Source organism: Dokdonella immobilis, from assembly GCF_900115085.1.
Taxonomy (GTDB): Bacteria; Pseudomonadota; Gammaproteobacteria; order Xanthomonadales; family Rhodanobacteraceae; genus Dokdonella; species Dokdonella immobilis.
Window position 1 is genome coordinate 1 of record NZ_FOVF01000035.1, and the last position, 50600, is coordinate 50600.

Annotated in this window: 25 protein-coding genes and 1 rRNA gene; 6 read left to right on the plus strand and 20 right to left on the minus strand. The window is 64.8% G+C overall.

Annotation, left to right across the window (positions count from 1 at the left end; genetic code table 11):
• The 3 genes from BM125_RS17220 to BM125_RS17230 all read right to left on the minus strand — a co-directional run.
• The coding region (locus tag BM125_RS17220) for a transglutaminase domain-containing protein (protein WP_092410283.1) at window positions 1-5163 on the minus strand (5163 nt) is incomplete at its 3' end.
• Window positions 5164-5167: 4 nt separating this feature from the next.
• Window positions 5168-12763 carry a carboxypeptidase regulatory-like domain-containing protein gene (locus BM125_RS17225; protein ID WP_092410285.1) on the minus strand — a complete coding sequence of 2532 codons (7596 nt, stop codon included), beginning with the start codon at window positions 12761-12763 and terminating at the stop codon, window positions 5168-5170.
• Window positions 12760-19251 carry an Ig-like domain-containing protein gene (locus BM125_RS17230; RefSeq protein ID WP_175498163.1) on the minus strand — a complete coding sequence of 2164 codons (6492 nt, stop codon included), beginning with the start codon at window positions 19249-19251 and terminating at the stop codon, window positions 12760-12762. Before BM125_RS17230 ends, BM125_RS17225 begins: the two co-directional genes overlap by 4 nt.
• Before the next feature lie 126 nt (window positions 19252-19377).
• On the opposite strand from BM125_RS17230, the gene BM125_RS20340 reads away from it, so the two are divergent.
• Complete coding sequence (locus BM125_RS20340; protein WP_175498164.1) at window positions 19378-20385, plus strand: hypothetical protein; 1008 nt, start codon at window positions 19378-19380, stop codon at window positions 20383-20385.
• Between the two features lie 341 nt (window positions 20386-20726).
• Here the strand turns inward: BM125_RS20340 and BM125_RS19985 are convergent, their stop codons facing one another.
• The 14 genes from BM125_RS19985 to def form a co-directional block, all read right to left on the minus strand.
• Complete coding sequence (locus BM125_RS19985; protein ID WP_139225092.1) at window positions 20727-22127, minus strand: hypothetical protein; 1401 nt, start codon at window positions 22125-22127, stop codon at window positions 20727-20729.
• 466 nt (window positions 22128-22593) lie between these two features.
• Window positions 22594-23193: a hypothetical protein gene (locus tag BM125_RS17245; RefSeq protein ID WP_092410293.1), complete on the minus strand. Its 600-nt coding sequence runs from the start codon at window positions 23191-23193 to the stop codon at window positions 22594-22596.
• Window positions 23190-23519 (minus strand): tetratricopeptide repeat protein, encoded by a 330-nt coding sequence (locus tag BM125_RS17250; RefSeq protein WP_092410295.1) that lies wholly within the window; start codon window positions 23517-23519, stop codon window positions 23190-23192. Before BM125_RS17250 ends, BM125_RS17245 begins: the two co-directional genes overlap by 4 nt.
• Before the next feature lie 490 nt (window positions 23520-24009).
• The gene (locus BM125_RS17255; protein ID WP_217647907.1) at window positions 24010-25242 is read right to left on the minus strand and encodes a patatin-like phospholipase family protein; all 1233 of its coding nucleotides are present in this window, start codon (window positions 25240-25242) and stop codon (window positions 24010-24012) included.
• On the minus strand, window positions 25239-26021 hold the full coding sequence (locus BM125_RS17260) for a 3-hydroxybutyrate dehydrogenase (RefSeq protein WP_092410322.1): 783 nt from the start codon (window positions 26019-26021) through the stop codon (window positions 25239-25241). Before BM125_RS17260 ends, BM125_RS17255 begins: the two co-directional genes overlap by 4 nt.
• 226 nt (window positions 26022-26247) lie before the next feature.
• Window positions 26248-27630, minus strand: a complete 1383-nt coding sequence (locus BM125_RS17265; RefSeq protein ID WP_092410297.1) for a sigma-54-dependent transcriptional regulator — start codon at window positions 27628-27630, stop codon at window positions 26248-26250.
• A 162-nt stretch (window positions 27631-27792) separates the two neighbouring features.
• Complete coding sequence (locus BM125_RS17270) at window positions 27793-29571, minus strand: ArnT family glycosyltransferase (RefSeq protein ID WP_175498165.1); 1779 nt, start codon at window positions 29569-29571, stop codon at window positions 27793-27795.
• Window positions 29568-30626 carry a CDP-glycerol glycerophosphotransferase family protein gene (locus tag BM125_RS17275; RefSeq protein ID WP_092410299.1) on the minus strand — a complete coding sequence of 353 codons (1059 nt, stop codon included), beginning with the start codon at window positions 30624-30626 and terminating at the stop codon, window positions 29568-29570. The genes BM125_RS17270 and BM125_RS17275 overlap by 4 nt, the downstream gene beginning before the upstream one ends.
• A gap of 116 nt (window positions 30627-30742) precedes the next feature.
• Window positions 30743-32488, minus strand: a complete 1746-nt coding sequence (locus BM125_RS17280; RefSeq protein WP_092410301.1) for an ArnT family glycosyltransferase — start codon at window positions 32486-32488, stop codon at window positions 30743-30745.
• Between the two features lie 124 nt (window positions 32489-32612).
• Window positions 32613-34772: a sensor histidine kinase gene (locus BM125_RS17285; RefSeq protein ID WP_092410303.1), complete on the minus strand. Its 2160-nt coding sequence runs from the start codon at window positions 34770-34772 to the stop codon at window positions 32613-32615.
• Window positions 34751-35302 (minus strand): DUF4390 domain-containing protein, encoded by a 552-nt coding sequence (locus tag BM125_RS17290; RefSeq protein ID WP_092410305.1) that lies wholly within the window; start codon window positions 35300-35302, stop codon window positions 34751-34753. Before BM125_RS17290 ends, BM125_RS17285 begins: the two co-directional genes overlap by 22 nt.
• Window positions 35277-36599 (minus strand): 16S rRNA (cytosine(967)-C(5))-methyltransferase RsmB, encoded by a 1323-nt coding sequence (gene rsmB / locus BM125_RS17295; RefSeq protein WP_175498166.1) that lies wholly within the window; start codon window positions 36597-36599, stop codon window positions 35277-35279. The genes BM125_RS17290 and rsmB overlap by 26 nt, the downstream gene beginning before the upstream one ends.
• On the minus strand, window positions 36596-37549 hold the full coding sequence (gene fmt / locus BM125_RS17300; RefSeq protein WP_175498167.1) for a methionyl-tRNA formyltransferase: 954 nt from the start codon (window positions 37547-37549) through the stop codon (window positions 36596-36598). Before fmt ends, rsmB begins: the two co-directional genes overlap by 4 nt.
• A gap of 131 nt (window positions 37550-37680) precedes the next feature.
• Entirely contained in the window at window positions 37681-38196 is a 516-nt protein-coding gene (gene def / locus BM125_RS17305; RefSeq protein ID WP_092410307.1) for a peptide deformylase, read from the minus strand.
• A 327-nt stretch (window positions 38197-38523) separates the two neighbouring features.
• Between def and BM125_RS17310 the strand changes: the two genes are divergently transcribed.
• The 4 genes from BM125_RS17310 (at window position 38524) to BM125_RS17325 (ending at window position 45244) form a co-directional block, all read left to right on the plus strand.
• Window positions 38524-39684, plus strand: a complete 1161-nt coding sequence (locus BM125_RS17310; protein ID WP_092410309.1) for a LysM peptidoglycan-binding domain-containing protein — start codon at window positions 38524-38526, stop codon at window positions 39682-39684.
• 110 nt (window positions 39685-39794) lie between these two features.
• Window positions 39795-40934, plus strand: coding sequence for a DNA-processing protein DprA (dprA, locus tag BM125_RS17315; RefSeq protein WP_092410311.1), 1140 nt, complete (start codon window positions 39795-39797; stop codon window positions 40932-40934).
• Window positions 40935-41146: 212 nt separating this feature from the next.
• Entirely contained in the window at window positions 41147-43690 is a 2544-nt protein-coding gene (locus tag BM125_RS17320; RefSeq protein ID WP_092410313.1) for a DNA topoisomerase I, read from the plus strand.
• 174 nt (window positions 43691-43864) lie between these two features.
• Window positions 43865-45244, plus strand: a complete 1380-nt coding sequence (locus BM125_RS17325; protein ID WP_092410314.1) for an AMP-binding protein — start codon at window positions 43865-43867, stop codon at window positions 45242-45244.
• Window positions 45245-45541: 297 nt separating this feature from the next.
• On the opposite strand, the gene polA is transcribed toward BM125_RS17325, so the two are convergent.
• On the minus strand, window positions 45542-48307 hold the full coding sequence (polA, locus tag BM125_RS17330) for a DNA polymerase I (protein WP_092410316.1): 2766 nt from the start codon (window positions 48305-48307) through the stop codon (window positions 45542-45544).
• A gap of 265 nt (window positions 48308-48572) precedes the next feature.
• On the opposite strand from polA, the gene BM125_RS20345 reads away from it, so the two are divergent.
• Window positions 48573-49043, plus strand: coding sequence for a DUF2782 domain-containing protein (locus BM125_RS20345; protein WP_175498168.1), 471 nt, complete (start codon window positions 48573-48575; stop codon window positions 49041-49043).
• A gap of 17 nt (window positions 49044-49060) precedes the next feature.
• Here the strand turns inward: BM125_RS20345 and hemF are convergent, their stop codons facing one another.
• Both hemF and rrf read right to left on the minus strand, forming a co-directional pair.
• On the minus strand, window positions 49061-49969 hold the full coding sequence (gene hemF / locus BM125_RS17340) for an oxygen-dependent coproporphyrinogen oxidase (RefSeq protein ID WP_092410320.1): 909 nt from the start codon (window positions 49967-49969) through the stop codon (window positions 49061-49063).
• 389 nt (window positions 49970-50358) lie between these two features.
• Window positions 50359-50473 (minus strand): 5S ribosomal RNA (gene rrf / locus BM125_RS17345).
• Window positions 50474-50600: the final 127 nt, after the last annotated feature.

Here is a 50600-nt window from a genome sequence, read left to right on the forward strand (position 1 = left end):
GGTCGGTGAGGCCGGGCCATACTGGATCTGGGCGATGCGATCGAGGGCATCGTAGGCGTAGAGGCCGCGCTGATTACGCGCATCGGTGCGCACGGCGAGGTTGCCGGCCGGGTCGTAGCGATGACTGCTCAGGCCGGTATCCGGGCTGGTCAGGGTCTCGAGCTCGTCAAAGCCGGTGTAGAGGTAGCGGGTAACGAGGTTGCGCGGGTCGGTGACCCGGCTCAGGTTGTCCTGGACGTCGTAGCCGTAGTCGATCTGCGCATGGTCGGGATCGGTCTCGGCCAGCACATCGGTATGTCGCAGGCGATCGAGTTCATCGTAGTGCTGCGTGGCGACATGACCGAGCGCATCGGTGATGGTCTTCTCGTTGCCGGTGCCGTCGTAGGTGTAATGGGCCGATTCGTCCGGGTCGGTGCCGAATTCGGCTTCGACCCGCCCGAGCGCGTCGATGTGCCGGTTGACCACCTGGACGAGTTGATCGTCGGCATCGAAGGTTTCTTCCTTGACACGATTTCCCAGGGGGTCCAGCGTGTAGTGCACGTGCCGGCCGCGGCTGTCGGTGACGTCGGTCAGGCGATCGGCGATGTCATAGTCATAGTCGAGATAGCTGTCGTCAGCCAGGGTCAGGCGATCGACATTTCCGCTCGGGGTATAGTCGAAGCGGGTTGTCTCACCGGGATCATTCGCATCGACCTTGTTGATTACATGAGTCAGGCGCCCACGCAGGTCATAGCGATATTCGGTGATCTGGCCGTTGGCGTCGATGCGCTTGAGCAGACGCGCATCGTCGTCGTACTCGATGTATTGCGAGGCATTGCCCTCGGCATCGGTCATCAGGCTCAAGTTGCCCGTTGCCGGATCGTAGTCCCAGCTACTGGCGTCGTTCACGTCGGTTCGTGGACCATCGAAGCCCGTCAGCTGGCCATTGCCGTCGAAGGCGGTGGTCCAGATGCGTGTTTCGGTGCGCGCGGTCACCGTACGCGATTGCAGGTTGCCTTCGTCGTCGTAGACAAACACGGAATGGCGCGTGCCGCCTTCAATCGGCTCGAAGGTTTCCAGCGGCAGGAACCAGAATGGGTGCCAGATGGTTGTCGTGACGCGCTGCAGGGGCGTGCCTGCGGCCTCGGTGAGGGTTTCGATCAGTCCGCGACTGTTGCGCCCGTAGCGCGTGATGCGACCTTCGAAGTCCTTGCGGCTGGCGATCAGGCCACGCGGATCATAGGTCGTCTCGGCGGCCATGCCACCGCCGCAACTGCCGCATGGCTCCGTGACCTTGTGCAGATACTTGCGCTTGTTGTCCGTCACGAATTCGTAGACACGCTCGGTGCCTAGCGGATCCGTTTCGGTGGTGCGGTCTTCTTCGTAGCGGAACCTGTAGAGCTCGATTCCGCCGGGCTTTCCGCTCGACAGCACGCGGCCCCGGTGATCATAGGTCCAGGTCACATAGCGCTCGCCGCGCTCATCGGTGATGCCGGTCAACGCATAGCGCTGGGTAACGTCCTCGTAGTGGTACTGACGAGTCGTGGTATCGGGATACGTCACCTTGCTCAGGTTGCCGAAGCCATCGTGCTCGAACGAAATCTGCCGGTGCGCCGGATCCTTGACTCCGGATAGATAACCCGTGGTCGGATCATAGGAAAATTCCAGGGCACGCCCGAAGGTATGAGTCACGCTGGCCGGACGGCCGCGGCCATCGTAGGCCAGCGTGTGGGCCAGACCGGCGCGGTTGGTGATCGACAGCAGGCGACCGTCGGCGCTGTAGTGCTCGGTCGTATCCTGCGGGGTGTAGTGCAGCCAGCCGGTAGTGGTTCCGCCGCTGACCAGACGCTCGATGCGACCCGGCACATTGCCGTCTGTTATGTACGCTGTATTGCGCCAGTTGAACTGGGTCCAGCCGCCGTCCTCGCGCATGATGAGGACGGAGTCCGGGCGTTGATCGACCGGAAACGGACTGCCGTCGACCGACTGCGGCAGGCGCAGATTCTGGAAATAGCTCGCGGACCATTTGGCCCCGACGTAGCCGCTGAGATTCGGCACGGCCGACGTGTAGGTTCGTTCGAAGTGCAGGGGAAAGGCGCCATCGCCCTGGTAGTCGTGCTCAGTCTGCCACTTCACTCCGCTGCCGATCGCTACAGGGTTGCCGCGCGGCGTATCGCTACCGCGATCGTCGTCTCGGCTGCCGTCACCGCCGTCGAAGCCAATCGCCGACGCAATGCCTCCAGCACTGAGATCGACCCCGAGCCAGGAAGCGATCTTGCGCAGGCAGGGCGGCACGTAGGAACACGCAATATTGTTGATCGTATCGATGCCGAGTTGCGCCTTCTCCTCCGGCGTTAGCGCGCCCCATTCATCGATGATCGAGCTCAGCCACATCGACACCTCGTAGATGGCATAGGCGATGCCGATTGCGATCAGTGCGGCATCGATGACGGCCAGCACGGGAATGATCGGCGCAAAGATCGCGCCCAGTGCGGCGGCTACCGTCTGGAATGCCGCGAGCCTGGTGATATAGCGGAGCAGGAATTTCTCGATTGACTCGATGATTCGCGTGTTGCAAAGAATATAGAGCGCGACGGCGACCACGATGCAGCCGACATTGATTCCGCCAGACAGTCCACCCTCGATTCGCTGCAGGGAGTTTCCTGTTTGCGGGTCATAGATGACATAGCCCGCTCCGCGCCAGCGGCCATAACTGACTTCGCGCTCATGAGCGACGACAATCAGGCCGGCAGTGACGCTTTGCCGAATCTCCTCCTCGGCATAGGTGGACAGGTGCAACTCGGCGAGAGCGACATTCAAGTTTGCACCGCTGATCTGGAAGATGCGCTGGCCGTTGTCGATCGCAAGCTTGAGGATCGTCGAGGCCGATATGCCGAGGCCCTGGCGATAGGTGCCGGTCAGCAACGGCCATACCGCACTTTCCGCGGTCGAACCGGTCGAGCCGATGTGCAGGGACATGCGCGTGCGATCCTCGGCATTGCGAAGGGTCAGGCCCACGCGCGCCGCCTTGACGTCGGTCACCTGGCCAGCAATGAACCCCGAGCGTGGGATGCCAAAGAAATAGGAGACTTCATAGCTTTGGGCGAACGCCCCGATCGAAGGCAGGCGCAAGGCCACGGCGTCGGCCGAGCGCGCAGCCTGCTCTTCGAGATGATCGGAGATTGCCCAATACAGCAAGCCCCCGTAGTAGAGCGCATCCCGGGTCGCCAGACTGGCCATATCGGGGAGGCCTGCACCTTCACGCTCGACGCGATCCGGGCGCATGCCGGCCAGGTCCGGGACCAGCGCAATGGTGCTGCCTGCGGCAAAGCGGTAGGCCTCGGTGGTCGTCCGCCTGCCGCTGGCGTCGCGCACATCGACATGCCAGAACTGCATCGTGCCCATTCGAGTGGCGCCCGATTGCCAGAGCACTTCGCCATCGAGCATCAGTCGCGGGACCACGTTGATCTGTCCGAGCGGAAGCGTTTCGGCATGGCTGGTCGCATAGGTCACGATCGCCTGCGCGTCCGCATCGGTGGCCGGGGCGTAGTCCACCCCGAAATGATGCGCGCCAAGGCGGACCATCGGTACGCTGACCTGCGCGCTTGGTGAGCCGAAGTTGAGCGCGGATTCGTCTGCGTAGAATCGGATCTCGATCGTCTGTCTGAGCGTTGCCGGGAGTTCGGCATAGCGGGCGACCGTGGACGAGCGCAGTGGGTAGGGAAGTGCGCCTGCCAGGATCAGGCTGTTGATCGGGCGGATCGTGCGCCGATCATAGAAGCTTTCGCCGGAGATATCCGGAATGGCCGCATTCATCTCGTCGGCGAGCTGTTGGGCGGTGGCACCCATGGCCCGGTTCATTTCATCGAAATCAAAGCCGGTGATACCCCCGCTTGCATCGATCTGGATGGAGTCGGCGAAGTTCTGTGCGATCTGCCGCCGTGGCTCGCGCGTGTGTTCGCGCCAGGGATAGGCTGCGACATAGTCGAACTGCTTGTAGGCAACCTCGAATGGCACCCACTGGTCGGGGACGCGATTGATCGCTCCGCGCGAGGGGATGAAGTCAACCCAGGCTTCGACCCAGACGTGCTCGAAACGAACGGCGACGATGCGGCCACCGGAGATGACACTGGCCGCGGGGATGCCGCCCTTCTGCATGATTTCGACGGCCATCTGCGGCGTTGCGACGTTGCCGAGCCAGTTCTGGACCTTGTCGATCGGCAGTTCGATAACACTCCTGGCGTAACGCGCAGGCACGCCCGATGTGCGCAGCAGCGCCAGGGTAAGACTGGCGATGTCGAACGCATTGCCGCGACGGCTCAGCAAGGTCTGATCGGCGCCTTGCACCGAACCAAACGTGGGATGGAATTCAACGTTGTCGTAGACCCAGTTGCGGATGGCCACCGGGTTACCATCAAGGGACTGGGCGAGTGCCTGAATGGCGGGTGTGAACGATGCATCGAGGGTTTCGGCGAGTTCGCCCGGCCCCGGTGGATCAGTGATGGCGGCGGGCGGCAGGGCACCCTCGGCGGTCGGTTCCTGCGGAATGGCCACGTCGTCGAGCGTGGCAAATGAAGTTGGCAACGCCGCCTTGTCGATGGCACGCCAGGCGCGGGCCCGGGTTTGTCCGGCAAACCAGTCGGCAAGATTGACCAGTGCCCCGCTGATCTCGGAGACGTTGGCGCGGGTATCGCGCAGCGGTTCGATCAGGCTGCGGAAGATCGCTGCACGCGAGAGCACTTCAGAAAGAAGTGCCTCGTGTCGTGCGACGATGGATCCGTCGACACCTTGTTCGGCCATCTGCGCAGCCTCGGCGCGCCAGTCGCTCTCGATCTCGGATTCGAAATCGCCCAGTTCGTCGACATCGGCCAGAATACGTAGCGTCATCGCATTCGGTTCGCTTTCGCCGGTGCCAGCCTGGACGCTGGCGACCGTAGGTTTCGGAGACCCGACCGGTTGCAGCCGAGCGAGCTCGGCCGCAACCGACTCCAGCCTATTGGCCAGGCTGCGGACACGCGCATCGCGATCGCGCGCATCCTGCGCTGCCGCAATGGCCGCGGCGTAATCGGAGTGCTCGGCGGCCACCGCGCGCGCCATATCGAGGTGCGAAAACCACATGATCGAGGCGATGCCCAGTGCCAGCGAAAGGCGACGGACGAGATTCGGTAAGCAGATTGCAGGCATGTCCTCACGCCCTCCTTGTCTGGCGTGACCGGAAAGCTGCCGAACCGAGCAGCAGCAGGAAGATCGAGAGCAGGACCAGGGCGACGCGGCCGGCACCGGGCACCGGTATCGGTGTCACCAGCAGGTCCTCGGCATCCTCGAGATCAACGAAGACCGGATCCGATCCGAGTGCGGCATAAACCGGATCGGCCGACTCCACGGCGGCGACCCGGATGCCGATGATCCGCATTCCGTCGACCGTTCCATTGTTGAAGGTCCGCAGGATCGCGGTGCCGGGACTGCTCCATTGGGGCGGCTCGATGGTCAACGCCAGGGGTTCGAGTTCGACCAGCGCGGAGTTCGGATCCGCCGGTGGCTCGACGGCCGCCGCCAACATCAGTGTCACCGGCGCGACCGGTCGGGAACCAAGGCTCAGCTGAAGCCCGGTGGAGTCGCCTTCGATCAGGTTCTGCGGGCCGGAAAGGGATAGGCGGATCGCTGGGACGTCGTCATCCAAATTGTGCGCGGTGACGACTTGCGCAGGCAGCGCGGCGAACTGGATGTCGTCCGATGCGCTCACCCTGAGGGTCAGCGCAACATCGCGCGTGCCATCAGCGACATCGTCGTCGAGGCCGCGCAGGACAATGGCTTGGGCCGTCGTCGCATTGGTGGGGGTGAAAATGAGCTCAACCGGGTCCGCGACCACTTCACCGGGGTCGGCCGATGTGATTTCGACGTGCACATCGGCACTCGGCAGGCGATCAAAGGCTATCTGCAACAGGCCGGTGTCTCCATCCTCGGAAACATCGAGATCGGTTGCCACGATTTGCCAGGCCGGTGCAATGACAACATCGTCGTCGCGATTGACCGCGTTGAGGTCGGGCGGATCGATGCCCTGATAGCGCGGATCGTCGCTGACCACGGGCCGCAAGCCGATCACACCGATGATGTCGCCGTCCACTTCGGTGTCATCGACACCGGTCACCGAGAAGCTCAGGACGGAGGCGCCCGAGCCGGCCGGAAACACCAGTGAGTCGGTATCCAGGGACCACTCGCTGCTGTCGGGGTTGACCAGATCGATCCTGACCGGATCCATAGGAGGCACGCTCAGATGCACGCTGACCGTTGCCTGGGTTCCCGTTTCGCTGGTCTCGATGCGGGTCTCGGGGTCCACGACAACCTGTACCGTTTCGTTGTCGAGGTTGGTCACGCTGACATCGGGCGGGTTGATGCCGGCGTAGTGGGCGTCGTCGCTCAGTGCAGCCGCGATGACGATGGCGCCGACGATGTTGCCATCGGCTTCCGCGTCATCGACGCCGGTCGCGACCACGGTCCTCGCACTCCAGTCCTGCGGCGTGAATACCAGTTCCGACTCCGCAATCGCGAATTCGCCAGGGTCTCCGCTGGCCAGCGGCACGTGGACCTCATCCGTCGGCGCAGTCGTGAGCGCCACGAGGAAGCTCGCGGTGGCACCGTTCTCGTCGACGATCAGTCCGGTGGTGGGTGCAACAACGATGCGGGCACTGTCGTTGTCGAGGTTGAGCAGGGCCACATCCGGCGGATCGATGCCGGCAAACGCAGTATCCGCGCTCTGCACGGGACCGAGGGAAAGCAGCGCAGACTGGTCGCCATCGACGAGATCATCGTCAACGGGATTCACGGCGACGCTGTAGCCGGATTGCCAGTTGACTGCGTCTAGCCGGATCTCGGTGTCCAGCACCTGCCATTCGCCGGCGTCGACCGGTCCGATCGGCACCACCACCTCGGCGCTCGGCATGCGGTTCAGACGAACCACGAAGCTGCCTGCCGTGCCCGATTCGGAGGTCGTGACCTGCTGAGGCTCGACGATGATGCCGGCCTGCTCATCATCGGTATTGGAAAGTTCAACGTCGGCCGGATCGAGTCCATTGAAGACCGGGTCCTGGCTCACGACCGGCCACAGCTCCAGCACACCGGCCTGGGTGCCGTCGAAATCGGTGTCATCGACACCCGTCACCTGCACAGACACGCCCGCCTGCCAATTGCCGGCGTCAAGCGTCAATGTCGTGGATGGCAGGGCCCACTCGCCCGGATCCGGGTTGACCAGATCGATCTGCACGCCGGAGGCCGGTTCGGCGTTCAAACGGACCACGAAACTCGCGCTTGTTCCGGCTTCGGAGGTGGTTATCGACGTAGGCGACACGAGGACTTCAGCGCTGTCGTCGTCCAGATTGACGATCGTGACATCACTGGCGTCGAGACCTGCATAGGCGCCATCGGCGGACTGCGCCGGCAACAGGCGAATGATGCCGGCCTGGTCACCATCCACCAGGGCATCATCCACGCCGTCGACGACGATCGCGCGAGGAACGTCCCAGGTGGCCGGGGTGAACACGATTTCTCCGGTCGGCAGACTCCACTCCGCGGCGTCGCTCGCCACGATCGGAATGCGCACCTCGGCGCTCGGCTGGCTGGCAAGGGAGACGTTGAACGTGGCGCTCTGCCCGGCCTCCGAGGTCACGAGGCCGGAAACCGGCTCGACCAGGATTGCCGCTGCGGCGGGAGCCACCAGCGTGAAGGATTCGGAATCGAGGATGCGCCAATCGCCGTTATCTCGGTCCATCTCGACCAAGCAGGCGTGCACGCCGGCCGAGAGCCCGGTCGTCGGCAGCAGTTCACTGGCCACGTAATCGGTCCCGGGAACGAGGTCGACCGTGACTTGCTGCTCGAATTCGACCGTGCCGTCATCGAGGGCGACCATGCGCTTGCGCAGATGGGCATCGGGCTGCGCTGCGGCGCCGCGGTTGCGCACCGTGAACAGGCAGGTCTGCGGTTCACCGACCAGCAACGACGGCCTGGCAATGCTGACGAAGCCCTCGATCGCGGCACTAGCGTCGGGCAGGCGCTGGAACGTGATCGTGTCTGTAGCGTATTCGTAGCCGGTCAATCGGGAGCGCAGGCGTGCCACGGCGGTGTACTCGCCGGCGGCTGCGGCGCCGTCGACACCCATCTCGCCAGCGATCGAGGCATTGGCGAAAAGGTCATCGAGCATGATGCTGCGGACCTGACTGAATCCTGCAGGCCCGGAGATCGTTATCGTGACTTCGGGCAAGCGGATCACTTCTGAAGGAGAAAGATTGCCGGCCACGTAGTCGATCCGGATGGCCTCTCCGGTGGCGTATTCCGAGCGCGGCGTGCTCAGGCTGACGGTTCCGGCCGGTCCGGTGACGTCACCGCTGATCGCAAACGATGCGGTGGCCGTATCGGCGATCGCTCCCTGCGAATCATGCAGTCGGCCTTCGAGCACGTAGTTGCCGGCCAACACGCCCTGGGTCGACCATTCCAGACTACGTGACGCGGTTCCACCTGCAGGAATTTCCGTGATGATCTGGTCGTCGAGCGAGGCAGTCACCACCCCCTGCGAATTACGGATGAGCCATTCAACCGAATAACCCGCGGCGACCACGCCGAGGTTCGAAACCGTCGCTGTCAGCGTGGCGATCGCGCCCGGCTCGTAGGCCAGGCTATCGGTGGCCAGTTGCAGGTCACCGCGTCCGTTGGTTGCCAGGAACGGAACACTGCGCTGGTTGTTGCCCTCGCGGCATTCACGGGCGCGATTTCGCTGGTCGACCACGGCATACAGATCGCCGCTGCCGGCGACGCTGATCTCGCCGAGATTGGCGATCTGGAACCGTGCTGGCCGCAAGGTGTCGAGGCGCCGTTCAGTCAACAAGGTGCCACCGGCAGCCGGATCGCCGCGATAGATGCTGATGTAGGGGGGCTCGTGCGCATCGACCGGGCCGGCGTTGCCGACACGCACCTGGACGGCCGGGTTGTGGCCCGTGCCCTGGTCGATCAGGCGCAGGTCGCCGACCGTGAAGTCGGGCATGCCGAGCGGATCGGGCAGCGGACTCTTCTGGACACGATAGGTATTGTGGGTCAGCCAGGAAGGCGTCTCGATCAGCGGCAGCGTCGAGTCCTCGTTGATCTCGTTGACATGGAAGGCTGCCGAGTTCCACGCCGATCCGGCGTCCGCCCAAGCGCCATTCCTAGCCTTGAACACGCGGATACCCGGAGTGGCCAGGGCCAGATCCTTGTCGAAACCGGTGACAATGATCTCCGCCTGCTTGTCCCCATCAAGGTCGGCCACCACCGGAACTTCATAGACCGTCAACGAGGAGTTGGCGGTGATGAAGCGCTGGACCAGGGTGCGCGCATCGAGAATGCGCAGATTGTGTTCGTCCGTATGCACCACCTCGAGCAGTCCGTCGTTCTCGAAGTCGAAGACTGTCGCGCTGGTCACGCCCGATGGATCGTCGATGTCGAAGGTGCGTTTGACCGTGCCGTCGGACTCGAACACGGTCAGCTTGTGCAGGCTCGAGATGATGATTTCAGGCAGTCCGTCGTCGTCGATGTCGGCTACCGTGGGCGCGCCCATGGCCGTCGAATCGGGTGCATGGACCGGACCCCAGATCGTCTCGCCGGTGTGTTCGAGCAGCCAGAGCTCGTCGTTGATCGAGAGGACGATTTCGGCGAAGTCGTCGGAGTCGAAATTGCCGATCGCCACGTAACCCGAGTAATTCATCGGAACGTCGTTGCCGTCCGCAATCGGGATCGGCTTGATGTCTTCACGATGCCACAACGTGCGCCCTTCGAAGTCGTATGCCGTACGCCCGGCGATGACTTCGACACGTCCATCGAGATCGATATCGGCGGCCACCGAAGCCACGGCCCCGGCCACGCGCAGGGGCGAACCGATTGGCTTGCCGCCCGTGCCACCGGCGTCGAATTCGCCTTCCCAGAGCTGCTCGCCGGTCAAGCCGCGGAACGCGGCCCTACCCAGGACCACTTCGGCTTCGTTGTCGCCTTCGAGATTGACGATGATCGGCTGGTCGAAGACGAAGGGTGCCGGCGGAAATATCGGCGCCGGTTCGCGCGGACCATTCATGGCCGTACGCCACTTCAGGGTGCCGTCGTTCTCGAACGCGATGAGCTCCTGCCGATATCCGCGCACGACGATGATCTCGGCAACGCCGTCGTTGTCGATGTCACCGGTCGCCGGTGAGGCGAATTGGGAAAGCCGGAAACCGGTTCGCGACCAGAGTTCCGCCCCGGTGCGGCCGTCGAGCGCGACGAGGGCGGTCTGGCTCGGCGCAATGCTGTTGCGCAGGCCGGCCACGAAGACGAGGTCGGGTGTGTCGTACTCATTGATGGCGCCGTCGCCATTGTCGTCGGTCAGCTGGACGACGGAGGGCGTGGCGTTGAGCGAGTTGATCTGCGGATTGGAAGCGAGTCCGTCCCAGCGCCAGGACTCCTCGACCGTGTCGTTGCCGACAAAGGAAGGCGTAACCCGGCAACCGAGAAGGCTGGTGCCGACATTGTTGTCTTCGTCCTGTTCGGGGATCTCGTTGTCCGCGTCTATCCAGAACGCCACCGGCGCGTCGCGGAAGGTCAGTTGCGCGGCCACGGCAATATCGACCTCGACGCTACCGCCGACGGGCAGGTCCTGATCAACCCGGGTCCGGCCGATTTCCGGCTCGAGTCCGGAATCGAAGCTGCCATTGCCGTTCGCATCGACGAAGGCGATGACATAGAAATCCTGGGTTGTCGAGGACGTGCCGCGATTGGCGATCGAAAGGGTGAACGCCCGATCAAGATCAAAATGATCCGGATCGGTTTCCGACAGGGTGCTCTCGACCAGCACGAGGTCGGGGAAGTAGAAGGCCAGCGCTGTGGGTTTCAGCCCGATCTCGCCGAGGTCGCGCACTTCCAGCGGCTGCAGTGGCACGGCCAGGGTTGCCGGGTCGAAGGCGTCGGCGCTGATGGCCAGCCGGGCCACCGGTCCGCTGACCCCGCTCAGCGAGAACGCGCCGGCTGAATCGGTGCGGGCAACATGCTGACCGCCCGGATCGCTGGCGACGATCAGGGCATTTTTGATCGGCTGGCGATTGGCCTGATTGACGATAGTGCCGAAGACCCGTGCCTGGTTTGCGCCCTCCGGAGTTTGCCCTTCGGGATACATGCGCGGCGAGAACACCAGCACTTCATTGTTGCCCAATGGGGCCGAGACACTGACCGGATCGTAACCCGACAGGCTGGCAACCAGGGTCACAAGCGGGCTGGCTTCGGAGAGAAGACCGTAGCTACCCGATGCGTCCGTGGTCGTCGCAACCGGAAGCGCGCCCTCCACGATGGCCACGCTCACGCCAGCCAGTGCATCGCCGGTGACGCCATCGACGATGGTTCCTCGAACGGTGGCTCCGGTCGCGTTTGCATCGGCCTGCAGCGCAACCGAGAATTCGATCACCGCCGACGGGCCGATATCGACCTCTGCGAATCGGCTCGAGTAGCCGGCCGCCGAAACGATGATGCGAACGTGCCCGGCCGGAACCTGCAGGATCTGATAGCTGCCATCCCCGCCACTGCTCACCTGGATAGGCGGCTGCTCGATGAGAATGCTGGCACCTGGAATCGGTGCGCCATCCGCAGCCCGGGTGATGCGTCCACGGACGATGGCCAGGTTGGCGCCCGCATCACCCTGGTACATGCGCAAGTCACCGAGGTCGAGGATGCGGCCATCGGCCAGGCTGAGCTCGAATTCGATCGAATGCATGCCTGGATAGCTCAGCGTCGCCAGATAGCTGCCGGCCAGCAGCGAGGTCGACTGAAGCTGACCCGAGTCATTGCTGGTCAGGGTCGCGACGGCCGTGCCGCTCAAGGCCAGGGTCGCGCCGCTGATCGGCAAGCCCGTATCGGCCGAAAGGACCCGACCCGTCAATCCGGCTTGCATCGGCTCGACGACAGGCTGCTCGAACAACCAGAGTGCACGAAGCGCCAGCGCAGTGACGTAGGCGTCGCCTTCGAAACTCCCGTCGGTCGACTGCGCCATCGAAAGAGTGGTTGCGATCGGGGCCAGCGTTGCGCGATCGACGCCGAGGTCGACAAGGGCCTCGAGCACGACCGCAGTTTGGAAGGCTTCGCCAAATGTATTGTCGGGCTGTCGCGCCGACTGCAGGAATGCGAGGGAGCGTGCGATCGGCTGGGTCAATGCAAAGCGATTTCGAAATGCATAGAGCACCTGCGCTGCACGCGCCGTCGGAATGACATGGCTGGTGTTGGCAGGTGCGGCGAGCCAGCCTCCATCCGTCTGTTGACTGGCAATCAGGTAGCCGAGGGCGCGCGCCGCCTCGGTCTGCCCACCGCGGCCGGCACGGTCCAACGCCAGCAACACCCACGCCGTCGTCAGCGGCTCGCTTTGCAAGCCCGGCAAGGCTGGAAAGCCGCCGTCTTCACCTTGCTCGGCTAGCAGCACATCGAACTGATCCGCGGCCGACTGGCCCAGATCGATCCGGTTATGGGCCAGTCTCGCCAGCGACAACAACGTTTCATCGCGCTGCTCCCGGGCAAGGCCAACGGTTGCGGGAAAATCGGCGGAACGCGAGAGTCTGACGATGGTCGTGTACGCCTCCGCATTGGTGTCCGCGGCGCCGGCCAGATCTTCGATGCGATGGACTCCCGCTGGCGATTCCCTGCCGCGCAACCACTCCATCCCGCTCGTGACATCGGCATGGGCGAAGAGTGCCGGCGCGAGGCCGACCAGGAGCAGGCAGACACGCCCCATCCAATGGCTACGGTGCTTCATTGGGATTCGAATCCATTCTTGAACAGGGTGTCGACAACCGGAGCACCGACGAAATCGAGCTCAACCTCGGCTTCGTCGGAGAGATTTCCCGGATCGGCGATGCGGTAGCGGAAGCTGTCCTGCAGCGGTCGAGTCGTCGTCAAGGTGTAGACGAACGAACCGTCCAGGCCGAGGTTGAGCTGTCCGTGTTCGGGCGCGCGCACGAGGCTGGGAACAAGGGTTTCACCGTCCGGCTCGATATCGTTGGCGAGCAGGCCGCTGCCTGCCTCCACCACAAGCTCGGTTGCAGATTCCGGAACCTCGTAGTAATCGGCGAGTGCTTGCGGCGGATCGTCGACCGGTAGCAGGGTGATACGTACTTCGACCGGTAGGGATTCTAGCTCGCCGTCGCTTGCTGCATAGGGAATGCTGATGTCGCCGACCGCGTTGCGCTCGGGCACGAAGCGGATATGGCCTTCGGGCAGGACATCGAGCACGCCGGTCTGCGGCGACTGCAGCACGACCAGTGAAAGCGGCTGTCCTTCCGGATCAACATCGTTGGCCAGCAGGCTCTCGAGCTGGCGCGTATCCAGCACACTGTCTTCGGCGATGGCATAGGCTTCGCCGACGGCAACAGGTCGCTGGTTGCCGGACGAAGCGACATCGATGATGGCTCGACCGAGCGCGGATTCTTCCCCGTCGCTGACCCGATAGGCGAACTCGTCCCGACCGATGAATCCGGCATCGGGCACGTAGTCAAACGATCCGTCCGCGTGCAAGTCGAGCATGCCATGGCTGGAACCGGCTTCGAGTTCGACCGACATTGACTGCCCTTCGACATCACTGTCGTTGGCCAGCACGCCCTCTGCCGCGACGACCTGGAGCGTACCGTTTACCTCGACAAGATAGCGGTCGGTCTGGGCGACCGGTGGATCGTTCACCGCTTGCACATCGATCGAAGCGGACACAGGTTCGCTGTTCAGATCACCATCGCTGACGGCGTAGGCGAAGGTATCCGGACCAAAGAAATCCGGATCGGGGCGATAGCTGAAGTGGGTGGCCTCGAGTTCCAGGGTTCCGTGCGACGGCGCCTCGTGAAGCACGACAAACAATGCGTCGCCATCCGGATCCGTGTCATTGTCGGTAAGCCCGGCCACGTTGTCGCTGTCGAGGATTCCATTCTCCTCGATCGAATAGGATTCGCCGGTCGCGACAGGGGGATGGTTTTCCCCGTTGCCAACCGTCAGTGTTACCTGCGCCACGTCGCGAGCCACGCCATCGGTCGCGGCATAACGAAAACGGTCCTCGCCCGTGAACGCGGGTGCTGGCTGATAGGAAAATCCGCCATCGACGGATGCCTGGACCTGGCCATGTGCGGGGGTATCGACGAGCTCGACGCCGAGCGCGTCTCCATCGACATCGGTGTCGTTGGCGAGCAGCCCGCTCGGGGCATCGATCACGAGCGCCTGGTCGCGGACCGCGTGGTAGAGATCCGGTGAAGCCCGAGGCGGGTCGTTCTGAGCAAAGACATCGATGCTTGCCGTGGCGCTCTCGGACAGCCGTTCACCATCGCTTACGCGATACAGGATGCGGTCGCTGCCATTGAAGTTTTCCGCCGGAAGATAGGTGAAGTGCCCGTCCGGCTGCCAGCTGAACGCCCCGTGTTCTGGCGCGGAATCGAGAACCATGCTCAATGGCGCGCCTTCGAAATCATGATCGTTGGCAAGTAGGCTGCCGGAGGAATGGGAATCGAGCACGTTGTCCTCAAGCACGGCGAATTGCTCGCCAACGGCCACAGGCGGAACGTTTGACGTCGATCGAACGTCGAGGGTGACACGACCCAGCTCACTGACAGTTCCCGCAGATGCCGCGTAGGTGAATCCCGTAACGCCGGCAAAGCCCTCGGGCGCCACGTAGTGGAAGGCGCCGCTGGAATCCAGGGTGACCGTCCCCGTATCCGGCGGCACAACCAATGTGGCCGAGAGCGATGCGGCTCCGCTGACATGGTCGTTGCTGAGCACGCCGGGGGGGGCGACCGTCATGGACGGACCCTCGAATGCGTAGAAATCATCCTCGACCGTGACCACGACGGCGGGCGCAACTGGCCGGACGACGACAGTCACCGTGGCCGCGGAAATCGCACCCAGCCCATCGTCGACCTGGTACTGGAATGGGTCGACTCCAGCGAAGATGCCATCGGGGATGTAGACAAAGGCGCCATCGGATTGCAGATCGACCTGTCCGTGCTGCGGCGGGCCGATCAATGCGACTGTGAGAGCGGGACCATCGACATCGCTATCATTCGACAGAACGCCCGAGCCGGCATCGACGCTCAGCGTCTGGTCCTGTGCGATTTCGTATTCGTCTGCATTTGCCAGCGGCGGATCATTGACCGGCGTCACGAGGATTTCGACGGTGTCCTCGGAGGACAGCTGACTCTCATCGAAGACGCGATATCTGAACTGATCGCGTCCGTTGGCATCAGGTTCCGGTGTGTAGGTAAAGCTGCCATCAGGCATGAGCAGCGCTTGTCCGCGCAGCGGCGGCTCTATCAATTCGGCGTCGATCAAGAGCTCGCCGTCCACTTCCCGGTCGTTGCGCAGTACTCCCTGCGGCTCGGGTGCCACAAGCACTTCATCTTCGCGCGTACGGTAGGTGTCCGGCTCCGTGTAGGGCGCATCGTTGACCGGAAGTACTGTAATCCCGACATGTCCGGTGGCATTGCCGGCGACGCCATCCCGGACGGTGTAGAAGAACTCGTCCTGGCCGAAGAAATTCGCATTCGGTGTGTAGCGGAATCCGCCATCCCTGCGCAGCTCGACCCGGCCGTTGCAGGGCGCGCACCCGTTGCTCGCGAAATAGGCCTGGAGCGAATCCCCGTCGATGTCGGCGTCGTTGGCAAGAACGCCCTCGGCAGCCGAAACCACAAGCACGTTGTCTTCGTTCACGACGTAGTTGTCCGCACTCGCTACAGGTGGCGTATTGACCCGGATCTGTACGGTGGCGGGCTCGCTCTGGCGACCCGTCGCATCGATGGCCCGATAAGTGAAGCTGTCCGCGCCCGAATAGTCCGTTGCGGGCGTGTAGTTGAATGTGCCAACCGGGCTGAAGACGACCGTGCCGTGTACGGGCGGGTCGGCAAGCTGTGCGGAAATCGGCAAAAGATCCATGCCACTGGCGGCGGCCCATGGCGCGGCGTTCGGATGCGGGCGTGTGTCCGGATCAAAATCGTTGTACAACACCGACTGGGCACTCGTCGTCACGAACAGCGTGGCGTTCCTCGGCGTGATGTAGTTGTCGTTGGCCGCAATCGGCGCATCGGGTACCGGCAACACGGTGAAAGTCACATAGCCGTTCGAGTGTTGCGTGCCATCGTCAACGATGTAGCGCAGCGTCGCGGCTCCATAGAAATGCAATCGAGTCGTGACCGTCGTCGCAAGCGGAGCTCCCAGGTCATCGACCTGTAGCGTGACGTAGTGCCCAGGCGTGCTGTCGAAGCTGTCGCGCAGGTAATGGATCGGATCGCCATCGGGATCGAAATCGTTGGTCAGCGGGTCGGGGGATATCTCTTCCACGCTGTCCTCGGTCACCGTATACGCATCGGGATTGGTCACCGGCGGCGCGTTGGTACGCAGGGTCACCGTCGCGATGTCGCCGATTCCAGTACTGACCTGGTAGATGCGGTAGGTGAAGGAGTCGAGGCCCGAGAAATCCTGGAACGGCGTATAGCGCAGCCTTCCGGTCTGGGAATTCAGATCGGCTGAGCCGTGTTGGGGAAGCGATATGATTTCGAAATTGACCGGGTAGTCGCTGTCATAGTGGTCATTGAAGGAAACCGGCTTCGAGCCCGAATCGAAGACCGTGTTGCGCAGAACCCCGTAGACATCATCCACCGCCTCGACGCCGTCATTCACGGGCACGACCGAGATACTGACCACGGCCGCGTTGCTGACGCTGGTGCCGTCATAGACCTGGTAGATGAAGAACGTATCGCCGTAGAAGTTCGCTTTTGGCCTGGCCGTAAAGGAGCCATCAGGCGCCAATGCCACGCTTAGATTGTGATCATCGAAATCGACCAGGAAGGCCTGCAGCGACTCGAGCGGAGTGTCGGCATCCGTGTCGTTGGCCAATACCCCCGACTCCGCAGGGACGACAAGCGTCTCGTCCTCCTCCACGGAATACGAATCCGCGTTCGCCCGAGGCAGGCTCGTGATGCCCACGGCGAGGGTGACATTGCCAAAGTTGGAAGCGGAGTAACCGTCGGTCACCTGGTAGGTGAAGGTATCGATCCCCATGTAGCCGGGATCGGGGTCGTAGCGGAACGTGCCGTCGGAATTGAGCACCAGGACGCCGTGCTCCGGAGTCGTACCTGGCAGGACGCTCAGCTCATCGTGCTCCGGCGCATCATGGTCGTTGGCCAGGAGGCCTAGCGCTGGATCGAGGACTTCGATGGGCGTGTCGACATCGCCGAGGTAAACATCGTTCGTGGCCGTTGGAGGCTGGGTCACATCGATCTGAACGGCTGCCTGGCTTGCCTCACCCACCGCGTCGACCGCTTCGTAGGTAAATGCATCGACGCCCCGATAATTGACGTCGGGCACGTAGGACAGTGAGCCGTCGGCGCGCAACAAAACTTCGCCGTGCTCGGGGCTGGTCTGCAGACGCGCGACGAGCGCCTCGCTGTCGATGTCGGAATCGTTGACGAGAACGCCTGGCGCCGGGATATCGAGTGGAACATTTTCGTCGGTGAGGTAGGCGTCGCCGTTTGCGATCGGCGGATCGTTCACGGCCCGGATCGCGAGTGTTACGTCGACCGGGTAGGAATTCGTGCTCGAGTCTTCGAGGCGGTAGGAGAAGGAATCCGACCCGAAATAATCGGGCGACGAAGGCCGATAGACGAAGCTGCCGTCGTTCGCCATCTGCACCGAGCCATGGGCAGGCTGCGCGGTGACGGCAGTTCGCAGCACGCCGACGGGGATGGCACTGTCGTTGCCCAGCACCCCGGGCGCGTCGATGACCAGGATGTCACCCTCATCGAGCATGTAGGCGTCGGGCAAGGGCGCCAGATGGTCATTGACGTGCACGGTGACCGTCGCTTGACTGCCAAGGCCATGCGAATCGACGGCTTCATAGGCAAAGCTGTCGGTTCCGACGAAGGCAGGAAGCGGCGAGTAACGGAAGCTGCCGTTGGCATTCAGAGTCAGGGCGCCCCTCTGCGGATCGCTGACGACCCGGGCGATCACCGGATCCCCGTCGGGATCCGAATCGTTGCCCAGGACACCTGGCTGCGACACAACGAGATCATGCCCAGTGTCCACGACGTACTGGTCCGGCTGGGCAGCCGGAGGCTCGTTGACGTCATTGACTGAAATCGTGACCTGCGCGGGTAGGGACCGGATCCCGCCGCTGTTCAGTCGATAGCGAAAACGATCCACACCGCCGTGGCCGCCAGGCACATATTGAAAGCCACCGTCGCTTTCGAGGACGAGTGTGCCAAGGCTGGGGCTCGAGTCCAGCTCGACTTCGACGGCCTGGCCCGAGTCGATCAGGTCGTTCGCGAGCAGGCCCGATGAGGCCGAAACCACCAGTTCCTGGTTGTCGTTGACGGAGTAGGTGTCATCGACCGCGTGATTCCTCTCCTCGACATGGATCGTAACGCTGGTCGCCGCGCCGACCATCGTTGCCGCACCTGCCGAATAGTCGAAGCGGTCCGCGCCGACGAAGTCCTGTTCTGGCGTATAGACAAAGCCGCCATCCGCCGAGAGCGCGATCGTGCCGTGGGCGGGCAAAGCCCGGAGCACCGCGAACAGGGCGCCACCCTCGGGATCATGGTCGTTGGCCAGTACGCCATTGGCTGCGTCGACGGCAAGCGAACCATTGGCGGTCGCCGTGTAGAGGTCCGGCTCTGCAACAGGGCCGGAAGCCACGTTGTCCGCGATCTCGATCAACGCCGCCGATTCGGGAGCGAACGGGATCCGCGCTTCCTGTTCTGCCAGCAAGAGGCGCCGCGATCCGGTCGGCGCATCTACGGCTACGTCGGCCTCGAATTCAATCGACGATCCATCGGCGGCGTGCATGATGTCGCGCACTGTCACCCCATCAGGCGGCAGGATCGAGATCGCGCTGGCGAGTTCGAGTCCGGTGCCAGCAATGGTGACGTGGATGGAGGTTCCGCGTGAAAAAAGAACCGGCGAGACCCCGTGGGCAAAGGGTCCGCGAACGACACCGAGGGTCGGCGCGCCCAGCAATACATCCGTTTGTGCGGATTCGGGCCCAGGCCTAAGGACACCCACCACTGGCGCGACAAATGGCGTCAGCACGGCGCTTCGATCGGCGATGAGCAGTGTATTGGACGGTGCGAGACTATCGCCGGTGTTGCCGGCCGGACTCTCCAGCCTGACCAGACGGGGTCCAAGGGCCGCGCCGAAGGTAGATCGCAGTGTAAGCCGCGCGAGTCCGTCGCTGATGATCTGCAAGTCCTCTATGACCAGGTCCGAGGCGGGAATCACCCCCGCTTGTGTGACTTGGCTGAAGTGCGCTCCCTGCAACTCGATGGTCTGGGATGTTCCGTCGCGCAACAGATAGTTCGGCGTCAAAGCATCGAGCTGCGGCGGTGCATCCCGAATCACTAGCAGTTGCGGCGCATCGATTCGACCGGTCGGGCCCACGGCAGACACTCGACGCGGCAGAAGCTCGACATCGCTGGCGATATGGATGTCGATGGAGACTTCCCCGACGCCAACCTCGATGCTCGAAGCTTCGACGTCTATACCTTGATTCGGACTGAGGATGACCTGCGTCGTTCCTGCGAGCCCGGCACCGGTCAAGCGGAGCCGCGCCGTCTCCCCGGGCGAAACGGTATCGGGAGAAATCTCGACAATCGCGGGACCTCGGGTGACCCCCAGTACGGCGGAAGTCATGAAGGGTTGCGATGCGGCCTGGGGAACGAAGCGGTCGACGCCCAGTGGCACGGAAACGAACGGACCGCGTTCGAGCAGGGCACCGGCCGCAACATGCAGCTGGTTGGCCGGAGTTGGCAGATCGCTGGATATGCCGCTCTCGCTAATGACCTGGACCAGTCGATCGACAAGCGAGGCATCCGCGCCGACGGCAATGGACACCAGGACGAGCGTTCCTTCGTCGTTCGAGACTGGCGTGCTGCTCAGCTCGATGCCCTCCGCGGGGGTCAGGCGTACCTGCGGTTGCTCGGAGAAACCGTGGACGCCGGCTGGCGGCAAGCCGCGCAGGTTGGAGCCTCGTATCTCGAGCAGATAGCCGTGGCCCCTTGCAAGAAGGTTGGGCGTCACGCTGTCGATCTGGGGCACAGGCGCCGTCAGGAGGATCTGGGTAGAGTCCGCGCGATCATCCGGCAGCGCGTTTCCGCCCTGATCGAGAATGCGGAGTCGACGCAAACCGGGTCGGGCCGAAGTAGCTACGTCGAGAACCGCATCGATACGTTCACCCGTGGGGTCAACCTGAAATTCCACGACAGTGGTGTCGTCCGCCGGATCGAGCACGAGCTGCTGCACAGCCCCAAGTCCACGACCATGGATCACGAGGCCCTGGCCACCCTGGCCAATGGACAGGCGATCTGGCTCGAGCCCAAAGACCACCTCCCCCCTGGTCACGCCCAACAGGCTTGATGCGAAGAAGTTCACGCCGTCTGGCGGCATGATGGATCCACGCTGCACACCGAGCTGGGGCGAAATCAGCAGGTGATTTCCAGGATTCGGGGTAGGCATCCTTGCGACGCCCAATGCGGCGTTGGCCAGTACGTCGCCTGGGCGTAGCAGAAGCTGTGGCGATTCAAGGGAACTTGCGTGCGGCTTGTGGCGCCTGATCTCGTTGTCAGCGGCATTTGCCGTGCACACGAGACCGCCCACCATGAGCAACAGCAGGCAACGGCCGACATACTGCCGAAATCCGCAACGACCCGTGCTGGGTACGCGCCTGCGCACCGTGTTTCCCAACGGACCAGGCGCGCCTAGAGGATCACCCTTCTGCCACTGGCCGTGACTAGCGTTGTGGTGGCGTTGCCACCAATACTGGCAGCGAGCTCCACCGAGATGACCTTCTCGCCACCAGTGAAGCGAGATAGTGCCTGTTGCTGGGCACCTGCGACCGAGTAGCTCAGTGTTGCCAGCAAGACACTGGGACCGTCCGGAAGCGACACATTGGCTGTAGCGGTGGCGGCGTCAATGGTTCCCTGCAGGGCACTCGAGACACTCATGGTCGGCGCGCCGTGAGGCGGCGTGAGCACCACCGAGATCGTCGTTCCGAGCGGTACGCCGGTCGTCGCCAGATCGACGGCAACCGGATTCGGCGCATTGGCCGGCAGGATGATGTCCGAATGGCCGGTAGGCTCTGCAGGTGCTGGCTGACCTGCTACAGCTGAAATACGAATCGTTGGCAGACCGTCGACAAAAAGACTGCCAGGCAGTCCCTGGGTATAGGGCGGGTTGGTACTTGCCGTGCGCTGAAACGTCTCTGCCTCGAAGCGAATTCGCCCTGCTCCTCCGTCCGTAGTATTCGTATAGCTTGAAAACGTTCCGCCAATGCCTCCCACTGCGTTGACGGTGCCGTTGCCGGTGAGCGTCGTAGCGACAAGTCGGATGGCGCCACCGCTACCTCCACCACCGGTTGTGCCACCTGCGTTGACGGCGTTGCCGACGTCCCCGCCATTCCCGCCGTTGGCCAAAATACTGCCGGTTAACTGCAACGTTCCGCTGACGGCGATGAGAAGTGCTCCGCCACCGCCGCCGCCTCCACTTCCGCCCAGGCTAAGAAATCCTGTTCCGCCGGCGCCACCGGATCCGCCCACCATGGGCAAGAGATCCGGGTTGGCATAGCTGTCGGATTGCGTTCCACCGCAACCGGCTGCTTCACCTCGTGTGCCAAACGAACCACCGCCACCAAAACAATTGTAGGCAGTGCCTGGCGCCGGGCGTCCGCCGCCCGGGCCGATTCCCGCCTGTCCATTGCGCGCATTGGCCGGTATCGAATCAATGGTTCCACCGAGTCCACCGGCATAACCGCCTGGTCCGCCTTCGCCAGGCAAGCCATCATCGGCGACATTGCCATTGCCAGCGCCATTCGCATCCGGCGCGGCCTGCCCGCTGACATTGATGCTGCCAGCAATCGTCGCATCGCCCGCCACGAGCAATGTAACCGGCGTATTGAGCGAATTGCGCAGGAATCGCACAGTGACCCCGGAAGGAATGTCGATCGACGAATAATTCAGGATTCCACTTGCGGGAACCTGTATTTCACTATCCACGTTGGGACTCAGAATACCGTCGCTACCGGTACTCCCACTGTCGAAAGCGAACGCCGGAGTAGCAAAAAAGAAAGACAACAAAACGACATGCGTCAGGCGAATGCCCATTTCCCCCTCCCTTATGGGAAAACCAGACGAAAGCGGCCCGCATTCGCCATTCGGCAAATGTCATGTCTGCTTTCGAATCCTAATCCCTTGAAAGCGGCCCCAAACTCCGCCCTTGGGATACTAGAGAGGTAAAGTGGAAGCTGTCAACACTTGAGCCGGAGAATCCTGCACTGCGCAGCAAAACAGGCAGAATATAACAAGCGATTTGCAGCGCAGGCCTGCCGCTTCCTTTTTGACGCCCTTATCACATTGCCGAGATTCTAATGCGAGCATGTGGTGCACCAAGGACCACGAGGAGGAACCACCCCTCGGCGAGCGAAGTCATTCGTGGGCACAAGCAGGCGGAGGATACTTACTTTCCATGTTCGCAAACTGAGGCGCTTGCGCAGGACACATGGCTCGAGGAAGCTGCGGGATCCAGGACACATTATCCAATTCACGGCGGAAAACGCGCTCATCGCCGCACCTACAACCGTTCGATCGCCTCCACCAGGACCAATTCGCACGCCCCTGCCCCGGTGTCCTCGCGGGTCAGCGAACTGCGCCAATGGAAGCCGTCGCTGCGTTGGGCGTAGACAAGATGGCCGCGCAGGTGGATGAGGGCACCGGGGCGGACCTTGTCGAGGTCGTCCTTGACCGTGCCGTCGGCGGGGATCAGGTGCATGTTGGCGCTGGAGCGCATGATCTCGTCGGCCGGAATCGGTGGGGCGTGCTGCCAGCGGTAGGAGTAGAAGCGGACCGATTGCTCGATATCGAGCTGCTCGATGACGGCGGTGTCGGACATGCGGCGCCAGCCCAGGGCGAGATCGGTCGGCGAGAGGTCGCTGCCGGCGTCGATCGAGTAATCGGCGCGCGAGAGGACGCGGGCATCGAGTTCGAAATCGGCGAGCGGGGTGAGGCGGTAGTCGCCGTGCTCGATCGGCGCAGCGCTGGCCGGTTCGCGCTGCTGCGGGACGCTGTCGATGAGGACGCCGGCTTCATGGGCGATGGAACGGTGCGGATACCAACGGGCGGCGCCGATCAGCGCGAGGGCGATGAGCGCGATGGCGATGCTGCGTGGACTCATGGCGCGGTCTTATGCAGGCGGCGCAGGAAGACGCCCATTTCCTTGGCGGCCTGCTTGTCGCCACGCGCTTCGGCGACGGCGATGCCGCGTTCGTAAGCGTCCATGGCGGCTTTGAGGTCGCCGGCCTCGGTCAGGGCCTTGCCGAGGCCTTTCCACGCGGCCGAATAGTTCGGATCGAATTCGAGGGCTTTGCGGAGGGCCTCGGCCGCTTCGGCCGGCCTGCCTTCGGCGATCAGTGCGTTGCCGAGCGAGAAGCGCAGCAGGGCGCCATCACGGGGGCCGTCGAGTTGCTTGCGCAGGCGCTCGGAGAGGGGGGCTGGGTCCATGGCGGAATGATCGCCTGCGGCTTGTGGGGTGGGCAACCGGGTCTGAAGCGATGGCTTCGCCCTGCCCTCATCCGCCCGGCGGGCACCTTCTCCCGCGTCGCGGGAGAAGGAAGAACAGTGCGCCCTGCCCTCATCCGCCCCGGGGCATCGCGGACAGAGAAGGAACGGCGTGTCGCGCAGCGATGGCCGGACCCGGGTGTCGCTTGAATTCCAAGGACGAGGAGATGCTGCAGGCGGTTCCGCGAATCCGGGTGGTGGCGGCGTTCTGGCGGCGCGAAGTGCCGGAAGCGGATCCGCGGCGGCGTCAATATCGTGCTTCGCGCGCACCCTCATCCGCCCTGCGGGCACCTGAACTCGCACCATCCATGGCGCTCGCCCTGCGGGCAGCATACGCTGCTCAAAACGGCAATCCTGCCGTTTGGTCTCCCGGGCAGAAGGGTGGGACATTCCGCCTTGCCTTTGCCTGGAGTGACCAAGGGCTGGGGACGGGTCAGGGGGTTTGGGTCTGGGCGAAGGCGCGGTGGATGTCGTGGGTGACGACGCCGAGGCTGCGTTCGGGCACGCTGAAGAAATCCTCGCGTTCGAGGGTGCGCTGCATGTCGTCGAGGCCGCTGCGCCAGTGCTCGCGCATGGCCGAGGCGCCGAACGCATAGTCCTTGTATTGCTCTTCGTGGTGCTTGGCCTGGTAGATCAGGTGCACGATGTTGAACACGCGGTCGCACAGCCAGGGTTGCAGGTCGGCTTCGAGTTGAGCGGGCAGCTTGCCGTCGGGCAGGGATTCGATCAGCCGGCCGAGGGCATTGCGCAGTTTCTGTTCACGGGCGACGGTATCGGTGCCGTAGCGGGTGCGGCTCGAATACTGGATGTCCTTCTGCCGCTCGAGCACGTCCATCAGGGTTTGCGGACGCAGGCCGCGCGCGCTCCACAGGTCGACCTGGAAGACCAGGCTGTCGCGGCGCGGTTGCGCGGCCAGCACGTAGTCGAGCGGCGTGTTGCTGACGATGCCGCCATCCCAGTAGGCCTTGCCGTCGATCTCGATGGCCGGGAAGGCCGGCGGCAACGCGGCCGAGGCCATGATGTGCTCGGCGCGCAGCGGTTCGAGCGCGGAATCGAAGTAGCGCACGTTGCCGGTATCGATGTTGGCGGCGCCGACGGCGAGGCGCACCGAACCGTGGTTGATGCGGTCGAAATCGACCAGGCGTTCGAGGGTGCGCTTGAGCGGTCGGGTGTCGTAGAGGCTGGTCGCCTGCGCGCTGCCGTCGGCGTAGGCCAGCGGCGAAATGGCACGCGGTTCGAAGAAACCGTGCTGGCCGAGGGCAACGCTGCCGATCGCGCTGGCCGCGGAGAGGCCGGCGCTGACCGCCTGGGTCGGCGGCAGCCAGGCGGCGGCGCGGGCGACCGCTTCGAACGGCCAGGCGACCGCGTTGCCGAGGCGGGTGATCTCGCGCCAGAACGTCTGCAGTCGCTCGATGCGATGCTCGGGGGCGTTGCCGGCAAGCAGGGCCGCATTGATCGCGCCGATCGAGGTACCGGCGAGCCAGTGCGGGTGGATTCCGGCCTGCTGCAGCGCTTCGCAGACGCCGCACTGGTAGGCGCCGAGTGCACCGCCGCCCTGCAGGACCAGGGCGACCTGTTCGTAGCGCGCCGCCCATTGCGCGGGCGATGCGGCGGCGGCCGGACCGGTACCTCGCGCCTTTTTGCCCGTCGCTCGCGATGCACTCACTGCATGTGCCAGCCGTGGCTGACCGTGATGCTCTGGCCGGTCAGGGCGTTGGTCTCGAACGCGGCCAGGAACAGGGCCAGGTTGGCGACGTCGTCGACCGTGGTGAATTCGGTATCGACGGTTTCCTTGAGCATGATGTTCTTGATTACCTCCTCCTCGCTGATGCCGAACTCTTTCGCCTGCTCGGGAATCTGCTTCTCGACCAGCGGCGTGCGCACGAAGCCCGGGCAGATCACGTTGGCGCGGATGCCCTTCGGACCGCCTTCCTTGGCGACGACGCGGGCCAGGCCGAGCAAGCCGTGCTTGGCGGTGACATAGGGTGCCTTGAGCTTGGATGCTTCGTGCGAATGCACCGAGCCCATGTAGATGATGGCACCGCCGTCGTTGCGCGAGTACATGTCCTTGAGACAGGCACGCGTGGTCAGGAAGGCGCCGTCGAGATGGATGGCGAGCATCTTCTTCCACTCCTCGAGGCTGAATTCCTGCACCGGCTTGACGATCTGGATGCCGGCGTTGGAAATCAGGATGTCGACCTTGCCGAATTTCCTGACCACGTCGGCGACGCCGCTGTCGACTTCACCTTCGTGGGTGACATCCATCTTCACGCCCATGGCCTTGCCACCGGCGTCGACGAGTTCCTTCGCGGTGGCGTTGGCGCCCTCGAGGTTGAGGTCGGCGATGGCGACGGCGGCGCCCTCTTTCGCGTAGACCTCGGCGATGCGCTTGCCGATGCCGCTGGCGGCGCCGGTGATCAGTGCGACCTTGCCTTTGAGTTGCATGCTTTTCTCCTTGGGGGGAATGGGGATTCGGGTTCGGGGTTCGGGGTTCGAAATTCGGGAATGGGGAGCGGCGCGGACGAAGCGGCGTCTTCGTGCGTGCGGATCAGTCATCCGGAACGGGTTTGAAGCCTCATGGCCGGCAATGGTTCCGGATCGACGTTGCAGGATTGCTTCGTGATTCAGGCTGTCGCATGCAGGTCGGCGTCCGGACTGGCTTGCCGCGCGCCTAGTCGTCGCGCACGGCGGATTTCGGGTCGACGCCGAGATCCTTGAGCTTGCGGTACAGATGCGTGCGTTCCATGCCGACCATCTTGGCTAGCTTGCCGACGCTGCCGCCGGCTTCGCCGAGCTGGTGCAGCAGATAGGTGCGCTCGAATTCCTCGCGCGCCTCACGCAGCGGCAGGCTGAAGTCGATGCCGAGCGGTGCGCCATGCAACGGCCGTTCGACCACCGGCGCGGTGCCGAGGGCGAGCTCGACTTCGTCGATCGAGACCTCGGGTGCGTTGCCGAGAATGAGCAGGCGCTGGACCAGGTTGCGCAGTTCGCGCAGGTTGCCGGGCCACGGATAGTTGCGCAGGCGGTTCTGCACGGCAACCGGGAACTGGCGGTACGGCAGCTTGTCGCGGTTGGCGAAGAAATCCGCGTAGTAGCGCAGCAGCTCGGGAATGTCCTCGATGCGCTCGCGCAGACTGGGCACTTGCAGCGGCACCACGTTGAGCTGGTAGTAGAGCTCCTCGCGGAACTTGCCGGCCTGTACGGCGGCGTCGAGGTCTTGCGAGCTGGCCGCGATCACGCGCAGGTCGATCGGCACCGCATCGGGCGCGCCGCAGCGAATCAGGTGGCGTCGCGCGAATGCGCTCGACAGGCGCAGTTGCAGTTCCGGATCGAGATCGGCGACCTCGTCGAGGAACAGCGTGCCGCCGTTGGCCTGTTCGATCAGTCCATACTGGATGGCGCCGTTCTGCTCGCTGCCGAACAGCGCACGCGCAGCGTGGTCGCGGGCGATCGAGCCGGGTGCCACGGTGATGAACGGCCCTTCGCGACGGGCGCTTTTCTCGTGCAGCCAGCGCGCCAGCGCTTCCTTGTCGGTGCCGCGCTCGCCATGGACGAGGATCCAGGCGTCGTGCGCGGTCAGTTTTTCCATTTGCGCCTTCAGCGCCTGGATGGCCCGGCTGGTCACGACCGGATCGAGCGGCATGACGAACTGGTTGCGCAGGCCCTCGTTCTCCCGGCGCAGGCGGCTCGCTTCGAGGGCGCGCTCGACGGTCAGCAGCAGCTTGGCCAGCGAGATCGGCTTCTCGACGAAATCGTAGGCGCCCAGGCGCGTGGCCTCGATCGCCGTTTCGATCGTGCCGTGGCCGCTCATCATGATCACCGGACAGGGCAGGCCGCCGCGCTCGTTCCATTCGCGCAGCAGGCTGATGCCGTCGAGATCGGGCATCCAGATATCGAGCAGGACCACGTCGGGCCGTTCGCCGCGGCGCGCCTCGCGGGCCGCGGCCGCCGATTCGGCCGTGGTCACGGCGTAGCCCTCGTCTTCGAGGATTTCCTTGACCAGGCCGCGGATATCGGGCTCGTCGTCGACGACCAGGACTCGGGCGGTGGACATGCATTGGGCTCGTTGCAAAAAAGAGACAGAAGCATAGCGCACGGCGAGGCGCGCCGGCGCGGTCCCGATGCAGCGGGTTAGCGCTTTGATCCGGCCGCGGCGGGGACCGTGCTTGGGCGCGATCCCGGGGTGGGTGTCTGGGGAGGATCTGCGATCGCTCGATCAGGGTGCCGCCGGAAGGGCAGCCGGCGCAGTCGCCTTGTTGGCGGGCGCTGCGGCCTTGCCGGACAAGCGATGGTAGGGCCAATAGTCGGCCGGAAATCGCTCGACCGGGGTCGCTGGCGGTGGCGGCGGATGGCCCTGTCTGCGCGCGATCCATTGCGCGACCGGCTCGATGATCAGCCAGGTCGAGCGGAACGGCTGGACCAGTTCGGCGTAGCCCAGGTCTTCGCTCGTCAGGGTGCTTTCGTAATGGATGATGCGGCCCTGGGGATGCGCGTCGGACCAGGTCTGCAGGGTGTCGTCGCGCACGATGTCGAGCGGCCGGGTCAATCGGCCGAGGTACTGGAACTGGTTTTCATAGCCACGGAAATGGGCGACCGGAACATCGGCCGCCTGCAAGGCGGCGATGCGCGCCGCGGCCGGCCGCAAATCGAACTGGACCCAGAACGTGTTGGCGAACAGCACATAGGCCAGACAGGCGCCGAGCATGGCGAGCGCACTGATGTGGCGCAGGGCTGCGGCATCGTTGCGCGGGGTCAGCAGCAGCAACCCGCCCAGGGCGACAGCCGCGACCGCGAACCACGGGCTGGCCAGGGACAGATCGACCAGCGCACTCGCATCGAACAGGCCCGCGGCCAGCCAGTGCGGCAGGGTCAGCAGGGCGATGGCGACGCCGAACATGCCGAACGCGAGCGGCCAGGGCCCGACCAGCCTTCGCGGCCTTTGCCGGTGATGGACGAGGCGCGCGAATCCGGCCGCGAGCAGGATGGCGATACCGCCCAGTTCCGGCAACAGGTAGTAGGTCTGCTTGCCGCTGACCACGGAGAAACCAAACAGCACCGGCGGCAGCCAGCAGGCGAGCAGGCGCACGCCAGGATGACGACGAAGATCGAGCGCGCGACCGAGCGCCTGCCAGGCCCGTGGCCACAGCAACCAGGGCAACAGCAGGGCCGGAAGGACCGTGGCGTACCACCACCACGGGCGCGCATGGTCGAAGCTGTCGACCACGCGACCGGCGGTCTGCATGAAGAACAGTTCGTTGCGGTAGGCCTCGCCGCCGGCCATGCCAGCGGCGATCGCCCAGCCGAGCAGGACAGCGCAGGCGGCGATCACGGCGATGCCTCCGCCGAGATACCAGCGCATGCGCCAGCGTTGGGCCCACGGATGCCAGAGCGGACCGAGCAGGAACGGGAACAGCACATGCAGCAGCATGACCGGTCCCTTGCTCATCAGGCCGGCGGCAACGGCCAGCGCGAATGCGAAAAACCACGGACGCTGCTCCGGATCGCGCCCGACCAGGGCATTGAGCGAAGCCAGCACGCACAGGGCCAGCAGCACCTCGTACATGATCTGCAGACCGAACAGGAATGCATAGCTGAACGCCGCGAGCAACCATGGCGTCAGTTGGGCAACCAGCGGCATGTCCCGAAAAAGCACGCGCGCCAGGCGCCTGGCCAGCAGCAGGACACCGAATCCCAGCCCGACCTCGAGCAGGCGCGGCCAGACGTCACCGACCCCGCCGGCCGCCCAGCCAAGATGGACCAACCAGAACAGCAGCGGAACCTTGTGGCTGTATGGCTCGCCATTGCTGTAGGGGATGAGAAATTGACCACTGTTCCACATTTCCCAGGCGACGCCGAGCGCACGCGTCGAGTAGAGCGGCATGAAGCCGGTCTGGAAGATGGCGATCAGCGCGGTCAGCAGCCACAGCGGTGCCCACAGCCCCGAGCGAAGTTGCCACCGCGCCTGGCCGCCGGCATCGGCGAGACCCACCTTCATTCCGAAACGGCCTGCTCGACCCAGCGATGGTAGCGGAGGCGTCCCTTGAGATTGCGCAGGAAATTGCGCGGTTTCGGTGCCAGCTGGCGCGCCCATCGCGCTTCGAATTCCGTGGTGGCGGCGAGCACGCGTTCGCTCGATCGGCCATCGCGGTAGGGATGGATCTGTTCGGCCCAGGCGCGCACGTCGTCGCGGTATTGCCTGCCCGGCGATTCGGCGATGCGCAGCGCCGCCTCAAGCTGGTCGGCAGCCGAAACATCGATCATGTGCGGTTTCGGCGCCCGATTGCGGAAGGTGACCACGGGTTTTTCCTGGACGACGAACTCGGATACAACCGACGAGGTATCGGAAACCAGAATGTCGGCGGCACGCATCATGTCGACGAGATCGGTGGCCTCCAGGAAGCGCGCGTTGGGGCCGCCCAGGGCGCGATAGCGGGCGACGATGTCAGGCTCGCATTTGGGGTGCAGGGTCAGCAGCCAGTAGCGCTCGCCGCTGGCGACCTGGCGTGCGATCTCATCGTACAGGCTGCGCGCGGAACTAAGGCCGTCGGTGAAGGTGGGCGCATACATGCAGACACGTCGACCGTCCGCCGGGCGCAAATCGAGGGTGTCGTGCCCTTGCGCGGAAAACAGCGGATCGAGTTTTGGCCAGCCGGTTTCGACGACGGCGAAATGCCGGTGTCGCGCAGCCAGCGTCTGGAACGGCCCGGTCGTCGCCGGACCCTGGGTGCAGTACAGATCGAACAGTCCGCGAATGCGGAAATGGCCGCGTTCGGGTGCACGCTTCTCCACATTGAAGCCGTGGAAAACCTGGACCTTGAGCCCCGGGAAGAAATACGGCACCCAGTTGCTGGCTGAAAATACCGCGCCTGGAGCGAAGGCATTGACCGCCGCGAGATCGCGCAATGGGCGCTCGCCGGACTTCAGGTAGGCCAGCAGCGGCGTCGCGACGAACCAGCCGACGTCGCCACCGCGGGCGCGGATCGCCTGCGCCAACGGTCGCAGGATGGGCAGCGCATAGAGTGTTGTCGCGAAAAGAAGAAAACGCTGCATTCCGATATGCCAGTCCTGCCCCAATCAAAGCCGACCCGGCACGATGCCGGAACGCCTGCGGGATCGGGCCGATCCTGCGCGTGCGGCAAAGAATAACCGTTGCCTCAATCGTTGAGCTATTCCGCGTTGGCGTCGTCCGGCGATTCGGGCTTGCCCGCCGGCACGCGACCGCCCCGGCATTCCTCGCGTACCGCGTCGCTGCGGAACATCTGCCAGGCACGCCGGTTGGCATGGCCGACCACGACGCTGCGCGCCGGATCGACGCAAGGGGCCATGAGGTTGTCGAGGATGAAGATCCAGCGTCGTTGCGGTGCCGCTTCCTGCCAGCGGATCGCGTCGGCCAGTTGCTCGCTCTTCGGCTTCAGAAAGCCGAACTCGGTGACCGCGCGGTCGGCCAGCAGCAGGTTCTGCTCCTTCCAGCCAACCAGGCCGATCTCGCCCTCAGGGCCGGCGATCTCGCCCGCCTTGCGCATGACCTTGGCCGCCGAATTGGCGTCGTTGAGTATCGGATAGGCCCAGAAACCCCAGAGCAGCCACATGCCGGCCAGGGTGATGCCAAGGCCGAGCGCACTTCGGCGCACGCGGAAAACCAGCGCGGCCAGCGCGGCCAGCGCGCCAATCGCGATCAGGAAGTTCCATAGCTGGGCGCCGGCATCGCCGAGGCCGCGCGCGACCACGAGGTCGTTGGCGCGCGCGATCCAGCCGCAGCGGGCGCCGATGCCCAGGCCGAGGAAGAGGATCGCCAGCAAGGCAGTGAATCCGAACAGGGTCCAGCGGAATCCGCGACGCTGGACCAGTGCATCGAGGTACGGCGCGGCCATCAGGGCGACCCAGGGCAGCGCTGGCAGGATGTAGACGTCGCGCTTGCCGCTCGGGATCGAGAAAAACAGGATGATCAGCACGACCCAGGCCAGCGGCAGCAGGAAGCGCGCATCACGCGCGCGGATGCGCTCGAGCCAGCGCGGCACGACGGCGACCAGGGCGAAAGTCAGCGGCAACCAGGAAAAGACGATGACGCCGAGAAAATACCAGGGCGGCTGGTGGTGGTCCCAGGAATCGGTGTATCGCGCTGCGGTCTGCCGGAACAGGATGTCTTCCAGATAGGCGCGGTATTCGGGCGAACCGTTGCTGCGCACGGTCAGCACCATCGGCACGATCCACAAAGCGATCGCAACGAGCAGCGCGATGGCCCCGGCCAGCCAGCGCCAGACGCCGCCATGGAACTTCGGCAATTCATTCCATTGGCGCCAGCGCGCAAACAGGTAGGGCACGAACATGAGCAGGGCGAGCACGCCGACGCCCTTGGTGATGACGCCGAGTCCGGCCGCGAAACAGCCGAGCCAATACGACCGCCAGTCGGGTCCGAGCAGGAAATGCCGGAGCAGGCCGTAGTTCGCGAGGGTGATGAAGAAAGTGACCAGCGGATCGATCTGCGCGCGCTTGGACTGATACACGAACTGGATCGTGGCGAGCACGGCGATCGCCGCCCACAGACCGGTGCGGTGGTTCCAGAGTCGGCGACCCATGTCGTAGATCAGAAACAGCGTGCCGAGCGCGGCGAGCAGCGAAGGCAGCAGGAAGGCCACGCGCCAGGCACCGGTCAGGGTGTAGGCGGCCGCCTGCAGGACCATGAACATCGGCGGCTTGTCCGAATACAACTCGCTGCCGCGATGGGTGATCAGCCACTCGCCGCTCTCGACCATGTGCTTGGCGACCAGGGTGAATCGCGGCTCGTCGGACGGCCACGGATCGCGCAGGCCGATGCCGGCCCCGATCACGACCAAGGCGATCAGCAGGAACAGCCAGAGCTGGCGGCGCTCGGCCGGCGTGCGCACGAAGGCGGTCGGATCGGGAAGGCTCATTCGGGGATTCCGGAATCTGCGAGAGCTATGGCAGCCGCAAAGCATAGCCCAGCGCCGGGGCGACGACCGGGATGCGCCGTGCTTCGTGTGGTGGCGAATCCGGGTAGCGCGGCCACCGCTGGGGTCACGGCGACTCCAGCGGCAGGCGCAGGGTGAATTCGGCGCCGCCGCCCTCGCGGGCATTGGCGCGCACGCTGCCGCCATGTTCTTCGGCGATCTTCTTGACCACGGCGAGGCCGAGGCCGGTACCGCGCGCCTTGCTCGACGTGTACGGCTCGAACCAGCGTTCGCCGAAGGCTTCGGGCAGGCCCGGGCCATTGTCGGAAACCGTGATGTCGACCCAGGTGCTGTCGCCGCTGCGTACGATCTGGGTCGCCACGACGATCTGCGGCTTGCGTTGGTCGCCGATCGCTTCGAGCGCGTTCTTGAGCAGGTTGTGCATGGCCTGACGCAGGCGCACGGCGTCGACCTTGACCATCGGGTCGCCCTCGACGAACTGGCGGGTCAGGCTCAGGCGCTGGTCGTTGGCGTAGAGATCGAGCACTTCGCCGATCAGTGCATGCAGGGCCACCGGCCGCGTCGTCAGCTGCGGCGGTCGGGCGTAGTCGCCGAAGGCATTGACCATCGACTTGAGCGCCTCGACCTGGCTGATGATGGTGCTGGTGGCACGATCGAGCAGTTCGCTGTCATCGGTCGGCAGGCGCCCGATGAAGCGCCGGCGCAGGCGTTCGGCGGAGAGCTGGATCGGCGTCAGGGGATTCTTCACCTCGTGGGCGAGGCGCCTCGCGACCTCACCCCAGGCCGCATCGCGCTGGGCGCTATTGAGCACGGTCAGGTCGTCGAACACGGCCACGAAGCCGCCTTCGCCGGGCAGCGCGGCCCCGCGCAGCATGAGCACGCGGCGCCCGTCGCCGGCATCGATGACCACTTCCTCGCGCCACTCGCGCAGGCCTTCGCGCATGTGCCGGGCCAACGGATCGACGATGGCAGCCAGTTCGGGACGCTCGCGCCGGACGTCGGCCAGGGTACGTCCGCCGTAACTGCCGAGCGGAATGCCGAGGATCGCTTCGGCCGCGCGATTGGCCACGCGCAGGACGCCCTGCTGGTCGAAGCCGAGCACGCCGGCCGAAAGGCGTTCGAGGACCGCGCCGAGCCAGGCGCGCTGGGTCTCGATCTCCTGCGCGCTGCGCCGCGCGCGCGTTCCGGCCAGCTCGAGTTCGCGGGTCATCTGACTGAAGGCACTCACGAGCTGGCCGAGTTCGTCGTTGCTGCCGACCGGCAGCGGCGTGTCGAAACGGCCGGCACCGACCGCACGGGTCGCATGGATCAGGCGGCCGACCGGTGCCAGCAGGCGTCGCGAGACGCCGAACGCGGCGAGCACGGCGAACAGCACCGAGAGCAAGAGGACGAAGGTCAGGATCAGGCCGAAGGTCAGCTTCAGCGACCCGCGCAGATACTTCAGCCGCTGGAAATCGAAGCTGGCGTTCTCGATGTCGCTGACCAGGGGCTGCAGCCGCTCGGGTAGCGGAAAGAGGCCCTGCAACAGGCGCCGCTTGCCACCCCCGGTCGCTGCACCGACCGGAACGACGACGCGGATCAGCAGGGTCTCGCCCAGCGGTTCGGCGGCGGCAAAGCGGTCTTCACCGGCGACCCGCATCAGGGTGCTTGAATCCGGGAACAGCGGTTCGAGGTAGCGCGGGTCGGAACTGGCAAGGGCCAGCACGCGGCGATCGACGTCGAACACGCTCAGTTGAATCGCGCCAAGCGCATCGATCTCGCGATCGAGCGTGGATTGCAGGCTTGCGTCGAACACGCTGACCAGTTCATCGGCCAGTTCGACGCTGCCGGCCTCGTCCTTGCGCAGGTGTTCGTCGATCACGATACGCCCGACGTCGAGGGCGTCATCAAGGGCGCGCTCGAGGTTGACGTCGAACCAGCTGTCGACGGTGGCATTGATGAAGCGCAGGGCAAATCCGTAGACGACGACCACCGGCGGCACGGCGAGCAGGACCAGGGTCAGCAAGAGCCGCCTGCTCAGGCGCGCGCCCGGCGCATCGCGGGCGAGATCCCGGCGCAGGCGCCAGAGCCGCTGGCCGATCAGGGCGAGCAGGATCACCAGAGCCAGCACCGCCGCGCCGAGAACCCAGCGATAGGCATCGACGAATCCGCCGCTGCCGCCGGCCGCCTGCTCGGCCAGCTTCAGCGATGCGGCCAGCAAGGCCAGCACCGCCGCCGCCGGCAGCAGACGCCGCCCGAGCAGGGTCAGCCAGCCGTGACGGTCCACGCGTACTCCGGGGCCTCGAGGCGCCAGGCCGGTTCGAGCATGGCAGGAAGACGCAGGGCGCCCGGCAACGCCGCATGATCGAGTCCGATCTCGAGCCGCAGGCGCGTGCCCGGCGGAAGATCGGCAAATCCGCGTGGCAGCGGCAGGCGCAGACTGGCCAGCGCATCGGTCAGATAGGCGGACGCCGGAAAGCTGCGCAGCTCGCCGCTGGCGCTGTCGCGCAGCTGGTATCGGCGGGTCAGCGGGAAGTAGCGCAATTCGACCTGGCGCCGGTTGCTCAGCGTGCCGCGGCCGCCGTCTGCGGTGAGGCCCATGTTGAGGGTGATCGGAATGCCGTGTTCCAGTGCATCGCTGATCGGCCCGTTGAAGCGGCAATCGAGATCGACCTCGAGGCGCGGTCCGGTGGCGGCCGCGACCAGGCGCGCGTCGCGCACCCGCAGCGTGCCGGGTGCCTGTTCGCGCAGCGCATCGCAGCCACCGAGCAGGCCGATTGCAACCGGGACGCTAAGGAGCTTTTTCCACAAGCGCATAAAAGAAACCGTCCATCCCCTTGTTGCCCGGAAGATTCTGCCGGCCGGCACCCGCGACGCGTCCGAATCGCTCCGGCAAGGGCAGCGCACGGGCATCGGCGTTGGCATCGAGCAATCCGGCCAGTACGGCCTCGTTTTCGGCGCGCAGCAGCGAACAGGTGGCGTACAGGAGTTTTCCGCCGGGAGCGAGCATAGGCCACAGCGCGGCTCCAAGTCTTGCCTGGAGTGCGGCAAGCGGACCGATGTCGCCGGCCCGGCGATGCAGCTTGATGTCGGGCTGGCGCCGGATGATGCCGGTTGCCGAGCACGGCGCATCGAGCAGGATGCGATCGAAGGGTCGACCATCCCACCAACTGGCGGGTCGCGCGGCATCGCCTTCGACGACGTTGGCCTCGAGGCCGAGACGCATGAGGTTTTCGCGAATTCGCGGCACCCGACGGCCATCGGCATCGAGCGCCGTGAGTTCGACGTCGGCACGCTCGAGCATGTGCGAGGCCTTGCCGCCAGGGGCCGCGCAGGCATCGAGGACGCGCTGGCCGTCCTCCAGTTCGAGGCACTCGACGACCTGCTGGGCGGCGCCATCCTGGACCGAGAAGTGGCCCTCGGCATAGCCCGGCAGGCGACTGACATCGGTGCTCTCGGCCAGAACCAGGCCGTCGGCGAGGTGTGCTGGCAATATAACCTCGACACCGGCAGCGGCCAGACGATCGCGCAGGTCCTCCCGGTTCGCGCGGCGACGGTTGACGCGCAGGGTCAGGGGCGCCTCCTGGTTGTTGGCGTCGAGGATGGCCTCGAGATCGCGCGGCCAGTCGTTGCGGATGCGCTCGATCAGCCAGCGCGGATGGGCGTGCCGGATCGCCGGATCGAGATCGACCTCGGCCAGCAAAGCGGCCCGCTCGCGCAGGAACCGGCGCAGCACCGCGTTGACCAGACCGGCGTGGCGCGGCTGGCCAAGCAGGCGTGCTGCGTCGACGCAGGCCGCGACCACGGCGTAGTCGGGCATGCCCATGACTTCGATCTGGACGAAGCCGAGGACGAGCAGGCTGTGGACCTCGCGCGCCTTGGGCGGCAACGCGCGCTCGAGCAGGCGACCCAGGACCGCATCGAATCGCAACCACCAGCGCGACGCTGAAAACAGTGTGGCCGAGAGCAAGGCGCGATCGCGCGGGTCGGCGTTGCGCGCGGCGCGTGCATCGAACGCCGCGCGCAACGAGACGCCGTCGTACACGATGCGGGCAAGGACGCGCGCCGCGTCCGCGCGGATGGCCGCTCCGGCGTGGTCGCTCGCGCCATTCACGCGCGGCTTCCGGGCAGGCGCGCCGCCAGCTCGGGACGGGCGTTGAGCCAGTCGCGAACGCCGATGCGCCGGCCGCCGTCGCGCTGCATTTCGGTGATCCGCAGCAGGCCTTCGCCACAACGCACATCGAGACCCGCGTTGCTTGCGGCGAGGATCGTGCCGGCCGCTTCGTTGCCGGCTGCGGGCAGGGCCTGGGCCGACCAGATGCGCAGGCGCTCGCCGCCAATCCGCGCTTCCGCGACCGGCCACGGGTCGAACGCCCGAACCTTGCGCTCGAGGTCGATCGCCGCCGCGTTCCAGTCGAGCAGCGCTTCGCCTTTTTCGAGCTTGTGTGCGTAGACGATGCCCTGCTCGGACTGCGCGACCGGATCCGGCAGCGTGCCGTTGGCAAGGCGCCGCAGCCCTTCGCCGAGCGCATCGGCACCGAGGACGGAGAGCCGGTCATGCAGGCTGCCACCGGTTTCGTCCGCGCCGATCGGGGTGCGTCGCTCGAGCAGGATCGGACCGGTGTCGAGCCCGGCCTCCATCTGCATCAGGTCGACGCCGGTTTCGCTGTCGCCGGCCAGGATCGCGCGCTGGATCGGTGCCGCCCCGCGCCAGCGCGGCAGCAACGAGGCATGCACGTTCCAGCATCCATGGCGCGGCAGGGCAAGAACCGTCCGCGGCAGGATCAAGCCATAGGCGACGACCACGAGCAGATGCGGCTGCCACTCGGCCAGGCGCCGACGGGCCTCGGCGGACCGCAGCGAGTCAGGCTGTTCGACCGGAACTCCGGCGGCGACTGCCGCCTGCTTGACCGCACTCGGGTTCAACTTGCGCCCGCGGCCGGAGGGGCGATCGGGCTGCGTGTAGACCGCAACCACGTCGCATTCGGCGGCGAGGCAGGCTCGCAAACTGGGCACGGCGAAATCTGGCGTTCCCGCAAACACCAGGCGCAGGCGCTCGGACATCGGAGTTCTCGGCTTCAGTCAAGGATGGCGATCAGGACCCACGGATTCCGCTGGCGGGCAGAGCGTCGGTTTGCGTCTGCCGGGCGCCTGCAAGGTGCGGGCAGCGGTTGGGTCCGCTCCGGCGGCAGGCCTCAGGCCACCGCCGATTCGGCATGGCGGCGTTGCTTTTCGAGCTTCTTGCGCACCATGTCGCGCTTGAGCGGGGACAGGTAATCGACGAACAGCTTGCCGATCAGGTGATCCATCTCGTGCTGGATGCAGACCGCGAGCAGGCCTTCGGCCTCGATCTCGATGGCCTGGCCGGTGACGTCCTGGGCGGCGACGCGGATCCGGTCCGCACGATCGACGTCGGCAAAGATGCCGGGCACCGAGAGACAGCCTTCCTGGCAGGTCTGGCTGCCGGCGCGCTCGATGATGCGCGGATTGACGATCGTCATCGGCGCATTCTTCTCCTCGGAAACGTCGAGCACCAGCATCTGGATGTGCCGATCCACCTGCGAGGCCGCCAGGCCGATGCCGGGAGCCGCATACATCGTTTCGAGCATGTCCTCGGAGAGTTGCTTCAGGGCAGCGTCGAACTGGGTGACCGGCTGCGCCTGGGTGCGCAGGCGCGGGTCGGGGAATTCGAGAATATTGAGGAGTGTCATGGCAAAGATCCGGGTTTGCGCGTCTGGCGCGCCATGGGTATCGACAATCTGGGGCCTGAACGGGCGCAGACAAGCCGGTCACGGGGAGGAAAGTCTACGCGTTTCAGGGCCTTCAGGCGATTTTTCGGGGTCCGGCGAATGGGCTGGGGGCAGCGGAAAGGCCGGTCGGGGACGGCGGATAGTCCGGTTTTGCCCCGGTCTGGCCCGCCAGGGCCCTGCCAGCGCGGTTTGCGACGAGGTTCCGGTTTCCGCGGGTCGGTCGTTTTCTCAGGTTAAACTTTCCTATACACTCGGCAAAGCCATAGGGGAATCAGGTAATTGGCAGCCATGCTTAAAAAACTACTTTCGATTTCTGCCGGACTCCTTCTCACCGTTTCGGTTTTTGCCGCAACCGAGTGGGCGCAGAACGCACCGCAGCGTTACATCGTCAAGAAAGGCGATACGTTGTGGAGCATCTCCGCGAAATTCCTGATCAAGCCCTGGCACTGGCCGGAGATCTGGCAGCTCAACCAGAAGGTGCGCAATCCGCACCTGATCTACCCGGGCGACGAGCTGGTCCTGTCCGGCGATGGCGTGACCCACGGCGACGGCTCGATCGGACCCCATATCCGTGCGACTTCGCTGGCCGACGCGGTCAAGCCGATTCCCCTGTCCGACATCAAGCAGTTCCTGAAGAACAGCAAGGTCGTCGACGAGGACGTCATCCGCAACGCGCCGCACGTGGTCGCGATCGAGGAAAACCGGCTGCGCGGTGTCACCGGGCAACTGGTCTACATCCGCGGCCTGGATGCCGCGGTCGGCGACCAGTTCGCCATCGTGCGCCCGCTCGGACGCTATTACGACATGCCGCCGCGCAAGGAAGGCGAGGTCCGCGAGACCTACCGCCAGGAGCGCGACGGTCGCGACGGCCGCCAGAAACTGCTCTGGCGCCACGGCCCGCATGAATGGAGCTTCAAGGGCCGGGTCCGCTTCCTCGGTTACGAAGTGCTCGAGTTCGGCACGATCCAGGTCACCCGCACCGGCAGCCCGGCTTCGGCCCTGGTGACCTATTCGGACTTCGAGGTCCGCGAGGGCGATTACATCCTGCCGCTCGACCTGACGCCATACGACGACCAGTTCGTCCCGCATCCGCCGGCGCAGGCGCCGGACAGCAACATGCGGGTCATCGCGTTCACCGATGCACTGGCTGCGGTCGGTCCGCTGCAGGTCGTCGCCCTGTCGCGCGGCAGCGAAGACGGTGTCGACAACGGCACGACCTACTCGATCTACACCGATGGCGAGACCGTCCACGACGATACCGACTATCCGGAGGGCAAGAGCCGGGCCTTCTTCCATCCAAAGAACGCCAAGGTCACCCTGCCGCCGGAATTCATCGGCCATGTGATGGTCTTCCGGACCTTCAAGCGGGTCAGCTATGGCCTGGTCATGGACAGCGTGCGGCCGGTCCAGCTCGGCGACTTCATGCATGATCCTGACAGCACGCCCTGATCTCGCCCTGATCGGCTGAACCCGAACGGCGCGGTGGCCTCCATCGCGCCGTTTTCGTTGGCGCATCGCTTAGACTGGGCCCCATGACCACACGGAAGCGAACTCGGGCCATGGATGCCTGGCTGACCCTGTTGCGAACCCCTACGATCGGCCCCGCCACGCTGCGCACCGCGGTCGCACGCCACGGCAGCGCCGCGGCTGCCCTCGAAGCCCTGCGTCGCGGCGACAGCCCGCGCGAGCTCGACGCCGAGGCGCGGCGTTGGCTCGACGCACCGGATCCGGCCCGGGTCGAGGCCGACCTGGAGTGGCTGGACCAGGCCAACCATCATCTTCTCGGTTGGGACGATCCGGACTACCCGTCCCTGCTGCGCGAAGTTCCCGGCGCGCCCGCAGCCCTGTTCGTCGACGGTGATCCGACCCTGCTCTGGATGCCCCAGGTCGCCATTGTCGGAAGCCGCAGCGCCAGCGAGCACGGGCTTGCCCTGTGCCGCCGCTTTGCGCGCGCGCTGGCCGCCGCCGGTTTCACGATCACCAGCGGCATGGCCGATGGCATCGATGGGGCAGCGCACCTGGCTGCCCTCGAGGCCGATGCGCGGACCATTGCGGTGCTCGGCACGGGAGCCGACCTGGTCTACCCGCGCAAGCATCGGGCACTGGCCGCACGCATCGCCGCCAATGGCGCCCTGGTCAGCGAATTCCCGCCCGGTACGGCGGCCAAGCCTGAGCACTTTCCGCGCCGCAACCGGATCATTTCCGGCCTCGCGCTCGGCACGCTCGTGGTGGAGGCCGGCTTGCGCTCGGGTTCGCTGATCACCGCCCGTTGCGCCAGCGAGCAGGGGCGCGACGTGTTCGCGATCCCGGGCTCGATCAACAATCCGCTGGCACGGGGCTGCCATCAGCTGATCCGTGACGGGGCACGCCTGACCGAGTCGGCCGAGGAGATCATCGTGGAGCTGTCGGCGCTGGCGGCCGGCCTCGGCGACCGCTTGCGCGAGCGCATCGAAAGCGCGCCTGGGGCGGCCGACGCAAAAGGCGACTCTGGGCCTGCGGTGGCCGCGGCAGGCGCCCGCGATCCGGACTACCTGCGCCTGCTGCAAGCGCTCGGGCACGACGAATCCACGCTAGACGAGCTGGCCGAACGGACCGGACTCGCTGTCTCCGCGCTCTCGTCCATGCTCCTCGTGCTCGAACTGGAGGGCGATGTCAGTCTCGGTCGAGGCGGGAAATACACGCGGATACCCCGCGCATGAAGCGGAGGCCGCTCCGTTACAGGGACGGCCGTCAGCGCTGTCGTCGCGATTCGCGATCATGCCGGATTGGGTATAGTGCGCCCCCCTCGGGCTTGACAGCCCGTAAACACGTGTGTCCTGCTGAATAGGCAATTCACGACTCTTCCCTGCCGGTCCAGTGCGGATCGGCAGCCTGCTTGGCGCCGGCCATTCCCGGCGCATAGGACCACACCATGGCCAAAAACCTGCTTATCGTCGAATCGCCCGCCAAGGCCAAGACGATCAACAAGTACCTCGGCAAGGACTTCCAGGTCCTCGCTTCCTACGGCCATGTGCGCGATCTGGTGCCGAAAGAGGGCGCCGTCGATCCAGACCGCGATTTCGCGATGAACTACGACCTCATCGACAAGAACACCAAGCATGTCGATGCGATCGTCAAGGCCATCAAGCAGGCCGATTCGCTGTATCTGGCAACCGACCTTGATCGCGAAGGCGAGGCGATCTCCTGGCATATCGCCGAAATCCTGCGGCAGAAGAAGTTGCTCGACAACAAGGCCGTGCACCGGGTGGTCTTTTCCGAGATCACGCCGCGGGCGATCAAGGAAGCGGTCGCCCACCCGCGCCAGCTTTCGATGGAGCTCGTCAACGCACAGCAGGCCCGCCGCGCCCTCGACTATCTGGTCGGCTTCAACCTTTCTCCGGTGCTCTGGCGCAAGGTCCAGCGCGGTCTCTCGGCAGGACGCGTGCAGTCGCCGGCGCTGCGCATGATCGTCGAGCGCGAAGAGGAGATCGAGGCCTTCATCCCGCGCGAATACTGGACGATCGAAGCCGACCTCGCGCATCCGGACCAGGCCTTCAAGGCACGCCTGCTCAAGCTCAACAACAAGAAATTCGAACAGTTCGACCTGACCAACAGCGCCGACGCGCACGCCGCCCGCAACGCCCTGTACAAGGCGGCACAGGGGCGCCTGGTCGTTGGCGAGGTGCAGTCGAAGGAACGCAAGCGGCGCCCGTCGGCGCCGTTCACGACCTCGACCCTGCAGCAGGAAGCGGCGCGCAAGCTCGGCTTCGCGACCAGCCGGACCATGCGCCTGGCCCAGCAGCTCTACGAGGGCATCGCCATCGGCGACGAGGGCGTGGTTGGCCTGATCACCTACATGCGAACCGACTCGACCTCGATATCCGAGGAAGCGATCGGCGAACTGCGCGAGGTCATCGCGCGCGAATTCGGCCGGCAGGCGCTGCCCGAACAGGCCAACGTCTACAAATCGAAATCGAAGAACGCGCAGGAAGCGCATGAAGCGATCCGCCCGACCTCGGCCGCGCTGACGCCGAAGCGCGTCGCCGCGTTTCTCTCGCCCGATCACGCCAGGCTCTACGAACTGATCTGGAAGCGCACGGTCGCCTGCCAGATGCAGCATGCCACCCTGAATACGGTTTCGGTGGATTTTCCGTGTGGGCCCGATGCGGCGTTCCGCGCCACCGGCACCACGGTCATCGACCCGGGCTTCCTCGCCGTCTATGAGGAAGGTCGTGACCAGAAGTCGGCGGACGACGAGGACGACGCGCGCAAGCTGCCATTGATGAAGGTCGGCGAGGCCGTCCCGCTGCGCGACATCCTCGCCGACCAGCACTTCACCGAACCGCCGCCACGCTTCTCCGAGGCCAGCCTGGTCAAGGCCCTCGAGGAATACGGCATCGGCCGGCCGTCGACCTACGCCAGCATCATCCAGGTCCTGCTCAATCGCGAATACGTGATCCTCGACAGCCGTCGCTTCAAGCCGACCGATGTCGGGCGCGCCGTGGGCCGGTTCCTGGCCGGCCACTTCGCCCGCTACGTCGACTACGACTTCACCGCCAAGCTCGAGGACGAGCTCGATGCGGTGAGTCGCGGCGAGGAGGACTGGGTGCCCTTGCTGAGCCGGTTCTGGAAGCCGTTCAAGGCGCAGATCGACGAGAAGATCGAGACCGTCGACAAGTCCGAGGCCAGCGGCAGTCGCGTGCTCGGCGTCGATCCGGTATCGGGCAAGCCGCTTTCGGTCAGGCTCGGGCGTTACGGACCGTTCGCCCAGATCGGCACCAAGGAAGACGAGGAGAAGCCGAAGTTCGCGAGCCTGCGCCCCGGCCAGAGCATGCACACGATCACCGCCGAGGAAGCGCTCGAGCTGTTCAAGCTGCCGCGCACGCTCGGTACCTCGGACGAAGGCGAAGACATTACCGTCGGCATCGGCCGCTTCGGACCGTTCGTCAAGATCGGTTCGACCTATGCGTCGCTGACCAAGGAAGACGATCCGTACACGATCGAGCTGCCGCGCGCCCTCGAGCTGGTCCGGGCCAAGGCCGAAGCCCTGGCCAACCGGATCATCCAGGACTTCGGCAATGGCATCCAGGTTCTGAACGGGCGTTACGGCGCCTACATCACCGATGGCGACAAGAACGCGCGGATCCCGAAGGATCGCGAGCCGAAGAGCCTGAGCGAAGCCGAGTGCGTGGAATTGCTGGCCGCCGCGCCGTTCCGGCCCAAGCGCGGCTTCGGCAAGGGCGCCAAGGGCAAGCAGGCCGGCAAGAAGACCGCCGATACGACGGCAGCCGCCAAGCCCGCTGCGAAAAAGGCCGTGAAGAAAGCTGCGGCGAAGAAAGCGACGGGCAAGAAGACCGCGACGAAGAAGTCGGCTGCGAAAAAGTCACCGACCAAGAAGACGGCCTCGAAGTCGGCCTCGGCGGGGAAGGTGGCGAAGAAGGCCACCACGGCGGCGGCATCCAGCGTCGACAACTGATGCCCGGGATCGTTGCGTGAACCGCCATCGCGCTGCGTGGCGGCCTCGCCGGGGCAGGAGCCAATGCCAGCGGCATCATGAACGAAGCTCGCGGGCGCGCTCGGGGGACTTGAGCGGCCGACGCCGATACGCGACGCTATCACCGGGGATTTGATCAGGGTTTGAGGGAGGAGCATGTCTGCAGTCATCGAGCCCGGCAAGCGGGACGATCGTTCCGGCGCGTTCGCGCTACTTGAGAGCGAGGATCCCGGCCGCGTATTCGCATGGCGCGAGGGCCGTCCTGTCAGCGTCGCCGAATTTCTGGCCGATGTCCGTCAGCTGCGTCCGCTGTTGCCCGGCGCGGGCAGCGCCATCAACCTCTGTGATGATCGCTATGTCTTCACGGCCGCGTTGTGCGCGGCGGCATCGCTCGGACGTGCCACCTTGCTGCCTTCGTCGCGGGCCCGCCAGGCCATCGCCGACGTGCAGTCGGCCCATGCCGGCGCGTGCGTGCTCGGCGACTCCGCCACCTGCGAGATCGGAGAGCATGTCGTTCGCCTGCCGCGACTCGACGGCAGCCCCGCGCGGCACGCTGCGGAACCCTGCGCGGTAGTGCCGACAGACATCGCAGTCATCGGATTCACTTCCGGCAGCACCGGATTGCCCAAGCCCAATGCAAAGACCTGGGAGGGCTTCAGGATCGGCAGCCGCTTGAACAGCCACGTATTGTGCGCTGCGCTGGCGCTCGAACCAGGAAACATTGCGCACGTCGTTGCCACCGTGCCGGCACAGCACATGTACGGCATGGAGTTGTCGGTCCTGTTGCCGCTGTTCGGGCCGTTCGCCGTTCATTCCGGGCGACCGTTCTTTCCCGCCGACATCGCCCGGGCACTCGAACAGATTCCGGCACCGCGGGTGTTGGTGACGACGCCTGTCCATTTGCGCGCGATCCTGCACGACGCCGTCGAATTGCCTCCGCTCGCTGCCATCGTCTCGGCAACCGCGCCGCTCTCGGCCGACCTCGCTGCACAGGCGGAGGCGCGTCTGGGCGCCCCACTGATCGAGATGTTCGGGTCTACAGAAACCTGCGTCATTGCCCAACGCCGTACAGCCAGGGATTCCGACTGGACATTGCACGAGGGCGTCTCGCTGCAGTCGCAACCCGACGGCACACTGGTCAATGCCCGCCACCTGCATCAGGCGGTGTCGCTGCAGGATATCGTCGAAGTGCTGCCTGAGGGACGCTTCAGGTTGTGCGGGCGCAATGCCGATCTGCTCGAAATTGCCGGCAAGCGCGCTTCACTGGGCGACCTGACCCGTCGTCTGCTGGCCCTGGACGGAGTCAGGGATGCGGTCGTGTTTCAACTCGAGGCTGAATCCGGTTCGCCGATCCAGCGGATCGCCGCGCTCGCGGTGGCGCCCGGGCGCAGTGAACGGAGCCTGCTTGCCGAATTGCGCCACGCCATCGACCCGCTCTTCCTGCCGCGGCCCTTGCGCCTGGTCGATGCCCTGCCGCGCAATGAGACCGGCAAGCTGCCGCGAGCGGCATTGCTGGCGGCAGTGAAGAATTTCTAGGAATATCTGAAGCTTATTGAAAGGGCGCCATCACGCTTCAGCGCGCCGGCGGGGAATTTCGAGCAATAAAATGCCCCGAGGGCCAGGGGGAGCCCTCGGGGCGGGGTTCGAAAACCGGTCTGGGGAGGGACCGATCTCCGGGGGATCCAGCCAGGGAGGTGGGTGGATCCGGGGGTGCCGTTGCGTGCACCCGGATAATAAGACGCGGGTTGGCAGGGATAAGTTTCGCCGTCCGAAAAATATTTCCGGGAACGTTTAGCCGCTATTCACCTTTCTGGCACCGCCAGGCCAGAGTGCTCAATGGGCTTCATCCCAGTTGGCGCCCACGCCGATATCGACGACCAGTGGAACATCGAGCGCGGCGGCTCCGGCCATGCGTTCGCGGACCCCGTCGCGAATGGCTTCCACGCAGTCCTGGCGCACTTCGAAAACCAGTTCGTCGTGAACCTGCATGAGCATCCGGGCTTCTCCCGCGCGATCCGACAGCCAGTGGTCGACTGCGATCATCGCGCGCTTGATGATGTCGGCGGCGGTGCCCTGCATCGGCGCGTTGATGGCTGCACGCTCGGCTCCGGCGCGCTGCGCCTGGTTGCGTGAGCCAATGCTGTCCAGGTAGAGGCGGCGTCCGAACACGGTTTCGACATAGCCATCCTGATGGGCCTTTTCGCGGACCCTGTCCATGAACTCGCGTACGCCCGGATAGCGATTGAAGTAGCGAGCGATGTAGTCCTGCGCCTCGCCGCGGCCAATGCCGAGCTGGCGGGCCAGTCCAAACGCGCTCATGCCATACATGAGACCGAAATTGATCGCCTTTGCGGCGCGTCGTTGATGCGCATCGACATCGGCTAACGGAACCGAGAAGACCTCCGCCGCCGTGCTGCGGTGGATGTCCTGGTCGCCGTGGAAAGCGGCCAGCAGCCCGGCATCACCCGACAGATGCGCCATGATCCGAAGCTCGATCTGCGAATAGTCGGCGGCGAGGATCCGGTACCCGGGCGGGGCGATGAAGGCCTGGCGAATCCGCCGGCCTTCCTCGGTACGCACCGGAATGTTCTGCAGGTTGGGATCCGACGATGAAAGACGCCCGGTTGCGGCGGTGGCCTGGTGATAGCTGGTGTGCACGCGTCCGGTGCGCGGATTGACGATTTCCGCCAGCTTTTCGGTATAGGTCGAGCGCAGCTTGGCCAGGCCGCGGTATTCGAGGATCAGTCGCGGCAGTTCGTGGGCATCGGCGATCGCTTCGAGGGCTTCCTCATTGGTCGAAGGCTGCCCCTTGGGCGTCTTCATGACCACCGGCAGCTTCAGTTCATCGAAGAGCAATGCCTGGAGCTGCTTTGGCGAATCGAGGCTGAAGTTGCGCCCGGCGACTTGATGCGCCTGCGTGGTCAGCTCTTGCATGCGATGGGCCAGTTCACGGCCCTGGATGCGCAATGCGCCGACATCGACGAGAACGCCCGTCTGCTCCATGCGGGCGAGCACGGGAATCAGCGGGATTTCAATGTCCCGATAGACCGAAGCGAGTTTCGGCTCGGCTTCGAGCTGCGGCCACAGCGCATGGTGCAGGCGCAAGGTGATATCGGCATCCTCGGCCGCATAGCGGGTCGCCGTCTCGAGGTCGACCTGCGAGAACAGGATCTGTTTGGCGCCCTTTCCGGCGACGTCCTCGAAGTGGATGGTCTGATAGTCCAGGTGCCGCCTGGCCAGCGTATCCATGTCGTGGCGCGAAGCGGTCGAATTGAGGACGTAGGACTCCAGCATCGTGTCGTGGGCAATCCCGGCGACTTTAATCCCGGCGGTCGAGAGTACATTGACGTCGTATTTCGCGTGCTGGGCCAGCTTGGCGCGGCCCTTGTCCTCAAGCAGGGGCCTGAGTGCACCGAGCACCTCATTCCGGTCCAGTTGTTGCGGCGCGCCCGGATAGTCATGGGTCAAGGGTATGTAGGCTGCGGAACCCGGCTCCACCGAGAAGGAAACGCCGACGATCTCCGCGCGCATGGAATCGATCGATGTGGTTTCGGTATCGAAGCAGATCAGATCGGCGGACTCGAGCTGTCGCAACCAGTGCGCGAGCCGCTCCCGGTCGAGCACCGTTTCGTACACACCCGCCACGGCCGGGGTCTTCACGGCCGAGCCTGTGGCCGCGGCGGCTCCGCCCGCAGCGGATCGTTCTTCGACTTGTGGTTCCTGGGCGGAGGCCTGGCTGGTGGATTTGCCCTCGAGGTCCTTCAGGGCGGCGTTGAATTCATAGCGACGGTAGAGCGCCGCGAGCGTTTCCACGTCGGGCTCGCGCAGGGCAAGATCGGTTGCGCCCACATCGAGATCGACGTCGGTCTTGATGGTCACCAGCCTGCGCGAAAGCGGCAGGTGCGCCAGTGCCTGGCGCAGGTTTTCGCCGATCTTGCCGCCGACCTCGTCGGCACGCCGGATCACCTCGTCCAGTGAACCGTACTCAGCGATCCATTTTGCCGCTGTCTTCGGTCCGCACTTGTGCACGCCAGGCACGTTGTCGACGGTGTCTCCGGTCAGCGCGAGGAAATCGACGATGCGCTCCGGCGGCACGCCGAATTTCTCGATCACGCCGTCGCGGTCCATCGTGGTCCGCGTCATGGTGTTGACCAGCGAGATGTGCGGCGAGACGAGCTGGGCGAAATCCTTGTCGCCCGTGGAAATGACGACGTCGACATCGTGCGCTTCGGCCTGACGTGCCAGGGTGCCGATGACGTCGTCCGCCTCGACCCCACCGACCCTGAGAATCGGAAAGCCCAGGGCAGCCACGATCGCCAGCATTGGGTCGACCTGGGCCTTCAGGTCCTCGGGGGTCGGCGCGCGGTTGGCCTTGTATTCGGCATACAGTTCGTCGCGAAAGGTCGGCCCGCTTGCGTCGCTGACGAAGGCCGCATAGTCCGGTTTCTCCTTCAACGTCGCGCGCAGCATGTTGACCACGCCGAAAAGCGCCCCGGTCGGCTCGCCGGCCGCGTTGCTGAGTGGCGGCAGGGCATGAAAGGCCCGAAACAGGTAGGAGGACCCGTCGATCAGGACGAGACGTTTGCGCGGCGTCTGCATGTGCGTGGATTGCTGGTCCGGGCGGGGCAGCTTGGCCCGAGGAAGGCCGGAATGCAACGGCCGAGGGGATTCGGCTTCGGCCCCCCGAGTGCGCTTCCGCCCTGGCTGCGCAGGAGACATCGCGCGGGCGTCGGCAACGGTTGTCGACGCGGCCACTCGGCGCGGCCGCGGATGTTCCAGCCTTGATGAAGGTCAACGAATCACGAGGTCAAGATGCGTACAGTCGAGCTGGGCTATGCTTGGCCGAACATCAGGAGATCCTCCCATGAACCGTTTCTTGGTCGTTGCCGTTGTCGCAGGAGTTATGTTCGGGACGCCCGCAGCGGCGGCAGAACCCAAGCCTGCCACGGATGCCAAACCAGCGTTCCAGAGCGCTCCACCGCCACCGGGAATCGACGAGGCTGGCGTCCAGTCCGCGACGACGCCCACGGCCGGTACCGAGACCCTGAAGCCGAACATGCCGGACACGCGCCCGGTCCGCGACAAGGCTTCGCGCAGCAAGGAGCGGACTGCTGCCCAGATCGAAGCAAGCAGCGATTCGGTGACCGAGCGTACCGAGGGTTCGGACACGATCACCGAATATCGCGAAAAGGGAAAGCTGCGCATGGTCCGGATTCGTCCCCGCAGCGGTCCGGAACATATCTATGTCGATCAGAATGGCGATGGTCGGCTGGACAAGGATCCCCTCGATGGACCCGTGGCGCCGGTCTATTTCACGATCTACGAGTGGAACTGATACGCAGCTGACGCTGCCTACCAGTCCTTCGGCTTGAGATATTCAATTAGACGCGACTCGGCGCTACCGGGTTCCGGCTGGTAACCGTACTCGTAGCGGACGCGCGGCGGCAGACTCATCAGGATGGATTCTGCGCGCCCGCCGGATTGCAATCCGAACAGGGTACCGCGGTCGTAGACGAGATTGAACTCCACGTAGCGGCCGCGACGATAGAGCTGGAACTCGCGTTCGCGCTCGGTATAGGGTGTGGCTTTTCTGCGCTCGACGATGGGTGCGTAAGCCTTCATGAAGCCATCACCCACGCCTTGCATGAAGGCAAAGCACCGCTCGAATCCACCTTCGTGCAAGTCATCATAGAACAAGCCGCCGACGCCGCGGGTTTCGTTGCGGTGCCTGAGAAAGAAATATTCGTCGCACCACTTCTTGTAGCGCGGATACGCCGTGTCACCGAGCGGCTGACAGACTTCCCTTGCGACGTCATGCCAGTGGCGAATGTCCTCGTCGAACGGGTAGTAGGGCGTGAGGTCGAATCCGCCGCCGAACCACCAGACCGGCTGCATCCCTTCCGCGCTGGCTTCAAAGAAGCGTACGTTCATGTGCGTCGTCGGCACGTAAGGATTCAACGGATGGAAAACCAGCGAAACGCCCAGGGCGGTCCAGCTGCGGCCGGCCAGCTCGGGGCGGTGCTGGGATGCGGATGGCGGTAGCGCGCTCCCCGATACCCTGGAAAAGCCGATGCCGGCCTGTTCGAAGACATCGCCGTTGGCGAGGATTCGTGTCCTTCCGCCGCCGCCCTCGGCGCGCGTCCACACGTCCTCCTTGAAGCGTTCCCTGCCATCCAGCACCTCGATCGAATCGCAGATCCTGTCCTGCAGGCCAGTCAGATAGGTTTCAATGGCGCTCAGGTGATCGGACGGTTCGGCCATGGGTTCTGCATCGCTAGAGGTGGACCATCGAGACTACCAGCTGATTGCGCTTGTGCAATGGCCCGAGCGACTTCACCGTTGGCGCCATGCGCGCCGCAACCTCAGTGGCCTCGTCTTCGGGCTGCGATTGGTCCTCGATGCATTTCGATTCTTCAGCGAAGCGGCACCTTCTGCACCCCTTCGCGCTGTTGTGCCGCCGGCTGCACGAGGACAAAGAAAAACCCCACCCGAGTGCTCGGATGGGGTTTGTGATAAAGCGCTGAGCGCTGACCAACACCGAAGCCGTGACGCAGGCAGCGCCCAGGAGGGCTGCGCCGCTTGTCGTGCTCTGGTGGGTTTCGCGCGCATAAAAAAACCCCGGCTTTGCGGGCCGGGGTTTGGGATAAAGCGCTCAGCGATGACCTACTCTTGCATGGCTTGAGCCACACTACCATCGGCGCAGCTGCGTTTCACTTCCGAGTTCGGGATGGGATCGGGTGGTTCCACAGCGCTATGTTCGCTGAGCAAGCGGTGGAGACAGCGCACGGGTGCGCCAGTCTCGCATGGGGTCTTGGGACGTAATAAGTCGTTTTGGCTCGAGAGTGTTCGTGTTGCTGAGGCGTGTAGTGTTGAGCTTTTCTATAAAGCTCCA

Bases quoted from the DNA above. Each gene is read 5' to 3' on its own strand.
- BM125_RS17225 (WP_092410285.1), bottom strand. From the start codon at position 12,763: ATGAAGCACCGTAGCCATTGGATGGGGCGTGTCTGCCTGCTCCTGGTC.
- BM125_RS19985 (WP_139225092.1), bottom strand. From the start codon at position 22,127: ATGGGCATTCGCCTGACGCATGTCGTTTTGTTGTCTTTCTTTTTTGCT.
- BM125_RS17245 (WP_092410293.1), bottom strand. From the start codon at position 23,193: ATGAGTCCACGCAGCATCGCCATCGCGCTCATCGCCCTCGCGCTGATC.
- BM125_RS17250 (WP_092410295.1), bottom strand. From the start codon at position 23,519: ATGGACCCAGCCCCCCTCTCCGAGCGCCTGCGCAAGCAACTCGACGGC.
- BM125_RS17260 (WP_092410322.1), bottom strand. From the start codon at position 26,021: ATGCAACTCAAAGGCAAGGTCGCACTGATCACCGGCGCCGCCAGCGGC.
- BM125_RS17265 (WP_092410297.1), bottom strand. From the start codon at position 27,630: ATGTCCACCGCCCGAGTCCTGGTCGTCGACGACGAGCCCGATATCCGC.
- BM125_RS17270 (WP_175498165.1), bottom strand. From the start codon at position 29,571: ATGAAGGTGGGTCTCGCCGATGCCGGCGGCCAGGCGCGGTGGCAACTT.
- BM125_RS17275 (WP_092410299.1), bottom strand. From the start codon at position 30,626: ATGCAGCGTTTTCTTCTTTTCGCGACAACACTCTATGCGCTGCCCATC.
- BM125_RS17280 (WP_092410301.1), bottom strand. From the start codon at position 32,488: ATGAGCCTTCCCGATCCGACCGCCTTCGTGCGCACGCCGGCCGAGCGC.
- BM125_RS17290 (WP_092410305.1), bottom strand. From the start codon at position 35,302: ATGCGCTTGTGGAAAAAGCTCCTTAGCGTCCCGGTTGCAATCGGCCTG.
- fmt (WP_175498167.1), bottom strand. From the start codon at position 37,549: ATGTCCGAGCGCCTGCGCCTGGTGTTTGCGGGAACGCCAGATTTCGCC.
- def (WP_092410307.1), bottom strand. From the start codon at position 38,196: ATGACACTCCTCAATATTCTCGAATTCCCCGACCCGCGCCTGCGCACC.
- BM125_RS17310 (WP_092410309.1), top strand. From the start codon at position 38,524: ATGCTTAAAAAACTACTTTCGATTTCTGCCGGACTCCTTCTCACCGTT.
- dprA (WP_092410311.1), top strand. From the start codon at position 39,795: ATGGATGCCTGGCTGACCCTGTTGCGAACCCCTACGATCGGCCCCGCC.
- BM125_RS17320 (WP_092410313.1), top strand. From the start codon at position 41,147: ATGGCCAAAAACCTGCTTATCGTCGAATCGCCCGCCAAGGCCAAGACG.
- BM125_RS17325 (WP_092410314.1), top strand. From the start codon at position 43,865: ATGTCTGCAGTCATCGAGCCCGGCAAGCGGGACGATCGTTCCGGCGCG.
- polA (WP_092410316.1), bottom strand. From the start codon at position 48,307: ATGCAGACGCCGCGCAAACGTCTCGTCCTGATCGACGGGTCCTCCTAC.
- BM125_RS20345 (WP_175498168.1), top strand. From the start codon at position 48,573: ATGAACCGTTTCTTGGTCGTTGCCGTTGTCGCAGGAGTTATGTTCGGG.
- hemF (WP_092410320.1), bottom strand. From the start codon at position 49,969: ATGGCCGAACCGTCCGATCACCTGAGCGCCATTGAAACCTATCTGACT.